We start from the raw sequence: 54342 nt of genomic DNA, 5'->3' as shown, positions 1-54342 counted from the left end.
TGGTCAACGTCGACAGCGGCTACATCCTCAAGGTCCACGAGATGGCGCCGAACGTGCTTGCTTCCAGGGACCTCTGGTTAGGGCATGCCTATCCTGTTGTGATGAAGAAAAGCGTGTGGAACGGCCTGGCTGCCGAAGACAGGGAGGCCATCCAGCGCGCTGCCGAACGCGCTTACCAGACGCTTGGGGGCGTCATGGACGCGAGCTTCGATGTTCAGATCGAAGACCTTCGGGCGGCGGGTGCGCGCGTGCGCGTCGTTGGCCGCGAGGAGGCCCTGGCCTGGCAGGTCGACACCCGCTACCAGCAAGCCCAGCACGCGTGGGCCGAGCAGCAAACCGCCAATGGCATCCACAATGCCAGGTCAGTGATCGATAGCGTCGCGGCGGTGTTGAATGCGTCCATGAAGTGATTTTGCACATGCACACAACGGCGCTCGGGCAAGGCGGCGTGGCGCGGCCCCGCTTCGAGGGGAGGTTGCCGCAATGGTGTTGCGTTCCGATGCTTCGCGAGGGTATAACGGCGCGGATGGATGACACGCTCTAGATGACCCTATGTCCGCAGAATACTCCTGGATCGCGATCTGCGTCGTGACCACCACGGTGGCCAGCGCCGAGGACGCGCGGAGGCTGGCCCGGAGCATGGTGCGCTCGCGTCTCGCGGCCTGCGCCCAGACCGAACCCATCACTTCGCATTACGTCTGGCAGCAGGCGCTGCACGAGGACGGCGAATGGCGCGTGGTGTTCAAGACCCTGCCCGATGCCCTGGCACAGCTCGCGCAGCGTCTGCGCGCCGAGCACCCCTACGAAGTGCCGCAGCTGCTGGTGCGCACCGAGCAGTGCCTGGGTGACTACGCGCAGTGGGTGCGCGAGGGCATCGACTTAGCTTAGCAAGGCCTGGGCGAACTCCTTGGCGTTGAAGGTCTCGAGGTCTTCGAGCTTTTCGCCGACGCCGATGAAATACACGGGAATGGGCCGCTCCTGGGCAATCGCGGCGAGCACGCCGCCCTTGGCCGTGCCGTCGAGCTTGGTCACGATCAGGCCGGTCAGCTGCAGCGCATCGTCAAACGAGCGCACCTGCGCGAGCGCGTTCTGGCCGGTATTGCCATCGATCACCAGCAGCACTTCGTGCGGCGCCGTGGCGTCGGCCTTGGTGACCACGCGGCGGATCTTCCTGAGCTCTTCCATCAGGTGCAACTGCGTCGGCAGGCGGCCCGCGGTATCGACCAGCACCACGTCCTTCTTGCGCGCCTTGCCTGCGGTCACGGCATCGAAGCTCACGGCCGCGGGGTCGCCGCCTTGCTGGCTCACGATTTCGACGGTGTTGCGCGTGGCCCAGACGCCGAGCTGCTCGCGCGCTGCCGCGCGGTAGGTGTCGGCCGCGGCCAGCAGCACGCTTGCGCCTTCATCGGCGAGGTGCTTGGTGAGCTTGCCTATGGACGTGGTCTTGCCCGCGCCGTTGACGCCCGCGACCATGATCACGGTGGGCGTGAACTGGCCGATGACCAGCGGCTTCTCCAGCGGCTGCAGCAGGTCGGCGAGCGACTGGGCCAGCAGTTCCTTGACGGCCGACGGCTCGGTGGCCTTGGTTTCCTTGACGCGGCGCTTGAGGTCGGCGAGCAGATGCTGCGTGGCCTTGACGCCGGTGTCGGCCATCAGCAGCGCATCTTCGAGTTCTTCATACAGTGCCTCGTCGATCTTGGTGCCGGTGAACACCGTAGAGATACTGCTGCTGGTCTTGCGCAGCCCGGCCTTGAGCCGGCCCAGCCAATTGGCGCGCTCTGCCAAGGGCAATGTTTCTGCAGGCGCGGCGATAGGCGCCACGGGAGGGCGCGCGACCGCGGCTGGCGCCGCGCTGGTGGGCGCCGGGGTGGGCGTATCCACCGGGGCCGGCTTGCCCGCGCCGAACATCTGGCGCAGGCGGCCCATGGCCCCCGCCACCGGTTCGGCCACAGGGATCGCCTGCGGACTTTGCGCCGCGCCCGTGTCCGACGCGCTGGCGGCAGACTCCGGGATAATGTCTGGAACTATTTCCGGAACATGCACGTGCTCGATAGGCGCGGACGCGGGCGTACTCACCGGCTCATCGGCGGGTGGTACGGCGGAAGGAAGGGGCTTTTTTTTGAAAAAACTGAACATTGGCAGGTTCGTAGAATCTCACCATTCTATGAAACGTGCTCTTACCCTCCTGGGCCTCGTGGCCTGTCTGAGCGCCGGGGCGCAAAATTTGCCCCCTGCGAGCCCGCAAACCTCCCCCTCTTCCAGTGCCAAAACCGATGCGGCAGCGGCGTCCAAGGTGCAGCAATTCACGCTGGCCAACGGCATGGAGCTGATCGTGCAGCCCGACCGGCGCGCGCCCACGGCCGTGCACATGGTCTGGGTGCGCGTGGGCTCGATGGACGAGGTCGACGGCACTTCGGGCGTGGCCCATGTGCTCGAGCACATGATGTTCAAGGGCTCGAAAGCCTTGCCTGCGGGCGAATTCTCGCGCCGCGTGGCGGCGCTGGGCGGGCGTGACAATGCTTTCACCAGCCGCGACTACACCGGCTATTACCAGCAGATCCCGGCAGAGCGCCTCGAAGACGTCATGCGCCTGGAGTCGGATCGTTTTGCCAACAACCAGTGGCCTGACGAAGAGTTCCGCAAGGAGCTCGAAGTGGTCAAGGAAGAGCGGCGCATGCGCACCGACGACCAGCCGCGCGCCGCGCTGTTCGAGCAGCTCTATGCCGCGGCCTATACGGCCTCGCCCTATCGCCGGCCCGTGGTCGGCTGGATGAGCGATCTCGAGGCGATGACGCCCGATGACGCGCGCGCGTTCTTTCGCAAGTGGTATGTGCCGTCCAACGCGGTGGTGGTCGTGGCCGGCGATGTCGATGTCGCCAAGGTGAAGCGCCTCGCCGAGAAATACTATGGCCGCATCCCCGCCAAGGCCACGCCGGCGCGCAAGCCGCAGACCGAGCCCGCGCAAACGGGCCTGCGCCGCATTGCGGTCAAGCTGCCGGCCGAACAGGCTTTCGTGGCGCTGGGCTTCAAGGTGCCGGGCATTTCCCAGCTCGAGACGCTGGGCGCGCAGGACAGGGACGCACTGGCGCTGCTGGTGCTGTCGGAAGTGCTCAGCGGCTACAGCGGCGCACGCCTGGAGCGCGCGCTCGAGCAGGGGCCGCAGCGTGTCGCCGATTCGGCCAGCAGTTCGGCTTCGGTGCTCGGGCGCGGCCCTGGCATGTTCATGCTGACGGGCATACCTGCCGCGGGCAAGACGGCCGCCGAAGTCGAGGCCGCGCTGCGTGCCCAGGTGCAGCGCGTGGCGCGCGAAGGCGTGGATGCGACGGAACTCGCACGCGTCAAGACGCAGTGGATTGCCGGCACGGTTTATGAGCGTGACTCGGTGTTCAGCCAGGCGCAAAGCCTGGGCAGCTACTGGAGCATGCAGTTGCCGGTCGATGCCGAGGAACGGCTGCTGCAGCACCTGCGGCAGATCACTTCCGAGCAGGTCCAGGACGTGGCCGCGCGCTATTTCGGCGACGACCAGCTGACCATCGCCACGCTGGAGCCCCAGCCCCTCGAGCCGGGCAAGCCCCGGCGTCCCGAGTCTGCCTCCGAGCAGCCCTTGCATTGAGCATGCCCCGGAGTGAACGCATGAAAGCCTTTTCCACACGAACCGCCAGCTTGCTGCTGGCCCTCACCGGCGGCCTGCTCGCCGCCCAGCCGGCCTGGGCCCTGCTGCCCATCCAGCATTGGACCCAGCCCAGCGGTGCCAAGGTCTGGCTGGTCGACAGCCCGGGCATTCCCATGGTCGATGTGCAGGTGGCGTTTGACGCCGGCAGCCGCCGTGACCCGGCCGAGCAGTCGGGCCTGGCCTCGGCCGTGGCGCTGATGGCCTCCAAGGGCGTGCTCGCCAGCGGCGACGCGCCGGCCCAGGACGAGAACGCGCTGGGCGAAGCCTGGGCCGACCTGGGCGCGAGCTTTGGCGCGGGCGCCGACGATGATGGCTTCAGCTATGCGCTGCGCTCGCTCACCGAGCCTGACCTGCTGGCCCGGGCCACGCGCCTGGCCGCACGCCAGATCGCCGAGCCCAGCTGGCCGCAGGATATCTGGCAGCGCGAACGCGCACGCTGGAGCGCCGCCATCAAGGAAGCCGACACCCGCCCCGCGACCATCGCCGCCAAGGCCTTTTCGGCTGCGGTCTATGGCGGCCACCCCTATGGCCAGCAAACGTCAGAGGCCACGCTGGCGCGCATCGATGTGAGCGCCATGCAGGCCTTTCACCGCAAGCTGATCAACGCCTGCGGCGCGCGCGTGAGCATCGTCGGGGCGCTCAACCGCGCCCAGGCCGACGAGCTCGTCAACCAGTTGCTGGCGCCGCTGCAGGCGCACGATGCGGCCGCTCGGCCCGCAGGCGCGGCCTGCCCGCAGCAGCCCGCGCTGCCCGAAGTGCCGGCGCTTGCGTCGGCGCGGACCATCGATATTCCCTTCGCCTCGGCCCAGGCCCATGTGCTGATCGGCCAGCCGGGCATTACCCGGCGCGACCCGGACTTTCTGGCGGTGATGGTGGGCAACCATATCCTGGGCGGCGGCGGTTTCACTTCGCGGCTGATGGAGCAGGTGCGCGAGAAGCGCGGCTTGAGCTACAGCGTCTACAGCACGTTCTCGCCGGGCCTGCATGCAGGGGCGTTCCAGATCGGCCTGCAGACGCGCTCCGATCAGGCGCCCGAAGCGACCAAGGTCTCGCAGCAGGTGCTGGCCGACTTCGTCGCCAAGGGGCCGACCGCCGCCGAGCTGCGTGCGGCCAAGGACAACCTGGTCGGCGGTTTTGCGCTGCGCATAGACAGCAACCGCAAGCTGCTGTCGAACGTGGCGAATATCGCCTGGAATGATTTACCGCTCGACTATCTCGAGCATTGGACAAAGCGCGTCGAGGCTCTGACCGCCAGCGAGGTGCGTGCCGCGATGGCCCGCATGCTCCAGCCCGAGCGCATGGTGACCCTGGTGGTCGGAGGAAGCAAGCCATGAGCCGTTCACGTATCCACATCGATGTGCAATCCATGGCCGTGGCCGATGCGATCAAGGCACTCGAACACAAGACGCGGGTGCGTACGCGCGACCTGCCCGAAGTCGTCGAGGCACCCGCACCGCTCAAAGGCAAGGCCTTGAAGGCCGCCAAGGCCGCTGCCGCCGCCAAGGCCGGCACGACCGGCGGCTCGGGTGAAATCCGCATCATCGGCGGCCAGTGGCGGCGCACGCGCCTGTCCGTGGCCCAGCGCCCTGGCCTGCGGCCCACGCCCGACCGCGTGCGCGAAACGCTGTTCAACTGGCTGGGCCAGGACCTGACGGGCTGGCGCTGCATGGACGCGTTCGCCGGCACGGGCGTGCTGGGCTTCGAAGCCGCATCGCGTGGTGCCAAGGACGTGATCATGGTCGAACTCGATGCGGGCCTGGTCGCGCAATTGCGCACCTTGCAGCAGCGTCTGGGAGCTTCGGCGGTCAAGGTGCAGCGCGGCGACGGGCTGAGCCTATTGCAGCAGGTCACGGCCGACAGCCTGGACCTGGTGCTGATCGATCCGCCGTTCACCGAGAACGCGCTGTTCCTGCCCGCGCTGCGGGCCGCGCGCAGCGCCGTGAGCGACAACGGCTGGATCTACCTCGAGGCGCCCGCCGAGTGGGACGACGCGGCGCTCGCGCCGCTGGGCCTTTCGCGCCAGCGCTATCTCAAGGCCGGCGCGGTGCATGCGCATTTGCTGCGCAAGGCGCCCCCTGCAGCGCTGGCCGAAGCGGCGGTCGACGCGGCCTGACCCATTGCGCGGCGTGCCGGCGCGCGAAAGCGCTCCGGCATAATGCCCGCAAACGGTGCACCCGCCAGGGCCAGCGCCATCCATCCCGCTACCTTGGAGACTTCCACGCCATGGCCGAAAACGTGCTCGCCGTCTATCCCGGCACTTTCGATCCGATCACCCTGGGCCATGAAGATGTGGTGCGCCGCGCGACCCAGCTCTTTGGCCGGGTGATCGTCGCCGTGGCAGCAGGACACCACAAGAAGACCATGTTCAGCCTGGAAGAGCGCATCGCCATGGTGCGCGAGGCGGTCAAGCCCTATCCGCAGGTGAGCGTGGAAAGCTTCTCCGGCCTGTTGCGTGACTTCGTCGTTCAGCGCGGCGGCAAGGCCATGGTGCGCGGCCTGCGCGCGGTGACCGACTTCGACTACGAATTCCAGCTCGCGGGAATGAACCGCACGCTGATGCCCGAAGTCGAAACCGTGTTTCTCACGCCCAGCGACAAGTTCCAGTTCATCAGCAGCACTTTCGTGCGCGAGATCGCGACCTTGGGCGGTGAGGTCGACAAGTTCGTCTCGGCCGATGTCTATGCGCGCCTGTGCCAGAAAGTCGCAGGCCCTGCCGCCGGCTGATTGCCCGCGGCCCCGGCAATTATTGCGCCGGCGGCAATGACTCGGAAGGCGGCTGCTGGCGCTGCAGCCGGTGTTGCTGCAGCAGTTCATGCACCCACATCAGCTTGCGCCGCGCGCCTGCCGAGAGCGCAAACGGGTAGGCGTCCTGGTGGCCCAGGCTGCGATTGAGGCTGTTGAGCAGCAGGGTCAGCGGCACCCATTGCTTGAGCATGGCATGGAAGTCGGGCCGCATCGTGCCAAACGGGTCCTGTACCTGCTGGTCATGGTGCTCAGACGGGGCGGGCACGGTCACATGGGTCTGGTAGCTTGCCCCTGTTTCGAGCAGATCCACCATATGCAGATAGTGCGCCCAGGTCTCGGCCCAGTCTTCCCAGGGGTGGGACTGGGCATAGCCGCTGATGAAGTGCTCCTGCCAGCCGGTCAGCTTGTCCTGCCTGGCGTAGTAATTCTGCAGTGCCTGCCCATAATCCTGGCGCTCGTCGCCGAACAGCGCGCGAAACTGCTCCAGGTGCTCGCTGTCGCGCACCAGCAGATCCCAGAAGAAATGCCCGCATTCATGGCGCAGGTGGCCGATCAGCGTGCGATAGGGCTCGTTCAATGACATGCGCCGGCGCGCGCGCTCTTCGTCATCGGCTTCGGCCACGTTCAGCGTGATCGTGCCATTCGCATGGCCGGTCATGACCGGCGGCTGGCCCGGGACTTCCTCGAGCAAATCGTATTGTGGCGCGCGCTCGCCGGGGCCGGGCTGCAGGCCCAGCCGTGCAAGGCAGTAATAGAGATGGCGCTTGGCGGCTTCGATCTGTTTCCAGCGCCGCAGGTTGGACAGGTCCGACAGGTCGGGAAGCCAGCGCGTCTGGCGGCAGGACACGCACTGCGCATGGGCATCGCCCCCGGCGACGGTGAAGTTGCAGGTGTCGTACAGGGTGCGGTTGCGGCAGAAGCGGTAGAGCTCGGGCTTTGCCGCGCCGCGGGGCGAAGCGCGCTGCCACCAGCCGTTGTCCAGCGGTTGCATGGCCACCATTTCAAGCGTTTGCGGCAAGAACGCGAGAGTCGCCCCGCAGTGCAGGCACTGAACGCTGTCAAAAAAAACCAGATGACCGCATTGGTCGCAATTGAATACCTGCATGGGCCTACTCTAACGATAAAAAGGGCCGGAAGTTATTCCGGCCCTTTTTAGAGCGGTTGGACGCTGATGGAATGCCAGGCCTGTTGCCAGGCCGGGCAGATCAGGGTCGCACTACGATGCTGTTGCGCACTTCACGCACGTTGTTGGCCGAGCGTGCAATCTGTTCGGCACGGTCCTTTTCGGTTTGCGACTTGGCGAAGCCGGACAGTTGCACCGTACCGTTGAGCGTTTCCACGCTGATCGAGGTGGCGGACACCGACTTGTCTTCGGCCATCTTGGCCTTGACCGCCGTGGTGATGCCGGCGTCGTCCACATACGAGCCAACGGTCTGTTGATCGCGGAAAACGGCGCAGCCCGTGGCGGCCATAAGGGTGGCACCGGTGACGACGGCGAAAGCAATGGCGCGGGTGAATTTCATGGTGACTTCCTTCGAGGTGGATAAAGAGGACTGCCGATTGCGGACCGGTCTGCCAGGGGTGCTGGCCGGGCCGTTGTAACAATCCATCGCTCCATGCATGCGGGGATCAATGCCGCGCAGGCCAGAGGTCAGATCGGTGCCCAGAGGGCGGGGTATGGGGGGGTGTCCGCAGCCTGACCGGGTCTGCAGCCGGTCGGGCGGGACGGGTGCGCCGGCTCAATGCCGTGAACGCGAGCCCCAGAGCAGCGCCGTGGCCACGGCCGCGCCGGCCGCGGCTGCCAGCATCAGCGACTTGGCGGGCTGGTCGACCACATAGCGGTTGGTGGCTTCGGCCGCGCACTGGATCTGGCGGCGCGCACGCTCGGAGCTGTCGGCGCAGAAATGGATGCTGCGGTTGGCGAGGTCCTGGGCACGTGCCGCGAGCTCGTCAATGACCGGATTGATATGCTCTTGCGCGGCTTCGAGGCCTTCCTGGGCCTTGTCCACGGCCTCGGAGGCGACCTTGCGCGTTGCGTTCACGCCTTCCTTGGCGGCTTCAGCGGCATTGTTGACCAGGTCCTTGGTGGCGTCGGCGGCTTTTTGGGCGCTGTCTGCAGGGTTGTTCAAGCTCATGAAATCCTCCTAATAAATTGCGGTCGTGGCAGGGCGGCCTGTGGGGCCTAGCGCTTTTTCAGCAGGCTCAGCACAAACGTGACGATGGCCATGATCACGAAGACGTAGAACAGGATCTTGGCAATGCCCACTGCGCCTGCGGCGATACCGCCAAAGCCGAAAATGGCGGCAATCAGGGCGATGACCAGAAAAACGACGGCGTAATGCAACATGCAATTCTCCTTTGAAGCCCGCATGAGCAAGCCTGGAAGAGTTCTTGCTGCAGCGGTGCTGTAACAACTACTTTAGGAGTCGCACCAGCGCCGCGCTGCCAGTGTCCAACGGGCGACCTCGTCAGCCTTATGGTGGTTGCCCGGGTGGTCTTTCTCCTACAGTGCCGCACCGCGCTGCCAGGTCGGTGCCTGGCAGGGGATTTCAGGCGATGCCGGGGGTCGCCGCAGTCAGCGGGATCACCGCCGAAATGGTCGTGCCCTTGCCCACTTCCGAAGACACGGTCAGGCGCCCGCCCGCGGCTTCGACCCGGTGGCGCATGCCGGCCAGGCCGTGCGAGTTGAGCCGCACCGTGGCGGTATCGAAGCCTTCGCCGTCATCCTGGATCTGCACGGCGACATAGGTCGGGTAGTTGTGCACGGTGACGACCGCATGGCTGGCCTTGGCGTACTTGCCGATGTTGGTCAGCGATTCCTGAACGATACGGTAGACCGTGAGCTGGGTGGTTTCCGACAATTCCACCGCTTCGAGGTTGGCTTCGACTTCCATGTTGCTGCGGCTGGCGAATTCGCGCGTCAGGATTTCAAGCGACGTGATCAGCCCCAGGTTGGCAAGTGACGAAGGCCGCAGGTCTTCGATGATGCGGCGCTTGAGCGCTATGCCGCTGTTGAGCGCTTCGATCAGGTGCTGCACGCGCTCGGAAATTTCCGGCGAAGTCATGTCGATGCGCGATTTGAGCCGCGCGACATCGAGCTTGGCGGCTGTCAGCAGCGCGCCGAGTTCGTCGTGGAGTTCGCGCGCCAGGTGGCCGCGCTCGTCCTCGCGCACCTGCTGCAGGTGATTGGCGAGCTCGGTCAGCGTGGCGGTGCGCTCGCGCACCAGTTCTTCGAGGCGCATGCGTTCGTCACGCTGCAGCGCCTGCTCGCGCTCATGCGATGCCTGCAGGCTGTGGGCCTGGCGCAGGTACATGTAGAACGCCAGCAGCCCTATCACCGTGACGGTGGCGATGCCAATGCGCGACAGCAGCAGCGATTGCTCGATGTCCGACTGGCTCAGGCGGCTGCGCTCGGTGCTGCTTTCCATCAGGGTCCGGCTATAGGCGCGGATCGCATCCATGTTCTCCTTGCCCAGGTCGGTGAACATCACGAATCGCCAGGCCTCCTCGTTGCCCTGGCGGTACAGGCGCAGGCTCAGCTCCATCTCCGAGAGCTTGCGCGCGACCTGGCGCGACAGCGGCGCGAAGGAGTCGAGGTCCTGGCGCGACGTCATGAAGATGTCGCGCAGGTTGTCGAGGTTGCCGTTCACCGACGAAACCGCTTTTTCGTAAGGTTCGAGGTAACGTTCGTCGTTGGTGAGAAGATAGCCACGCATCCCGGTTTCGGCATCGAGCATGTTTTGCAGCAACATGCTGATCGATGTCCGGGCGTTGTGAATGTGTGACAAGTTGTCCAGCGCATCGCGTGAACGTTGGTAACCGGCCTCGTTGATTCCTACCAGTAAAACAGCCGCCAGAACGGCGAGCGGCAGGCTGATGGCGAGCCTGCGTAATTGGGACCAGCGCATGAAGTTCCTCCTGCTGAGGAGTTTCAGCGAGATATTCTGCATAATCAAGACACTTCGATACACCGTATTTCCAACAGGTGTGTCGTAACTAAGTGTTCACTTGTGGTAACTGAAGGGCAGTCGCCCGTCTTAGGGAGAAAGACTTCAATGATCAAGATAGGCATTGTGGATGACCACGCTATCGTCCGTTCCGGACTGCGCCAGTTTCTGTCCGAGCATGTGGATTTGCGGGTGGTGGGCGAAGCCTCGAACGGCCGCGAAGCCATCGATCTGGTGCGTGAGCAGGAAATCGATGTGCTGCTGATGGACCTGTCCATGCCTGGCCAAAGCGGGCTGGATGCACTGGCCATGCTGCGCGCCAAGGCGCCGGAAATGGGGATTCTGATCCTCAGCGGCTACCCCGAGGAGCATTACGCGATCAACCTGATTCGTCAGGGCGCAAGCGGCTATCTCAACAAGGAATGCGATCCGCAGGAGATCGCCGAAGCGATTCGCACGATCGCGTTGGGGCGGCGCTATCTGACGCCGGCAGTGGCCGACCTGCTCGCCCAGCAGCTCAACCGCAAGGACGATGCGCCCGCGCATGAGCAACTCTCGGAGCGCGAGTTCCAGGTGTTTCTCAAGCTCGCGCGCGGCGAAACGGCAGGCGATATCGCCAAGTCGCTGTCGCTGAGCGTCAAGACCGTGAGCACCTACCGCACGCGGTTGATGGAAAAGATGGCGCTGTCGTCGAACAGCGATCTGACCTACTACGCGCTCAAGAACCGGCTGATCGATTGAGTGCGTTGGCTTTGTGTTGGGCACTTAGCTCTACACAATAGTCGATCAGCGCGTCGATTTCGTTGGATTTGTCGAACACCGCGTCGACGCCCAGCTGCGCACAGCGTGTGCGCACGTCGGGCGTCGCATAGTTGCTGAGCACCACGATCTTCTGGTGCGCCAGGCGTTTGCTGCAGGCCGCCAGCACGCCCAGGCCGCTGCCCTGGCGCAGGAACAGGTCAAGAATTGCCACATCCCACTGCGCGGCGTGGCGCGTGAGCCAGTCAGTGCCTTCGAATTCTGTTTCAGCGATGCCTACGGACTCGATCTCGGCCAGTTCCTCGAGTGTGGCAATCAGGTTTTCGCGGATGGTGGCGTTGTCTTCGACAATATACGTACGCAATTTCACGGTGGTATCCAGGTAATAGGCGGCTGCCGCAACGCTTCAGGGCAGGCGTGGCAGCCCACTTTTCGCTTGGACGTCCATCGAAACATTTTGCCAGCGACTGCACGCTGTAAAGGTAGGTCGATTCCTACGAATCGCCGGCGCAGACAGGGCAGTGGGCCATCCTGGCGATCTGCATGCTCGACCAATCCATGCGCCGGCTGTCGAACATCATCAACCGGCCCGTGGCGGGCTGGCCGCAGCCAGAGATCAGCTTGAGCGCTTCCGCCGCCTGCAGGCTGCCCATGGTGCCGACCAGCGGCGCGAACACGCCCATGGTCGAACACTGTTCTTCCTCGAAGCTGGCTTCGGGCGGGAAAACGCAGGCATAGCAGGGCGCCTGGGCGTCGTTCGGGTCGATGACCATCAACTGGCCGTCAAAGCGCAGTGCCGCGGCGGCCACCAGCGGTGTGCGGTGGCGCACGCAGGCCGCATTGACGAGGTGGCGCGTGCGGTAGTTGTCGCAGCAGTCGAGCACGATGGTTGCCGTTGGCAGCAGGCGGTCGAGGAGCTGCGCATCCGCGCGCTGGCGCAGTGCCGTGATGCGCACTTCGGGGTTGATGGCGTGCACTGCCGCGCGTATCGACTCCACCTTGGGGCTGCCCACGCGCTCGCTGGTGTGGGCGATCTGGCGCTGCAGGTTGGTCAGGTCCACCGTGTCGTCGTCGATCACGGTGATCCGGCCCACGCCTGCGGCGCCGAGGTACAGGGCCGCGGGCGAGCCCAGGCCGCCGGCGCCGACGATCACCGCGTGCGCGGCAAGAATGCGTTCCTGGCCTTCGATGCCGATCTCATCGAGCAGGATGTGCCGCGAATAGCGCAGCAGCTGGTCATCAGTCATGGCGGTGTGATGGGGGGTAATGAAAAAATGCGCAGCCAGTGCAGTGCCTGCACCTGCGGCGGTGTCCACACCACTCGCAGCCCATGAAACTGAAGTGCCCCAGCTCAGGGGCAGCGAGGAAGGGCCGCCCCGCACCGAGGCTGCCGTCCCTGGCCGGGCGCCCCCCTCCACCGAAGGATGAGAGGGGGAAGAGGCGAAGCCTCTCAGGGGGTGTTTAGAGCGGCTATCAAAACCCTTGAGGCGTCGTTGCGTTGCCTTGTCGTGCTACTTGCACTGCCTACGGCACCGCGCCTAGCCTCAACCGCAAATCTGAAGATTTGCTGGGTTTTGTTAGCCGCTTTTAGTCTTCTTTCTTTTCGATTTCGCGTTCGGTCAGCGTCTTGCTGACGACCACGGTCTGGCCCTTGAGCTGGCGCAGGGCCTGCTGCAGGCGGAAGTCCTCGGCCGTGCCGTATTCGGGCAGCTTGCGGTCGGCGGCGGGCTTCTTGGCCTCGGCTTCGAGGCGCTTGCGGGCTTCCTCGCGGGCTTTTTCGCGCGCCGCCTCGGCGGCCTTTTCGTCGCCCTGGCCGCTGCCCAGGTGCTTGTCGAGGTCGGCTTCGCGCATGCGCAGCGCGGCGAACATGTCGCCTTCGGCGGTTTCATCGACCATCACGTCGGGCACGATGCCCTTGGCCTGGATGGATTTGCCGCTGGGCGTGTAGTAACGCGCCGTGGTCAGCTTGATGCCGGTGTCGGGGCCCAGCGGACGCACGGTCTGCACCGAGCCCTTGCCGAAAGTCTGGCTGCCCAGCACCGTGGCGCGCTTGTGGTCCTGCAGCGCGCCGGCAACGATTTCGCTGGCCGAGGCCGAGCCTTCGTTGACCAGCACCACCACGGGCACCTTCTTGAGAGCCGCGGGCAGGCGTTGCAGCGGATCGCCCTGGCCGCGGCGCAGGTAGAACTCGGGCGCGGCCTTGTAGGTCGCCTTGCTTTCCTCGAGCTGGCCATTGGTCGACACCACCGTGGCGCCTTCGGGCAGGAACGCCGCCGAGATGGCGACGGCCGCATCAAGCAGGCCACCGGGATCGTTGCGCAGGTCGAGCACCAGCCCCTTGAGTCCGGGGTCCTGGGCGTAGATTTCCTCGACCTTGCGCACGAAGTCGTCGACCGTGCGCTCCTGGAACTGGCTCAGGCGAATCCACCCATAGCCGGGCTCGACGAGCTTGCCCTTGACGGACTGGGTCTTGATTTCCTCGCGCGTGATCGTGACCGGGAAGCTGCGGCTTTCGTCCTTGCGCAGGATGGTCAGCAGCACCTTGGTATTGGGTTCGCCACGCATGCGCTTGACCGCGTCGTTGAGCGACAGGCCCTTGACGGCGGTGTCGTCGATCTTGGTGATCAAGTCGTTGGTCTTGAGGCCGGCGCGAAATGCGGGCGAGCCTTCAATGGGCGAAACAATCTTGATCAGGCCGTCTTCCTGCGTGATCTCTATGCCAACACCCACGAAACGACCGGATGTGCCTTCCTTGAATTCCTTGAAGGACTTCTTGTCGAAATACTGGGAATGCGGATCAAGACTGGCCACCATGCCGGAGATGGCGTCGGTGATGAGCTTCTTGTCGTCCACAGGTTCGACGTAGTCGGTCTTGATCAGTCCGAATACCGCCGACAACTGCTGGATTTCTTCCAGTGGAAGGGGAGACATGGCGCCACGGGCCATGGTCTGCAGGGATACCGTGGTCAATGCGCCGGCAAGAACGCCCGCGGAGACCCATCCAGCAATTTTGAGTTTTTGGCCCATAAAACACCTTTACCGCTTCAATATGCACCTGACAGGTGTCCACCCCGCGCGGTTGACCGGGGCAGCCTTGAGACACCGGCGCCTGGCGCAACCGGTGCCCTATTGTGCCGTCTTGTGAATTGCCGTGCCGCTCGTACGACGTCTTGCTCAGGCTTTGCCTTGCGCAGCCACGGCGGCAGCGGCCCTGGCTGCGGCTTCGGCGTCGCCCAGGTAGTATTTGCGCAGGGGCTTGAGGTTGGCATCGAGCTCATACACCAGCGGAATGCCGTTGGGCACGTTCACGCCGACGATTTCGTCGTCGGAGATGTTGTCGAGGTACTTGATCAGGGCGCGGATCGAGTTGCCGTGCGCGGCGACCACGACACGCTTGCCTGCCAGGATGGCGGGTGCCATCGCTTCGTCCCAGAACGGAATGACGCGGGCGACGGTGTCCTTGAGGCATTCGGTCAGCGGAATCTGCTCGGGCTGCAGCTTGGCGTAGCGCAGATCGCCGCGCTCGCTGCGTGCATCGGTGGGCTCGAGCGCCGGCGGCGGAATGTCGTAGCTGCGGCGCCATTGCAGCACCTGCGCGTCGCCGTACTGCTTGGCCATGTCGGCCTTGTTGAGGCCTTGCAGGCCGCCATAATGGCGTTCGTTGAGGCGCCAGCTGTGGACCACGGGCAGCCAGGTACGGTCCATTTCGTCCAGGGTATGCCAGAGGGTGCGTGTGGCGCGCTTGAGCACGCTGGTATAGGCGACATCGAAGTCATAGCCTTCGGCCTTGAGCAGGCGGCCGGCGTTCTTCGCCTGTTCCACGCCGGTGGGCGTCAAATCCACATCGGTCCAGCCGGTGAAGCGGTTTTCAAGGTTCCAGGTGGATTCACCGTGGCGTATCAGAACGAGCTTGAACATGGGGTCCCTTAAGACAACAAAGCAGGAGATGACGGGAGGTCAAAGACTGCCATTCTAAAATTGACCTGTTTGCCAACCCAAGGAATGACGTGAATTTCATCATCGATAACTGGTATTTAATTTTGCTCGCGCTGGCTTCCGGCGCAATGCTGCTCCTGCCCGTGCTCAAAGGCGGCACGGGCGGCACGCTTTCGGCCGCGAATGCGGTGCAACTGATCAACCGCGAGAAGGCCGTGGTGATCGATGTCTGCGAGCCTGAGGAATTTGCCGCAGGCCATGTGAACGGTTCGCGCAACGTGCCCCTGGGCGAGCTGCAGGAGCGCCTGCCCAGCGTCGTGAAGAACAAGGCCTTGCCGGTGATCCTGGTCTGCGCCAGGGGCCCGCGCGCCCAGCGCGCCGAAGGCATCGCCAGGAAGCTCGGCTACCCCAGGGCCCAGGCCCTCGCGGGCGGCATGAAAGCCTGGCGCGAAGCCAACCTGCCGGTTGAAAAAGGCTGAAGCACCCCCATCTGTGGACATTGTCCCCCTTTGAAGAAAGAACGCCTGATGCAAGCTGTGAAGATGTACACCACCGCTGTCTGCCCATACTGCATTCGTGCAAAGCAGATTCTGAAGTCCAAGGGTGTGGAGCAGATCGAGGAAATCCGTATCGATCTGGACCCGGTCGCGCGTGACCACATGATGCAGACCACGGGCCGTCGCACGGTGCCGCAGATCTTCATTGGCGAGACCCACGTGGGCGGCTGTGACGACCTGATCGCGCTCGATGCCCAGGGCGGCCTGCAGCCCCTGCTCGCGGCCTGATCGCCTGCGCAGATCGCCCGCGGCTGCATAATGCTTTTCCCAAGTGCCTGCTGCGGGAGCGTCTCCCGGGCGGGCTTTGTTTTGATTCCGGTTCGTTTAAGTGAGAAAGACCGACGCCATGGCAGACCAAGAAAATCCCGTATTCCAGATTCAGCGCGTTTACCTCAAGGATTTGTCGCTTGAGCAGCCCAATTCGCCCGCGATCCTGCTCGAGCAGGAGCAGCCCAGCGTCGACATCCAGCTCGGTGTTGAAGCCACTCCCGTGGCCGAAGGCGTCTACGAAGTCGCGGTGACCGCGACGGTGCAGACCAAGATCCAGGACAAGACCGTGTTCCTGGTCGAAGCCAAGCAAGCCGGCATCTTCGAGATCCGCAACCTGCCGGAAGACCAGATGGGCGCCGTGATCGGCATCGCCTGCCCGCAGATCATCTATCCCTACCTGCGCGGCAACGTGGCCGACGTGGTGACCCGCGCCGGCTTCCCGCCCGTGCACCTCGCCGAAATCAACTTCCAGGCGATGTACGAGCAGCAGCAGGCCCAGGCCGCGGCTGCCCAGGAAGCCAACCCCAACCCCTCCCTGCAATAAGCTGCCCCCGGGGGGCGTGCGGCGCTGCGCTGCCCGACCCTCGCTGCACGCCATGAACATTCTCGTCATCGGTGCCGGAGCCTGGGGCACGGCGCTGGCCATGAGCGCCGCCGCGCATCCCGCGGGCCATGCGGTACAGCTGTGGGCGCGCGACCCGGCCCAGGCCCAGGCCATGCGCACGGCGCGCGAAAACACGCGCTATCTCGCCGGCATTGCTTTCCCTGCCCGGCTCACGGTCATCGATGGCGACATCATGGCGGCCGTGGCCCAGGCCGAATTGATCATCGTCGCCACGCCGATGGCGGCGCTGCGCGAATGGCTGCAGCGCCTGGCCCTGAGCCCGGCGCCCGTGGCCTGGCTCAGCAAGGGCTTCGAGGCCGCCTCCCGGTCCGGCGCTGCCGGGCTGATGGCGCATGAAGTCTGCGCGGCCGTCGCGCCCCAGCTGCGCGCGGGCGTGTTCAGCGGACCGAGCTTTGCGCTCGAAGTCGCGCGCCAGCAGCCCACGGCGCTGGTCGCGGCCAGCAGCCATCCGCAGGTCAGCGAAGCGCTGGTCGCCGCATTCCACAGCAGCCATGTGCGCGTCTATGCAAGCACCGACATCGTCGGTGTCGAAGTCGGCGGCGCGGTGAAGAACGTGCTGGCGATTGCCACCGGCCTGTGCGACGGCCTGCAGCTCGGGCTCAACGCGCGCGCGGCCCTCATCACGCGCGGCCTGGCCGAAATGACCCGCCTGGGCCTGGCGCTGGGCGCGGCGGAAAAGACCTTCATGGGCCTGTCCGGCCTCGGCGACCTGGTGCTCACGGCCACGGGCGACCTGTCACGCAACCGCAAGGTCGGCCTGCTGCTGGCCCAGGGCCAGACGCTGGACCAGGCCGTGCAGTCCCTGGGCCATGTGGCCGAAGGCGTCTACAGCGCACGCACCGTCTTGCAGCGCGCGCAGTTGCTGGGTGTCGACATGCCGATCACGGAAACCGTGGTGGCCTTGCTCGATGGCAAGTTGCATGTCAGCGAGGCCGTGCAGTCGCTGATGGCAAGGGATCCGCGGGAAGAGTAAATAGGCCCCCACGCTTGCTCGCTGAGCGTAGCTGCGTTGAGGGGCGACGCCCCCCGAAGGAGCCCTCCTGAGACGCTCTGTTATGCAGGGCGCTCACGCTCTCGAAGGTCAGGTGCGTTCCAAGGCCTGGCTTAAAGCCCCAATTCCAGCGCCAGCAATTGCTCCACCGTCTGCCGGCGGCGGATCAGTTGCACGCGTTCGCCATCGACCAGTACTTCGGCGGCCAGGGGGCGGGTGTTGTAGTTGCTCGACATGGACGCGCCATAGGCGCCGGTGTCGTGGATCACCAGCAGGTCACCCACGGTCGCGCCGGCCAGCGAGCGCGGCAGCACCACGCCGCCGTCTCCCTGGGTGAACACGTCGCCCGATTCGCACAGCGGGCCCGCGACCACGCTGTCGCGCGCGGGCAGGCTCGCGCCGTCGCGCCGCTCGATGTGCATTGCGTGGAAGCTGCCGTACATCGACGGGCGCATGAGTTCGTTGAAGCCCGTGTCGACCAGCACGAAGTGGTTGCTGCCCGCGTCCTTGGTCGCGCGCACCGTGCCCAGCAGCACGCCCGATTCGGCGACCAGGAAGCGGCCCGGCTCGATTTCGAGGCCCAGCGCGTGGCCGACAATGGCCTCGGCCTGCTTGCGCGCCGCATCCCACAGGCCGTGGTAGTGGGCGGTGTCTATCACCGGCTCGCCTGCGCGGTAGGGAATCGACAGGCCGCCGCCGGCCGAGATCGCTTCGAGGTCGTGTCCCGCATCCTTGGTGGTCTGCACCAGCTGGACCATGGCACCGCAGACTTCCGACAGATGGCCGTAGTCCACGCCCGAGCCGATGTGCATGTGCAGGCCGGCCAGGTGCAGGCCCCCGGCGCGGATCGCGGCCAGCGCCGCGAGCAGGTCGGTGTGCCAGATGCCGTGCTTGCTGTGCTCGCCGCCGGTATTGGTCTTGTTGCTGTGGCCATGGCCAAAGCCTGGGTTGATGCGCAGCCAGACCGCATGGCCCGGCGAGGCCGCGGCCAGCTGGTGCAGCATGTCGATCGAGCCCGCGTTCACCGGCACCTGGTGTTCGACGACCGTGGCCAGCGTGGCTTCGTCCATCACGTCGGCGGTGAAGACGATTTCGGCATGTGCGCCGCCGGGGCGGTAGCCCGCGGCGAGCGCGCGCTCGATTTCACCGCGCGAGACCGCGTCGACCTTCACGCCCTGTTCGCGCATCAGCTGGAGGATGTGGATGTTGGAGCAGGCCTTCTGCGCGAAGCGGATGGTGTCGAAGCGCGACAGCTCGGCAATGCGTGCGCGTATGGTGGCCGCGTCATAGACCCACAGCGGCGTGCCGTATTGGTCGGCCAGCGACCACAGTTGGGCGGAAGTGAAAGGGCAGGTCATTGCAGTGCGGCCAGAGGCGAAAAGGGGGAGGGGCGCAGGACAGGTTCCTGCGAAATGGCCGCCATCATGCGCGTGTCTGTTCATGCCGTCCAATGCTTTGTTTTACCCATGCCATTCATTTTCGATATGCTTGGTTCATGACCACCCGCATCACCCATCGCCATATCGAAGTCTTTCGCGCGGTCATGACCACGGGCAGCGCCACGGGCGCGGCGGCGCTGCTCGCGAGTTCGCAGCCCACGGTAAGCCGCGAACTGGCGCGCCTGGAGCAGCTGCTCGGCTATGCGCTGTTTGCGCGCAGCCAGGGACGGCTGCGGCCCAACGCGCGCGCGCTCGCGCTGTGGGACGAAGTCCAGCGCTCGTGGCAGGGGCTAGAACGCGTGGTCGACAAGGCGCTGGCGCTGGGCAGGGCCGAGGAGGCGCAGATCAGCGTGCTGTGCCTGCCGGCGCTCAGCCATGCGCTGCTGCCCGGCGCGGCCGCACGCCTGCTCGCGCATTACCCGCAGGCCAGGCTCGCGGTCACGCCGCAGGAGTCGCCGCTGCTCGAGGAGTGGATGGCCGCGCAGCGCTTCGACCTGGGCCTGAGCGAACACGAAACGGCGCCCGCGGGCACGCAGGCCTTGCCTCTGCTCGCGCTCGACGAAGTCTGCGTGCTGCCCGCGGGCCATCCGCTGGCCGCGCGCGCGCTGCTGCAGGCGCAGGATTTTGCCGGCCAGCCGTTCGTCAGCCTGTCGGCCGACGACCCCTATCGCGGGCAGATCGACGCGGTGTTTGCCCGGGCCGGTGTCATGCGCCAGCTGCGCGTGCAGACGCACAATGCCGTCGCGGTCTGCGCCATGGTCGAGCAGGGCCTGGGGCTGGCCATCGTCAACCCGCTCACGGCCCTGGCCTGCGAGAGCCCACGGCTGCTGTGGCGGCCGCTGGCGTTTTCGATTCCGTTTCGCGTGCACGCGCTGCTGCCGCTGCACCGGCCGGCGCTGCCCGAAGTGCAGCCGCTGCTGCAGGCCTTGCAGGACGAAGCCGCGGCCCTGGCGCGGCGACTTTTGCCCCCGGCCTGAAGGAGGGCAACGTTGCAGCCTGCCCACGGGCTTGAAAATGCGCAAAAATTCCTCGGCACTGAGTACCCTATGCGTCTAGACTTCGGGCCCATGAATGACTGGACCGACAAAGAGGCCATCCGCGCACTGGCCCGCCACGATGTGGCGCTGGCGCTGCAAGAGGATGTGGGCGCCGGCGACCTGACGGCGGCACTGATAGACCCGGCGCGCCGGGCGCGGGCACGCGTGATCGTGCGTGAAAGCGCCGTTCTCTGCGGAGGACCCTGGGTCGAGGAAGCGTTGCGCGCGCTCGACCCGGGCGTGCAGATTACCTGGCATGCGCGCGAAGGCCAGCGGCTGGCGCCCAATGCGCTGGTGCTGGAAGCTGAAGGCCAGGCGCGCGCGCTGCTGTCGGCCGAGCGCACGGCCTTGAATTTCCTGCAGTTGCTGTCGGGCGTGGCGAGCAAGACCGCCGAGTACGTGGCCGTGGTCGCAGGCACGCGCGCGAAGATCGTCGATACGCGCAAGACCCTGCCGGGTCTGCGGCTCGCGCAGAAGTACGCGGTGTACAGCGGTGGCGGCACCAACCACCGCATCGGCTTGCACGATGCCGTGCTGATCAAGGAAAATCACATTGCGGCCGCGGGCGGCATCGCGGCCGTGCTCAGCGCCGCGCAGGCCGTCGCGAGCACGGCGGCGTTCATCGAGATCGAAGTCGAGAACCTCGATGAGCTGCACGAGGCGCTCGATGCGGGCGCAACGATGGTGCTGCTCGACAACATGCCGCTCGACATGCTGCGCACGGCCGTGGAGATCAACGCCGGGCGCGCGGTGCTCGAGATCTCGGGCGGCGTGACGCTGGCCGGCCTGCGCACGCTGGCCGAAACCGGCGTGGACCGCATCTCGATCGGCGGTTTGACCAAGGATGTGCGCGCGACCGACTTCTCGATGCGCATGGAGGAACTGTAATGTCCCACGCTGTTGCTGATTCGCGCATGGATGTGGAGTACGAGCAGCCGCTCAGTGTTGGTGGCGTCTGCGCCACGCGCCATGCCTGGGCGCGGGTGCCGGCCGAGCCCGCACCCGCCGAGCGCGCGGCGCTCAAGGAGCGCATCCGCGCACTGCTCAAGGAAAAGAACGCGGTCATGGTGTCGCACTTCTACGTGCACCCGGACCTGCAGGACCTGGCCGAGGAAACCGGCGGCCTGGTCAGCGACTCGCTCGAGATGGCGCGCTTTGGCCGCGATCATGCGGCGCAGACGCTGGTCGTGTCGGGCGTGAAGTTCATGGGCGAAACTTCCAAGATCCTGTCGCCCGACAAAACCGTGCTGATGCCTGATCTGGACGCGACCTGTTCGCTGGACCTGGGCTGCCCCGTGGACGCGTTCAGCGCGTTCTGCGACCAGCATCCCGACCGCACGGTCGTGGTCTATGCGAACACCAGCGCCGCCGTGAAGGCGCGTGCCGACTGGGTCGTGACCTCGAGCTGCGCGCTCGACATCGTGCGCGCGCTCAAGGCCGACGGCCAGAAGATCCTCTGGGCGCCCGACCGCCATCTGGGCGGATATATCCAGCGCGAGACCGGCGCCGACATGGTGATGTGGCACGGCGCCTGCATCGTGCACGACGAGTTCAAGGCCTTCGAGCTCGAAGCGCTCAAGCGCGAACACCCGCGCGCCAAGGTGCTGGTGCATCCCGAAAGCCCGGCCGATGTGGTCGCGCTGGCCGACGCCGTGGGCTCGACCTCGGGCATTCTGAACGCCGCGCGCGACATGGATGCGAGCGAATTCATCGTCGCCACCGACAACGGCATGCTGCACAAGCTGCGCACGCTGTTTCCGCACAAGCGCTTCATCGAGGCGCCGACGGCCGGCAACAGCGCGACCTGCAAGAGCTGCGCCCACTGCCCGTGGATGGCGATGAATGGTCTGGCTGGCCTGGCCGATGTGCTCGAGACCGGTCGCAATGCGATCCACGTCGATCCGGCGTTGATTCCGCGCGCGCGCCAGCCCATAGACCGCATGCTGGCGTTCACCGCGGCGCTCAAGAGCGGTGCGCCGGTCGCCGGCCTGGTGCCGCATCTGGGCGCGGCCTGAGCGCATGCCGGGCCAAGCCCCGGCCGACAGTGGGTTGCGCCCGGGCGGGATAATGCCGTTTTGATGGCGGATCGCGCCGGCTTTGCGGGCGCGGAAAGCGCTTTGGACCATGGACACTCGGATTGATTTCACCTTGCCGCAGGGCGCGCCCGATGCGCGCCTGCGGCATCGCTTTGGCACGCCGCACACGGTCTGGGCGGCGCGCGCGCCCGACGAAGTGCGCGCCGTGCTCGACGCGGCCGAGGACGCCGCGCGCGCCGGCGCCTGGTGCGTGGGCTTTGTGCGCTATGAGGCCGCGGCGGCGTTCGACCCCGCGCTGGTCACGCATGCGGCCGATGGCCCGCTGGCCTGGTTTGCCGCCTATTCCGAGGCCTTGCCCTGGGGCGAAGGCGATGAAGCGCCACCGCCGGCCGGCGACGCGGCGCGCGTCGACTGGCGCAGCACCCTCACGCGCGCGGATTTCGACGGGGCCATGGCGCGTATCCACGAAGCCATCGCGAATGGCTCGTTCTACCAGGTCAACTACACGGCGCCGCTGCATGGCGAACTGCAGGGCAGGCCCGAGGCCTTGTTCGACGCGCTGCTGCGCGCCCAGCCCGGGGGCTACGCGGCCTGTCTCGACACGGGGCGCGAGCAGGTTCTGTCGGTGTCGCCCGAGCTGTTCTTCGACTGGGATGGCGAGCATATCCTCGCGCGGCCTATGAAAGGCACGGCGCCGCGCGGCGCCACGCCCGAGCAGGACGCGGCGCTTGCCCAGGGCCTGCGCAGCGCGCCCAAGGAGCGTGCCGAGAACGTGATGGTCGTCGACCTGCTGCGCAACGACCTGTCGCGCATTGCCCAGCCGTTCAGCGTCAAGGTGCCGCGGCTGTTCCATACCCAGGCGCTGCCCAGCGTCTGGCAGATGACGTCCGACGTGCAGGCCACGACCCGGCCGGGAACGCGCCTCGCGGATGTGTTCGCCGCGCTGTTTCCCTGCGGCTCGATCACCGGCGCGCCCAAGGTCGCGGCGATGCAGATGATTCGTGCGCTCGAGCCCCTGCCGCGCGGCGTCTACTGCGGCGCGCTGGGCGTGCTGCGGCCCACGGGCGACGGCGGCATGCACGCGACGTTCAATGTGCCGATACGCACCGTGGTGCTGCGCGGCGCGCAGGCCGTCTGCGGCATAGGCAGCGGCATCACGGCGGGTGCCCAGGCCGATGGCGAATGGCGCGAATGGCTGCACAAGAGCGCGTTCGTCGAGTGCGCGAGCGCGCCTTTCGCGCTGCTCGAGACGCTGGCGCTCGAGGGCGGCGCATGGCGCCACCTGCCAGAGCACCTGCAGCGCCTGCAGAGCGCGGCCGCGCATTTTTCCTATCCGTGGTCCGAGCGCGTGGCGCAAAGCCTTGCGGCCGTCGCCGCCGCGCATCCGGGCGGGCTGTGGCGCGTGCGGCTGCAACTGGACGCCCATGGCGAGGCCACGGCCGAAGCTTTTGCCTGTGCGCCCACGGCCGCGCCGGTGCGCCTGCAGTTGGCCGCGGCGCCGCTCGAAGACCGCTGGGCGCATGGCCAGTTCGTGCGCTACAAGACCACGCGGCGCGCGCATTACGAGGCCTTTGCGCCGTCCGATCCGGCCGTCTTCGATACCTTGCTGTTCAACGCGCAGGGTGAAATCACCGAGTGCACGCGCGGCAATATCGCGGCGCTGGTCGATGGCCGCTGGATCACGCCGCCATTGGCCTGCGGCCTGCTGCCCGGCGTGGGCCGCGCCGTCGCCTTGCGCACGGGGCGCGTGAGCGAAGCCGTGCTGCGCCTGGACGACCTGGCGCGCGTGCAGGCCTGGGCATTCCTCAACAGCCTGCGCGGCTGGCTTGCGGCGGAACTTGAAGTGCCGGGGCAGGGCGGCTGAGGCTTCTCAGGCGAAAAACGCGGGCCCCGCGGGCGGCTGCGGCAAGGCGATGGCTTGCACGGCCGGCTGCGGGCCCGCGAGGCGCTCGCGCCAATGCGCGGCGGCGTCGACAAAGCGCTCGACCAGGGCCGCGAAATCCCGGCTTTCGCAGTGCCATGGCGTGATCTGCAGGCACAGCACCACGGCCTGCGCTGCGTCGTCGATGGCCAGCGTCGCGCCCGCGGTGTGCGCACCCAGCAGGTTGGCTTGCAGCAGTTGCAGATAGAACGCTTCGCGGCCTTCGGCGGGAAGCGGCGCCAGGTGGCTGTAGAGATGGATGGCGTCCGCGGTCGCATCATGCTCGAAGTGGATCTCGATCTGTCCATCCACGCACAGGCTTGCGCAGCCATGGGCGTCAAGGGCTAGATCGGCCAGGCCCAGGTCCATGGCGAAGTGTTTCATCAAGGCGGCGGCATGCATGGGGCCTGTCATCCGCGCGTGTTCGGTAGCGGTAGCTGGGACAGGAACGTCTGGGCCGCGTCGCCCAGCATGATGCGCATTTCAGCGGCCACCCGGGCGAACAGCGCATCGAGTTCCACCTGGCCTGGCGCCTCGAGGGCCTGGAGCACGAGCTCGCCGCTGATGTTGACCTGCTCGATCGAGGCGCCGTCGATGAAGCGCTGCAGCAAGGCCTGGGCGCCGTCAACGCTCGGCTGCTGCTGGTACTGGTGGTGGGCGATCAGGTAGTTCCAGCTGTCGCTCGCATGGTGGCTGCGGGCGAGATCGGCGAATTGCGCCTGCAGCGTGGCGTCACCGCAGACCACCAGGTCCTTCACGGTGCGCAGCATGGGGTGGGCTTCGAAGCGGAATTGCAGCGCCAGCAGCGTGCTCAGGCGCAGGTCCGGGGCGATGCGCAGCGTGCCCCAGGCGTGAAAGCGGCTGGTCTGCGGGTCCACGGACTGGGCCAAGCGCGTCAGGCCTGACGGGGCGAAATGCGTTGCCTGGGAGGTGGTTCGCTCGAACTGCAAAGTCACTGCGCCCTGCGCATCGCGGCCGATCACAAAGGCGTGGGAGTCTTTGCCGCCGGTGATCCAGCCGCTGCGGCCATCGGGCAGTCTGACGGGACTGTCGGTGGACTCCAGACCGCGCTGCAGCGCCGTCTGCCATTGGCTGTTGGCCAATGCGGTGACGCGCATCAGCAGGTCAGGCGAATGGCCCAGAAAATGGTCGAGGTCCGTGACTGCCTGCGCAAGAATCGCGGCCTTGTGCTCGGGGCCCTGGGCCGCCGCGAGCGCCTCTCGGTCGACCAGGGGCAGCCGGCTGCCATCGGCGTGGCGAATACTGTAATTGGCGCTCGCCAACTCGTTCCAGAATGCGGGCGCGACACGCTGCTCGGCGCGCGCTGCCTCACCCGGCAACGGCGCCGTGGGCGACAGGCTTTGCCAATGTGCCTCGAGCAGCGCCTGCAGGGGCTGTCGCGCCGTGCCTTCATGGACGATGCACTGCAGCGCGTTGTCCCGCACATGCGGCGCAATGCCGAAGCGCGCGCGCAGCGCGGCACGCACCTGCGCGTCCATGGCGGCCGGCGCCGGGGTTTCGCGGCGAATGTCCACCGCCGGCACACCTTGCTGTAGCAACTGGGTGGCCACGCTGTCGCGCAGCATCCGCAGGTCGATATGGGTGTCCAGCAGTTGCCGGCCCAGCACGTCGTTGGCATCGTGCGGCGCAATGACGCCCGCGAGAACCTGGTGGCCCAGCTCCTCCAGCGCGCCAATGAGCTTTTGCACGGTGGCTTGGTCCAGGCTGGCTTGCAGCGCCAGCAGCGTCGTGCGATCCCACTGCTGTGCGGCTGCGCGCATGCGGTCTTCGCGGAATGCCATGGCCTGGCTGGCGCTGCTCAGCCCGGGCCCCAGCTCCTGGTAGACCACGGCGGCCTGCTGGCGCAATGCCTGGGCCGCGCCCAGGTGGTCGAGCGCGGCCGTCAGATCGTTGGCCCGCAAGGCCTGTGTGACCGTCTCCAGCATGGTGAAGTAGGGCCGGTCCACCGCCGCCAGCCGTTCGCGCGCCAGCTGTGCCACGCGCTGGCACATCTCGCCCATGCCCCAGCGTGCCGCAGACAGACCGAGCTCGCGCAGGAGGCGGTTTTCCAGCGCGGCCACATGCGGATGGCCAGGCGCGAGCAGCGTCGTCTCCAGCTTTCGCAGGGACTTGACGACCAGGTCGTTGCGCACCGGGTCGATACGTTCGCCGCGCGCTTCGCAGTGGCAGCGCAAGGCATGCAGTACGGTCTCCAGGCTGATCACCTGTTCTGCCAACGCCGGGCCGGCCAGCCCGGGGCTGGCGTCGAGGGCCTGATAGGCCTGTTGAAAGCGCTGCTGCGCCTCCTGCAGCCAGCGCTGGCCGGCCTGCTGCAGCGTCTGCAGGAACGCCGCCGGGGCGGTGGGTGAAAGCTGTTGCGAGGTGTGGCGCAGTGCGGCTTGCTGTTCTGGCGGCAGCGCCTGGAGCAGTTCGCCAAGGGCATCGCTGCTGATGCTGGCGTTTTGCAGCGCCTGGCTGCAAAAAGCCTGCACCAGTTCACGCTGCATCGACGCGCTGTCTTCGCCAGGGGGCAGGGCGAAGCCTTGCTGCTGCAGCAGTTCCCGGGCCAGGTGATGCAGGGACGCGAAGCGTTGCGCCGCCGTGCCCGGGTGGCTTGCCTCGCGCGCCAGCTCGCTGCTCGCCTGCAGCAATGCGGGCAGCATCTTCTCGCCGGTTCGGCCGAGCAGCGCCTGGACATGCGCGGCCAGCGTGGTGTGTACGGCGTCTCTGATCACCGCCAGCTGCTGGATTTCCTTCGGCGCGCTGATGCCGGGCGACTGCCGGATGCGGGCCAGTCCCTGCTGCAGCTCCCGCAGCTGGTGGACCGTGAGATGCCGGGCGTGGACCTCGACGCGGTGGCGCAGCACTTCCAGCAGGTCCGCACCCTGCCGTGTCAGGGGCGCGGCGGTGGATGCGAGTTTTTGCAGCAGCTTCTTCGCGGTCGGGCTTGCATCCTTGTCCGCTGGCGTGGCGCTGATCTGCCCCAGCAACTGGGCGACCTGTTGGCTGCTGTCGGACAGCGCTCTCAAGGCCCGGGCTTCCTGGCGCACGGGCTCGGGCTTGAACACGTTCAGCAGGCGCGAGCCCAGTGCGCTGCCCGGGATGATGGGCTGGCCGTTCGATCTCAGGTCTGCGAGGCAGGGCGCGCGCGAAGGGTTGTATTGGGCGGTCCGCTCGCCGAGCCTGCCCAGGGGTGCATGGCCGAAATCTGCGTTGATCGGAACCGTGAGCCTGGCGCCGTTGAGGCAGTTGGAGGAGGGCATATCGGCGAATGGAGTAGGGTGACTTGGACCATTCACTCTGTGACCCCTGCCCGCCTATGGTTCCATGCAGCCCGTGGCGGCCTGCTGCCATTGCGATTGCCGCGCGACCAGCGCATCCATGGCCTGCAGCAGCCGCTCGAGTGCGTGGTTCGCGGGTTCGAGCTGGGCCAGCGCGCAGCAGGTGGCTTCGAGCGTCGAGAGCTGACCGGGCCGGTGCGCGCGCCGGATTGCGTAGCGCGATGCGGGCAGATCGCGCAGCGCCAGGCGCGGCAACTGCTGCAGCTGCGGATTGAGGTAAAGCATCTTGCGGCTTTTGCGCCAGGTGCCGTCGATCACCACCAGGCGCAGGTGGGCCGGGTCCTGCAGCCACTGCGCGGGCAGCGGCGGCGCGGGTGCGAGCGGCAGCGCCGGGTCGTGCGGCGCCTGGGGGTAGAGCAGCACGGCATGGGGCGCGGGCGCCAAAGCGTCGCCGTGCCAGTCCTGTTCGATCCAGCCCTGAAGTTGCAGGGCATCGAACTGCTCGCCGATTTCCATACGGCTGCGCGGCAGGCTCAGGTGCAGCAGCCGCGCCGTGCCCTTGGCTTCGTGCACTTCGAGCGGATGCTGCAGGATCAGCACTTCGGGCGCGCAGTCCACGCGGGCTGCCAGCGCGCAGATGCAGTTGCGCTGCGGGCGCGCGCAGCGCGTGCACAGCGCGCGAGCGGCAGCGGTGTTCATCGCGTGCGCGGGCCGGGCAGGACCAGCAGGTTGCGGCCCGCGCCCCAGCCGCTCCAGGCCATCGCGGCCGACAGCAGCCCGATCAGCCAGATGCTCGAAGAAAAGCTGCCGGTCCATTGGTGCAGCAGGCCGGTGAGCAGCGGGCCGAACGCGGCGAGCATATAGCCCCAGCCCTGGGCCATGGCCGACAGCTGGGCCGTGACCTGGGCATTGCCGCTGCGCATCACGATCAGGCTCAGCGCGAGCGCAAACAGGCCGCCCTGGCCGCAGCCCAGCAGCAGCGCCCAGAGCCAGACCGTGGACAGCGGCGCGAGGATCAGGCCCATCAGCGCGGTGAATGTCAGCGCCGTCAATCCCACGGCCAGCGCGCGCTGGTCGCGGCAACGCGCGGCGATCGAGGGAACGACCAGCGAGGTCACGAGCTGCGCCAGCGTGGAGATGGCCACCACGTAGCCGGCCAGGTCACTTTCCAGGCCGCGTTCGCGCAGGATGGGCGCGAGCCAGCCGATGACGATATAGGCCAGCGACGACTGCAGGCCCATGAAGGCCGTGACCTGCCAGGCCAGCGCATCGCGTCGCAGGCTGCCGGCCTGGGCGGCCGGGTCGATGGCCTCGGTGCGCATGCGCAGTGCCTGGGGCAGCCACAGCGCCAGCACCAGCAGCGCGGGCAGGGCCCAGACCGCAAGCGCATGGGCCCAGGAGCCGGCAAAAATATGCGTGGCCAGCGGCACGGTCGAGGCGGTGGCAATCGTCGCGCCTATGCAGATCGCCAGAATGTACATGCCGGTCATCAACGCCGCATGCTGCGCGAAATGGCGCTTGACCAGGCTGGGCAGCAATACGTTGCCCATGGCGATGCCGGCGCCCGCGAGCACCGAAGACGCAAAAAGAAAGGGCAGGCTGCCCGCAGCGCGCAGCAAGGTTCCCATGCCTATGAGCAGCAAGGCCAGCAGCAGCACGCGTTCGGCGCCAAAGCGGCGCGACAGCCAGGGCGTGGGCGCGGAAAACAGGCCCAGACAGACAATCGGCAGCGTGGTCAGCAGGCTCGCGCCGGCGGCGCTCAGGCCCGTGTCGCGCATGATTTCGGGCAGCACGACCGAGAGACTGCCAAAGACCGGGCGCAGATTGCAGGCGATGAGCAGCAAGCTCAGTCCGAGCAGCCATTGCCGCTGGCGCTGGGTGCCCAGGGGCGGCAACGTGGCCGACGGGGTAGAGGGGGAATCGGAAGTCGGCATAGGCCGCCGACTGTACCGTCAATCAGCGGCCGGCGCAGCGGCCGGCGGGCGAGGCCGGGCGCGCTGGCGGGTCGTCAGGCCAGCGTGCGCAGCTTGGGTTCGCGCGCCCACTGGCGGGCCTGCGCGGCCTGGAGGAACTCGGCAGTCTGCTCGGGCGTGAACACGCCCGCGTCGGGTTCGATGCCGCCGGCCGCGAGAATGTGGCGCGTGCCCTTGCATGCGGCAATCGCCTTGAGGTGGCCAAACGCGTCGCGGAACCAGTCGACGGCCGCGGCCTCATGCGACAGCAGCGAGCCCTGTTCGAGCGCAATGACCGAAGCCACGGCATCGAACAGCACCGACGGCGTGCCCGCGAGCTGGCCGTCGGCGGCCAGCGTGCTGCCGTCGCTGAGCTGGATCTGGACCTTGGGTGCGACCACTTTGAGCGTCGCTCCGGCCTTTTCCACGGCTTTGCGTATCGTTGCGATCGATGCGGCGTCCGAGCCGTCGGCTACCAGCAGGCCTATGCAGCGGCCGGCCAGCGTCGGCTTCATGCGGTCGATCAGCCGCAGCGCGGGCGAGACCGGCATGTCCTTGGCGGGCTGGGCCGCGGGCGGCGGCGGCGGCAGCTGGGCCATGCCCAGTCCTTTGGCCACGCGCCCGGCGAGCGTGGTGTCGATATGCTGGAGCTGGCCCACAACGGCTTCGCGCACCGCCGGCGTCTCGACCTTGGACAGCTCGAACACCAGCGCCGACGCCATATGCGCCTGCTCGATCTCGCTCTGGCTCAGAAAGAACATGCGTGCCTGGCTGAAATGGTCGGCAAAGCTTTCGGCGCGCACCCGGCCCTTGACGCCGTCGTCGGGCGCCTCGGCGAAGTGGCGCATGCCGGTGGCGGCGCTGGCGCGCGGGCTGTCGGCCTGCAGGCTGGACGGCTCATAGGCCACGCGGCCCTTGGGCTGCTGCATCTGCATATGGCCGTCGCGCTGGTTGTGGGCGAACGGGCACTGCGGTGCGTTGACCGGAATCTGCGTGAAGTTCGGGCTGCCCAGGCGCGTGAGCTGGGTGTCGAGGTAGGAGAACAGCCGGCCTTGCAGCAGCGGATCGTTGGAGAAGTCGATGCCGGGCGGCACATTGGCCGGGCAGAACGCGACCTGCTCGGTCTCGGCAAAGAAGTTGTCGGGCCAGCGGTCCAGCGTCATGCGGCCTATCACCTGCAGCGGCACCAGTTCCTCGGGAACGAGCTTGGTCGCATCGAGGTGGTCGAAGTCGAATGCGTCGGCTTCTTCCTCGCTGAACAGCTGCACGGCCAGGTCCCAGGCTGGAAACTTGCCCGCGCTGATGGCGTCGAACAGGTCGCGCCGGTGGAAGTCGTTGTCGGCCGCCTGCAGCTTGACCGCTTCGTCCCAGACGGTCGACTGCAGCCCCAGCACCGGGCGCCAGTGGAACTTGACGAAAATGCTCTTGCCTTCGGCGTTGACCAGACGGAAGCTGTGCACGCCAAAGCCTTCGATCATGCGCAGGCTGCGCGGAATGGTGCGGTCGCTCATGATCCACATCACCATGTGCATGGATTCGGGCATCAGCGAGATGAAATCCCAGAAGGTGTCGTGCGCGCTCGCGGCCTGGGGGAACGCGCGGTCGGGCTCCATCTTGACGGCGTGGACCAGGTCGGGGAACTTCATCGCGTCCTGGATGAAGAACACCGGAATATTGTTGCCCACGAGGTCCCAGTTGCCTTCGGGCGTATAGAACTTGACGGCAAAGCCGCGCACGTCGCGCGGCGTGTCGACCGAGCCCGCGCCGCCGGCCACCGTGGAAAAGCGGCAGAACACGGGCACGCGCAGGCCTTTTTCCGACAGCACCTTGGCCGTGGTGTGCTCGGCCAGCGAATGCGTGAGCTCGAAAACGCCATGCGCGCCGCTGCCGCGTGCGTGCACCACGCGCTCGGGAATGCGCTCATGGTCGAAATGGGTGATCTTCTCCCGCAGGATGAAGTCCTCGAGCAGGGTCGGGCCGCGCGGCGTGCTGCGCAGCGAGTTCTGGTTGTCGGGAACGGCGATGCCCTGCTGGGTGGTCAGCACGGGGTGCGTGCCGCCGGCCTGATGCTGGGGTTCACCCCCCTGGCCGCTGGGGGCCGGATCGCGGGTCTTGGCGGGCGTGGGCTTGGCGGGCTGTCGTGGCATCGTGGGCTCCTTTTGGGGGTAGCTTCACACTATGTGGCGCGACCTGGCCCGGTGTTGTAGGCCGTGGCCCTGCCTGACTGTCCCGGCGGCCCCGCCGGGCCGGCGCTCAGAGCTTGCTCTTGTGGTAGCTGCCGCGGTCCATGTCGCTGATTTCCACGCTGACCTGCACCAGCATGCCTTCGGGGTGGGGCGTGAGGCGGCGCAGTACGTCGGCGATGCGGTCCGACAGTTCCTTCTTGACTTCGGGCGTGCGGCCCGACAGCAGCCGCAGCTCGGCGTGGATGAAGCCCCGCGAGGCCGCAACGGTGCCGATCACGTATTGCTGCGTCTTCGCGATGCGGCCCTTGACGTCGAACTCATCGGCGATGGTCGGGTGGTTGCAGACGCTGTTCACGAGCTCGGTGAGCATCTGCTGTTCGGGCAGGTCGGCCAGGTTGGCGCTGTATTCGACGCAAAGATGGGGCATGGAAGTCTCCTCGATGAAAAAACGGGCAGGTAGCGTGCTCAGCGGGTCGCCGGCGGCACCAGGATGGTGGGGGCGCTGGGCGCGGCCAGCGCGGGATAGTCGCGGCTGTAGTGCAGGCCGCGGCTTTCGTGGCGCATCTGCGCCGAGCGCACGATGAGCTCGGCGACCTGCACCAGGTTGCGCAGCTCGAGCAGATCGCGCGAGACATGAAAGCGCGCGTAGAACTCGTCGATTTCGGCGGTGAGCAAGGCGATGCGCCGGGCCGCGCGCTCCAGGCGCTTGTTGCTGCGCACGATGCCCACATAGTTCCACATGAAGCGGCGCAGCTCGTCCCAGTTGTGCGCGATCACCACGGCCTCGTCGGCGTCCGTGACCCGGCTGTCGTCCCAGCCGGGCAGCGCGCAGGTCTGGGCGGGGGCCGCCGCGCGGATCGCCTCGGCTGCGCTGCGCGCGAACACCATGCATTCGAGCAGCGAGTTGCTGGCCAGCCGGTTGGCGCCGTGAAGTCCCGTGCAGGCCGCTTCGCCTATCGCCATCAGGCCGGCGACATCGGTGCGTCCGGCCAGGTCGGTGAGCACGCCGCCACAGGTGTAGTGCGCTGCGGGCACGACGGGAATCGGCTCGCGCGTGATGTCTATGCCCAGTTCCAGGCATTTGGCCAGGATGTTGGGGAAGTGGGCCTGCAGGAATTCGGGGCTCTGGTGCGAGATGTCGAGGTAGACGCAGTCCAGCCCGTGCTTCTTCATCTCGAAGTCTATGGCCCGCGCGACGATGTCGCGCGGCGCGAGTTCGGCGCGTTCGTCATGCTCGTCCATGAAGCGCAGGCCGCCGAGCGCGGCCGGCAGCAACAGCCGGCCGCCTTCGCCGCGCACGGCTTCGCTGATCAGGAAGGACTTGGCGTGCGGGTGGTAGAGGCAGGTCGGGTGGAACTGGATGAATTCGAGGTTGGCCACGCGGCAGCCCGCGCGCCAGGCGGCCGCGATGCCGTCGCCGGTCGCGGTGTCGGGGTTGGTGGTGTAGAGGTAGACCTTGCCCGCGCCGCCCGTGGCCAGGAGGGTGTGCGGGGCGCGGAAGGTATCGACTTCGTCGGTCGCGCCGTTGAGCGCGTACAGGCCAAGGCAGCGCGGCGCGCCGGGCAGGCCCAGCCGGGTCGAGGTGATCACGTCGACCAGCGTGTGGTCCTCGAGCACCGTGATGCCGGGCGTGCGCCGCACCGTGGCGATCAGTTGCCGCTGCACGGCCGCGCCGGTCGCGTCGGTCGCGTGCACGATGCGCCGCGCGCTGTGCCCGCCTTCGCGCGTGAGGTGCAGCTCGCCGTTTTCCTCGGAAAACGGAACGCCCAGCGACTGCAGCCAGGCAATCGCCGCGGGTGCATTCTCGACCACCTGGCGCGTCGCGGGCAGGTCGCTCAGACCGGCGCCGGCGATCAGCGTGTCATTGACGTGGGCGTCGAAACTGTCGTCTTCGGCGAGCACCGCGGCAATGCCGCCCTGGGCCTGGTTGCTCGCGCCGTCGTCGAGGCCGCGCTTGGTCAGCACCGCGACGCGGTGCGTGGCCGCGAGCTCGAGCGCGGCCGTGAGCCCGGCCAGGCCGCTGCCCACTATGAGTACATCGAAATCATGCAATGCCATGGCAATACCAGAGAGAAAGTTTGCCCGGACCGGCCGGGGCTGGGTAGAACCCGGAGCCATGTGCACTATTCACGTTCTGCGCATGGCAGCACGTTGGTGCGGCAAGGCAGAGGGGGAATTAAAGCGGTGTGTAGGCCAATCTGACGTATATCGGTGCAAAGGCCTCGGCCTGGGTGATCTCGATCAGCGTTTCCTTGGCCAGCTCGAGCAGGGCGATGAAGGTCACCACCAGCACCGTAGAGCCGCGCGCGGGCTCGAACAGGTCTTCGAACGGCACGAAGCGCTTGCCTTGCAGCGATTTGAGAATCTGGCTCATGTATTCGCGCACGCTGAGTTCTTCACGCGTGATGCGGTGGTGCTGGACCAGGGTCGCGCGCTTGAGGATGTCCTGCCAGGCCTGCTGCAGCTCGCCTGGCACGAGGTCGGGAAAGCGCGGCTGCAGGCTTTGCTCTATGTGCACCTGGGCCTTGAGGAAGTCGCGGCCATGCTGGGGCAGCTGGCCCAGGCGCGCCGCCGACAGCTTGATCTGCTCGTACTCGAGCAGCCGGCGCACGAGTTCGGCGCGCGGGTCCTCGGCTTCGAGCGCATCGGCCGACTTCTTCGGCGGCAGCAGCATGCGCGACTTGATCTCGATCAGCATCGCGGCCATCAGCAGGTACTCGGCGGCAAGCTCGAGGTTGCGGCTGCGGATTTCCTCGACGTAGCGCAGATACTGGCGCGTGACGCTCAGCATCGGAATGTCGAGGATGTTGAAGTTCTGCTTGCGGATCAGGTAGAGCAGCAGGTCCAGCGGACCTTCAAAGGCTTCGAGGAAGACTTCGAGCGCGTCGGGCGGAATATAGAGGTCGTTGGGCAGCGCGAACAGCGGCTCGCCATACAGGCGCGCCAAAGCTACCCGGTCGACGATGTCCACCAAGCCGTCGGGGGCGAGCGCCACGGCAGGGGCTTCGCCCGGGGCGATGGCAAGCGCGCCGTCGGTCAGGCCACTCATGAATCAGCGGTCGTCAGCCATGGGGCGGACAAGGGCCGGGGGCTCAGGCCTTGGTCTGGTAGACGTAGGGCTGTTGCTGCACGCGGCCTGCGCGGTATTCCTGCCAGATCTCGCTGTCCACGTCCTTGTCCCAGAGCAGGGCCCGGCCGGCGAGCTGGCGTGCCTCGAGGTCGGGCTTTTGCGCGCGCAACTGCTCGATGAACTGGGTGGTGTCGGATTTGTAATCGGGGCGGGCGAAAATGGACATGGACTGTTAACCTCTTAGGAATCCATGATTTTACGGGACAAGGCGCGATGAAACGAGTCACCCCTTGGGCCACGGCCCTTGCTGCCGTCTTTGGCCTGCTGTCGCTGGTCGGTTGCGACGAGCGGCGCATACGCGAACTGGAAGAGGATGTGTCGACCGAAGTCGACGTGCGCGCCCGCTTTGGCGAGCCCGAGAACATCTGGCAGGAAGCCGACGGCTCGCGCACTTTCGAATACAACCGCCAGCCCGCGGGCCACCAGAACTACATGATCACCATCGGCCCCGGCGGCACGATGACGGCGCTGCGCCAGGTGGTTGCGCCGCATGTGTTCGACCAGGTCCGCGCGGGAATGACCGAGCAGGAAGTGCGCCGCATGCTGGGCAAGCCGGCCAAGCGCATGACCTATGAACGCAAGCAGGAAACCGACTGGGACTGGCGTTATATCGATCCGCCGACCACGGAGATGCTGTTCACGGTGACGTTCGGGCCCGATGGGCGGGTGTTGCGGACTTCACGCAGTTTGGTGCAGCGCGATGGGCCCTGACTGGGTCAAGCCATAGGGCAGGGCGTTCGTGGTTCGACGGGGCCGCCCAGGCTGGCTCACCACGAACGGGGTTTGGGCCTGTGCAATACAAAATAAGGCATGACCTCCCCCTCCGTTCGCGCTGAGCCTGTCGAAGCGCAGCAGCTTCGGAACGAGCCGTGCCGCCAAAATTCAGGGCGCAGGCGCGATGTTGTAGTTGATGTTCACGCCGCTGGTGTCCGCAGCCGCGGGCACATCGTCGTCCATCAGCGCGTCCGCGGCCTTGCCTATTCCCTTGCCCGCGATGCGCACCGTGCCCACGGCGGCGTCGGCCGCGAGGCCGACCACGCCGGCCGTGACGCTCACGGCCGCCGAAGTCACGGCGACCACCGCGCAGCCGCCGAGCAGGCCCAGGGCGCTGCCCACGAGCAGCCAGCGCGATAATTTCAGGGGTTGAATTGTTAGCGTCATGCTGTGCATGTCTTGGTTATCCATCGTGCTTGCATCGTCCGTAGCCTCTAAAACTGGCTTGTCCCAGCGTGGGGGCGCCGAGCAAGGGCCGTCCCGCAGCGAGGGTGCCGTCCCCCTCCACCGAAGGTTGAGAGGGGGAAGCCGGGGCCGGCCCTCCGGCGTAAGCGGCTCAGGGGGTGCTTCACTTCAATGGATACGCATGCCGGGAGTCGCGCCAGCGACGGGCTCGAGCACGTAGATGCCGGGCTGGGCCTTTTCGTCGGCGTGGCTTGCGGCAAGCACCATGCCTTCGGAAATGCCGAACTTCATCTTGCGCGGCGCGAGGTTGGCGACCAGCACGGTGTGCTTGCCGATCAGGTCGGCAGGCTGGTAGTGGCTGGCGATGCCGCTGAAGACATTGCGCGTGCGGCCTTCGCCCGCGTCCAGCGTCAGGCGCAGCAGCTTGGTCGAGCCTTCGACGGCTTCGCAGTCGACGATCTTCGCGATGCGCAGGTCGACCTTGGCGAAGTCGGCAATGCCAATCGTTTCGGCGATCTCTTCACCGCCGGGCAGGATCTTTTCGGCGACGGGCGCGGGCGGCGCCTCGAACAGCGCGTCGAGCTGCTTGACGTCGACGCGCTGCAGCAGGTGCTCGTACTTGCCGATGACATGGCCTGCACCCAGCAGTTGCTGCGCATCGGCGAAGGTCAGCGGCGCGACGTTGAGGAAGGCTTCGACCTGCTGCACGACCGCGGGCAGCACGGGCTTGAGGTAGACCGCGAGCAGGCGGAAGGCTTCGATGCAGGTCGTGCAGACTTCCTGCAGGCGTGCGTCCATGCCTTCGAGCTTGGCGAGTTCCCAGGGCTTGTTGGCATCGACGTATGCGTTGACGCGGTCGCACAGCAGCATGGTTTCACGCACGGCGCGCGCGGTGTCGCGCTTCTCGAAGGCTTCGGCAATGGCCGGCGCCTGGGCGCGCAGCTGCTCGAGCAGGGCCTGGCCTTCGGCGCCCAGGGCGGCGAGCCGGCCTTCGAAGCGCTTGGACAGGAAGCCCGCGGCGCGCGACGCGATGTTGACGAACTTGCCGATCAGGTCGCTGTTGACGCGGGCCATGAAGTCTTCGCGGTTGAAGTCTATGTCTTCATTGCGGCCATTGAGCTTGGCGGCCAGGTAGTAGCGCAGCCACTCGGGGTTCATCGCCAGGCTCAGGTACTTGAGCGGGTCCAGGCCCGTGCCGCGGCTCTTGCTCATCTTCTCGCCGTTGTTCACGGTGAGGAAGCCGTGCACGAAGATCTGCGTGGGCGTCTTGCGGCCGCTGAACTTGAGCATCGCGGGCCAGAACAGCGTGTGGAAGGTCACGATGTCCTTGCCGATGAAGTGGTACTGCTCGAGCTGTTCGTCGGCCATGTAGGCCGCGTAGTCTTCGCCGCGGCGGTCGAGCAGGTTCTTGAGCGAGGCCAGGTAGCCCACGGGCGCGTCCAGCCAGACGTAGAAGTACTTGCCCGGCGCGTCGGGAATTTCAATGCCGAAATAAGGCGCGTCGCGCGAGATGTCCCAGTCGCCCAGGCCTTCGCTGGTCGAGCCGTCGGCATTGGTGCGTACGCTGAACCATTCCTTGACCTTGTTGGCCACTTCGGGCTGCACGTGCTTGCCGTTTTGCGTCCATTCCTGCAGGAACTCCACGCAGCGCGGGTCCGACAGGCGGAAGAAGAAATGCTCCGAGCTCTTGAGCACGGGCTGGGCGCCGCTGAGCGCCGAATAGGGGTTGATCAGGTCGGTGGGCGCGTAGACCGCGCTGCAGACTTCGCAGTTGTCGCCGTACTGGTCCTTGGCGTGGCACTTGGGACACTCGCCCTTGATGAAGCGGTCGGGCAGGAACATGTTCTTCTCGGGGTCGAAGAACTGCTCGATGACCTTGGTGTCGATGAAGCCGGCCTTCTTCAGGTCCTGGTAGATCTGCTTGGCGAGAATATGGTTCTCTTCGCCGTCGGTGTTGTGCCAGTTGTCGAACTGGATGTGAAAGCCGTCGAGGTACTGCTTGCGTCCGGCGGCGATGTTGGCGACGAATTGCTGGGGCGTGATGCCGGCCTTTTCGGCGGCAATCATGATGGGCGCGCCATGGGCGTCGTCGGCACCGACGAAGTTCACATCATTGCCCTGCATTCGCTGGAAGCGCACCCAGATGTCGGCCTGGATGTACTCCATGATGTGACCGATATGGAAGTTGCCGTTGGCGTAGGGCAGGGCTGTGGTGGCGAAGATCTTGCGTGCAGACATCGGAAAGCGCTTTCTCTGGGGGAACCCGGGATTTTAAAGGCTTGCGCGGCCTGTGGCGCACGTGGGGTTGCGTGGACTGCCGGCGGCCAGGCGCGGCCGGCTAGGCGCAGGCCGCTTCCAGGGGGCTCGCCGCAGGGGCCGGGGCGGCCTTGTTCCATTGGAAGAAGCGCACGACTTCCTCGCGCTGCGCGAACGTGTCCTTGCGCCCCAGCGCCATCAGCGCGCGGATATAGCGCGGCTCGAACAGCAGGTAGCTCGCCAGGCCCGCGCCGCGCGCGTCGTTCGCGTCGGTGGTCACGCCCAAGGCGCCCAGCAGGCTGCGCATGCTGCGCGGCAGGCCCGCGACATGGCGCGCGGCGATCGCATCGAGCCGCTGGGACGGCGCGATGACCAGCAGTTCGAGTGACCGCAGGCCGCTGTTCGCGCGCGCCTCGGGCGGGATCAGTGCCAGCGTGGCATTGATGCGCTGGGCGCGTTCCACGTCCAGGGCGAGCGTGTCGAGGAAGATGTTCGACAGCGTATGCCCGGCGATCTGCGCCAGCGTCGGATAGCTGGCTGCGACGCCGGTCGGCGCGCTTTCGCGCGCGCCCTGCATGCGTCCGGCGCCTATCACCAGCACCCGGTCCGAGCCCAGGTGAATGGCCGGGGCCAGCGGCGCGGTCTGGCGCATGGAGCCGTCGCCGAAATATTCGACATGCGTGCCGATGTCGAGCGCGGTCGCGGGGAAGATGAAGGGAATCGCCGAAGAAGCCAGCAGATGGGAGTGGCTGATATGGCCGCCGATCGCGCGCCGCTGCGAGCGCACCCAGGGCTGGAGTTCGGCATTGGTTTCGTAGAAGCTCACATGCTCGCCCGAGGTGTAGCTCGAGGCCGTGACCGACAGCGCGCGCAAATGCCCCTGGGCGATCAGCTCGGGCAGGCGCGCGAGCGGCACGAGATCGGTCTGCAGCAGCGCGGCCAGCGGCGCGTTGTCCAGCAGCGAGCGCGGGCGCATGGTGCGCCAGCGGGTCAGCGCCCAGCCCAGCGAGAGCAGGCTCAGCCAGCGCGCGCCGCTGCGCAGCATGCTCAGCGCATCGGCACGATAGACGTTTTCGGTGTGCAGATGGCTCCAGATGTGGGCCATCTTCCGCACCGTGAGATCGAAATGGTCGGCGCCACAGGCCAGCGCCGCGGCGTTGATCGCGCCGGCCGAAGTGCCGGTGATGATGGGGAAGGGGTTCGGGCCATGGCAATGTCCGCAACTGCGCCGGATATGGGCAATGGCTTCGAGCACACCCACCTGATAGGCGGCGCGGGCCCCGCCGCCCGTGAGCAGCAGGCCGGTGGTCGGCACCGCGCCGATCCCAGCGCCGCTGTCAGGCAGGGAAGGGGAAGTCTGGATCATATTTGTCCTCAGTGTGCTTCGCGAGAATCAGCCTGTATTCGGGGCAAACCCTCGCGTCCTCTGGGGCCGCGCTCAGCTGCGGGCTTTGGCGAGCAGCGCCGCGAGGTCCGCGCCGCCGAGCACGACGAGTTGCTGGTCGCGCGCATAGAGCGCTGCGTTTTCGCCCAGCGGCTGCAGCGCGACATAGACCGCCTTGGCCGCCGACGCGCGCGCGCGCGCGGCTTCGAGCTCGCGCAGCGGCTCTACGCCGTGGTGTCCGGCTTTCCAGCGCCGCGCGCTGACCAGCGTGGTCTGGCCCGCGCGCTCGAGACGGAAATCGATCACGCCCTGGTTCTGTGCCTGTACTTCATAGCCTTCGGCGCGCCAGGCGGTTTCGAGCTGCTGGGCGAAGCCGCGCCAGGGCTGGTTCGCGCATTCGGACAGCAGACGCTCGACCTGGGCCGGGCTGGGCGCGCGCAGCTGGCGCCAGGCGGCGATGCCGCCGACGATCCACAGCGGCGTCGCGGCCAGGGCGCCGAACGGCGCGATGTGGGCGGGCAGCAGGGCCATGCACAGCAGCGTCACGCCCGCGGCCAGCGCAAAGCTGAGCCACCAGCGCGAGCGCAGCAGGATCGCAAACAGGGAGTTGGGGGCCATCTTGAATTTCACGGGATCCTCGGTTCGGTGGGGTGCGCAAAGAAATGCCAAGCCTGCATTGTCCTGCTTCTCGTGCGGGCAGCGGGCCTTGGATAGACTTGGCTTCCCCCAAAGGAGTGAATCGAGAATGGCAGTCACAGAACAACAGCTTTTGGCCGCACTCAGCAGCGTGCTGGACCCGCATACCGGCAAGGACTTCGTCAGCGCGCGCGCCGTGCGCAATCTGCAGATCAGCGCGGGGGATGTGGCGTTCGATGTCGAGATCGGTTACCCCGCCAAAAGCCTCGTGCCTGAACTGCGCCGCCAGTTCGTCTCCGCCGCCAAGACCGTGGCCGGCGTGGACAACGTCTCGGTGGGCATCACCAGCAAGGTCGTCGCGCATTCGGTACAGCGCGGCGTCGAGCTGCTGCCGCAGGTGAAGAACATCATCGCCATTTCATCGGGCAAGGGCGGCGTGGGCAAGAGCACCACCGCTGCCAACCTGGCGCTGGCGCTGGCCGCCGAAGGCGCGCGCGTGGGCCTGCTGGACGCCGACATCTACGGCCCCAGCCAGCCGATGATGATGGGCCTGACGGGCAAGCCCGAAAGCACCGACGGCAAGACCATGGAGCCGCTGGAGAACTACGGCGTGCAGGTCATGTCCATCGGTTTCCTCGTGAACCAGGACGAAGCCATGATCTGGCGCGGCCCCATGGCCACGCAGGCGCTCGAGCAGATGCTGCGCCAGACCAACTGGAAGGACCTCGACTACCTGCTGGTCGACATGCCCCCGGGCACGGGCGACATCCAGCTGACGCTGGCCCAGCGCGTGCCCATGACGGGCGCGATCGTGGTCACCACGCCCCAGGACATCGCGCTGATCGATGCGAAAAAGGGCATCAAGATGTTCGAGAAGGTCGGCGTTCCCATCCTGGGCATCGTCGAGAACATGGCCGCCCATGTCTGCACCAACTGCGGCCATGTGGAGCACATCTTCGGCGCCGATGGCGGCAAGAAGATGGCCGCCGACTACGGCATGGACTATCTGGGCGCGCTGCCGCTGTCGCTGCAGATCCGCGAGCAGGCCGACAGCGGCAAGCCCACCGTGGTCGCCGACCCCGACAGCGAAGCCGCGCAGATCTACAAGCGCGTGGCGCGCGACATGGCCGTGAAGATCGCGCTCAAGGCCAAGGACTTCAGTTCCAAGTTTCCGACGATCACGGTCAGCAAAAATACCTGAGCGGGTTTTTCCTGACGCATCCACAGCCGCCATGGTCTGCCCTGGCGGCTTTTTTGTCGCCGGGCCGCCCCAAGACAAAAAGCAGCCCCCTCGGGGGGCAGCGCAGCCGCACGCAGTGAGGCAAGCGTGGGGGCCCTTTTTTGTCGCCGGGCCGCCCCAAGACAAAAAGCAGCCCCCTCGGGGGGCAGCGCAGCCACACGCAGTGAGGCAAGCGTGGGGGCCTTTTTTTGATGGCCGCGCATTTCCCCATGCGGTCTTTCACCTATTGCCATGCGCTGCGATCCGCTATCGTTGCGGCCATGAACGGATCTTCTGCTTGGGCTTTGGGGTGGCGCACATTGTGGCGCGATGTGCGCGCGGGCGAGCTGCGCCTGCTGATCGTCGCCGTGACGCTCGCCGTGGCGGCGCTCACGGCCGTGGGATTCTTTGCCGACCGGCTGCAGGGCGGGCTTGAGCGCGATGCGCGCCAGCTGCTCGGCGGCGATGTGGTTGTTGTGAGCGACAACCCGCCGCCGGCGCTGTTCGCCGAACGCGCGCAGCAGCTGGAGCTGCAGAGCGTGGTCACGGCGAGCTTTCCGACCATGGGCCGCGCGTCCGATGCCCAGGGCGGCGCGAGCCGGCTGGTTGCGCTCAAGAGCGTGCCCGCGGGATACCCGCTGCGCGGATCGCTGCGCATTGCGAACGCGCCGGGCGAGGCCGGCGAGACCACGCGTGAGATTCCCGCGCCCGGCGAAGTCTGGGTTGACGCACCGCTGCTTGAATCATTGGATCTGCGCATGGGCGATCCGCTGCTGCTGGGCGACTCCGCGCTGCGCATCGCGCGCATCCTGGTGCTTGAACCCGACCGGGGCTCGGGCTTCATGAGCTTTGCGCCGCGCGTGATGCTCAATGCCGAGGACCTTGCGGCCACCGGCCTGGTCCAGCCCGCCAGCCGCCTGACCTACCGCCTGGCCGTGGCCGGCGAAGACGCGGCGGTGCGGCAATTCCAGGCCTGGGCCGACGAGGCCGTGCTGGCGCGCGAAATGCACGGCATGCGCATCGAGTCGCTCGACAGCGGCCGGCCCGAAATGCGCCAGACGCTGGCGCGCGCCGAAAAATTCCTCAGCCTGGTGGCCCTGCTCGCCGCGCTGCTGTCGGCCGTGGCCGTGGCGCTGGCCGCGCGCGGCTTTGCCAACGACCACCTCGATGCCTCGGCCATGCTGCGCGTGCTGGGCCAGAGCCAGCGCCGAATAGCGGGCGCTTACACCTTTGAATTCGCGCTCGTGGGGCTGTTCTCGAGCGCGCTGGGCGTGGCCATAGGCTATGGCGTGCACCATGTGTTCGTGCAGTTGCTGTCGGGCCTGGTCGATGCGGCCCTGCCCGCGCCCAGCCTGTGGCCCGTGGTGTACGGGCTGGGCATGGGCATGACGCTGCTGTTCACGTTCGGCCTGCCGCCAGTGCTGCAGCTCGCGCAGGTGCCGCCGCTGCGCGTCATGCGCCGCGACCTGGGCGCGATCAAGCCGGCGTCGTGGCTGGTGCTGGGGCTGGGCGTGGCCGGCTTTGCGGCGCTGCTGCTGGCCGTGAGCCGCGACATCCAGCTCGGCCTGATCGCCGTCGGCGGGTTTGGCGGCGCGGTGGCGCTGTTCGCGGGCCTGGCCTGGCTCGCCGTCAAGCTGTTGCGGCGGCTGGTCAACGAATCGACGGCGCCGCGCTGGCTGGTGCTGGCCACGCGCCAGATTTCGGCGCGGCCCGTGTATGCCGTGCTGCAGGTCAGCAGCCTGGCCGTGGGGTTGCTGGCGCTGGTGCTGCTGGTGTTGCTGCGCACCGACCTGATCGGCAGCTGGCGCGCGGCTTCGCCGCCCGACGCACCGAACCGTTTCGTCATCAACATCATGCCGGACCAGGCCAGGGACTTCCAGCAACTGCTCGAGGACCAGGGCGTGGCGCGCTATGACTGGTATCCGATGATCCGCGGCCGGCTGGTGCAGGTCAACGGCCGCGAAGTCCATCCCGACGACTACGCCGAAGACCGCGCCAAGCGGCTTGTGGACCGGGAATTCAACCTGTCCACGGCCGAGCAGGTGCCCGAGCACAACCCCGTGGTCGCGGGCCGCTGGACGCCCGGCGAAAAGGACGCGATCAGCCTCGAGGAGGGCATTGCCCAGGCGCTGGGCCTCAAGCTGGGCGACCGGCTGACGTTCGACATCGGCGGCGTACAGAACGAGGCGCGCATCACCAGCCTGCGCAAGGTCGACTGGGGCTCGATGCGCGCCAACTTCTTCGCCATGTACCCGGTCGAGCAACTGCCCGATGTGGCCGTGACCTATCTCGCGGCCTACCGCGCGCCCCAGACGCCGGGCTTCGACAACGCGCTGGTGCGCCAGTTTCCCAACATCACCAATGTCGACATGGCGAGCACGCTGGCGCAGGTGCAGCAGGTGCTCGACCAGGTCATTCGCGCCGTCGAGTTCCTGTTCATCTTCACGCTGGCCGCGGGCCTGGTGGTGCTGTTCGCGGCCGTCACGGCGACGCGCGAGGAGCGCGCACGCGAGTACGCGATCATGCGTGCCGTCGGTGCGCGCGCCAGCCTGCTGCGCCAGGTGCAGCGCGCCGAACTCGCAGGCGTGGGCCTGCTCGCCGGCTTTCTCGCGAGCTGCGTGGCCATGGCCGTGGGCTGGGCGCTGGCGCGCTATGTGTTCGACTTCGCCTGGAACGCATCGCCCTGGGTGCCTATAGGCGGCGCGCTCGCCGGCGCCGTGCTGGCCTGGCTCGCGGGCTGGTGGGGCCTGCGCGAAGTGCTGCGCCGGCCGGTGATGACCACGCTGCGCCAGGCCGCGGAATGACCCGTGCGCGCGGCCGGCCGCGCGCTGCGGGACAATCGTGGCTCTACGCCTTTCGTTTCCTGACCGCGCTGCCCGCCAGCGCCTGATCGCCATGCAGATTGAAGAAAAACCGCCTTTTGACACGCCCTTCGAATGGATTGGCGGCGAGCCCGCGATCCAAAGAATGGTCGACCGCTTCTATGACCTGATGGACCTCGAGCCCGGCTATGCCGAACTGCGCGCGGCCCATGGCCCGGAGCTCGACGGCGCGCGCCAGAAGCTGTTCTGGTTTCTCTGCGGCTGGATGGGCGGCCCCGACCACTACCAGAGCCGTTTCGGCCATCCGCGCCTGAAGATGCGCCACATGCCGTTCAAGATCGGCGTGCGCGAGCGCGACCAGTGGGTGGCCTGCATGGACCAGGCGATGCGCGAGACCGGCGTGCCCGAAGTGCTGCGCGCGCGCCTGGCCAGCAGCTTCATGGGCACGGCCGACTGGATGAGAAATCAGGGCGGTTGAGCGGCCACAGCGTCACTTGCGTACTGGCGCGCAGCCGCTACCATCGGGTGAATAACCGTTTGATACAAACCGTACCGGAGCATCTATGGGCGTGATCGGCTGGACAGTCGTGGTGGTGGTGGCAGTGGCGGTCGTGGCCTGGGCGGTCATGGTCTATAACCGGCTGGTGGTGGCACGCAACCGCATCGCCAATGCGTTCGGGCAGATCGACGTGCAGCTCAAGCGGCGCCACGACCTGGTGCCCAATCTGGTCGAGGTGGCACGCGGCTACATGGCGCATGAAGCGAGCACGCTCGAAGCCGTGATCCGCGCACGCGGCGCGGCCAGCAGCGCTGCCGACCAGGCGCGTGCCCGGCCGGCCGATGCGGCTGCCATCGGCCTGCTGTCGCAGGCCGAGTCGGTGCTGGGCGCGCAGCTGGGCCGGCTGATGATGCTCAGCGAAGCCTATCCCGAACTCAAGGCCGACGCCCACATGCTGCGCCTGAGCGAGGAAATCACCAGCACCGAAAACCGCATAGGCTTTGCGCGCCAGGCCTATAACGACCAGGTGCTCGAGTTCAACAACAGCGCCAGCCAGTTCCCCGAAGTGCTGCTCGCGCGCAGCCTGGGTTTTGCCCAGGCCGCGATGCTCGAATCGACGACCAGCGACGCCGAGCGCGCCGTGCCGCAGCTGCGCTTCTGACCTGCGCGGGTCGGGCCTGGCATGAAATTCTGGCGCCATCAGGAACAAGCGCGCAGCGCCACCGCGCGGCTGCTGTGGTGCTTTGCGCTGGCCGTGCTGGTGCTCGTGGCCGCCGTGCATGGCGGCCTGGTGCTCGCCTGGCTGGGTCTGTCCTGGGTGCTGGGCGGCAACCTGCCGTTTCCCGCGGGCTTCGCGGCCGTGAACATCGGCATGACGCTGTTTCTGGTGCTCGGCGGCTGGTGGGTCGAAACCGACCAGCTGCGCGCGGGCGGGCTGCGCCTGGCCCGGCGCATAGGCGCGCGTGAAGTGCGGCCCGACCGCAGCCTGGCCGAGCAGACCTTTGCCAACGTGGTGCAGGAGCTGTGCATTGCCGCGCACATGGCCGTTCCCCAGGCCATGGTGCTGCCGCGCACCGATGCGATCAATGCCTTCGCGGCCGGCTGGGACGAGGACGACGCCATCATCGCCGTGACCCAGGGCGCGCTCGACCATCTGAGCCGCGAGGAACTGCAGGGCATGGTCGCGCATGAACTGAGCCATCTGCACGAGGGCGACACGCGCCTGAAGATGCAGCTCGCGGGCATGGTCTACGGGCTGGAGCTGGTCTACCAGCTGGGCGAAAGCATGTGCGAGCGCGGCGGTGCGATGTGGTGGTTCGGCTCGGCCATCAAGGGCGCGGGCTTCGCGGGCTGGCTCGCGGGGCGCTGGCTCAAGGCCGCGGTCTCGCGCCAGCGCGAATACCTCGCCGATGCGCGCGCCGTGCAATGGACGCGCAGCAAGGACGGCCTGGGCGGCGTGCTGCGCAAGGTCATGGGCCAGCGCCAGGCCGCGGGCTACGATCCGCGCCGCGGGCAGTACGCGCTGGACCACCATGCGGTGCAGCACATGCTGCTGGTCGACGTGCAAGGCAGCAGCCGCTGGGCCGAGCGCCTGGCGACCCACCCGGCGCTTGCCGACCGGGTGCGGCGCATCTATGGCCGGGCGATGCCGCCAATGGGCCTGGGGCGCGAGCCGCGCTGAGCTGTCACCGGCCGCCGTGGCGTGGCACCAGCGGCTGCAGCAGCACGACCAGCGCACCCGCGCCGCCGTCGGCCGGACGTGCCTGCACGAAGGCCAGCACTTCCTGCTTCTGCACCAGCCAGCTGTGGACCCGCCCCTTGAGCACGGGCATGCGCCCTGGCGAGCCCAGCCCCTTGCCGTGCACCACGCGCACGCAGCGCGCGCCGTCGCGCTGGGCGTGGCGGATGAACTGCCCCAGCGCTTCGCGTGCCTCGTCGGTGCGCAGTCCGTGCAGGTCGAGCTGGCGCTGGATGCTCCAGTGCCCGGCGCGCAGCCGGTGCGTGACATCCTGGCCCATGCCGGGGCGCAGGTAGCTCAGCTGGTCGTCGGTCAGCAGCAGCGTGCTGACGTCGAATTCGTCGCTGATGGCTTCGCGCAGCACCGATTGCTCGTCGAGCAGCCGCTGCTGGGGTACGGGCAGCACATTGCCGGGCAGCGGCGCGAGCCGGTTGCCCGCCTGGCGCAGCGGCCGCACGGCGCCTATGGCCTGCAGGAACAGCGCACGGTCGGTGGCCGGGCGCAGCGCGATGCGCCGCTGCTCCTCGGCGATCAGCGCGGCCTGGCGCGCCGCGGCTGCCAGGGCTTTGCGGACCGGTTGCAGGTCTTGGAGGGATTTCACGCGCATGGCGCGTTTTTATCCGAATATGGGCAAGCGCCGGGGCAGGCTCCCTCATACCCTGCGAACCACGCTGCTTTTGTCCTCAACCTGTCACAGCAAGCCCTGTTGCGCCATCGATAGGCTCGCACCCGGCGCAACGATGATGTGGTCAAGAACGCGCACGTCGACCAGTGCCAGCGCGCTGCGCAGGACCTCGGTCAGCGCCAGGTCGGCGGGGCTGGCCTGGACGCCGCCGCTGGGGTGGTTGTGCGCCAGCACCACGGCCGCGGCCTGGTGGTGCAGCGCGTGCAGCACGACTTCGCGGGGATAAACACTCGTTTGCGCGAGCGTTCCGCGGAACATCTCCTCCATCGCGATCAGCCGGTGCTGGTGGTCGAGAAACAGCACGGCAAAGACCTCATGGGGTTTGCCTGCGAGGTGCAGCTGCAGGTACTGCGTGACGGCCTGCGGGCTGTCGAACACCGCACGCTCGCGCAGGCGCTGGGCCAGCGCGCGCCGCGCGAGCTCGAGAACGGCCAGCAGCTGCGCGCGCTTGGCCGGGCCCAGGCCCTTGATGCGCGCCAATTCCTGGGGCCGCGCCTGCAGCAGGCCCGCAATGCCGTCGAAACCGCCGCGCACCTGCCCGGTGACCGGGTCCAGGCCCGGGGCTTCGAGCAGTTCCTGCGCAAGCTGCAGCACGCCCTTGCCCGCGATGCCGGTGCGCAGCACAATCGCCAGCAGTTCGGCGTCGGCGAGCGCGGCCGGGCCGCGAACCAGCAGTTTTTCGCGCGGCTGGGCATCGCGCGGCAGGTCCTTGAGAGGCATGGCGCAGCTCCTGCCGGGCCATGCCGCCGGGGGTTGCCAAGGGGCATCTGCAAGCCGTCGCGTGGGGGCATGGCCGGGTTTCTACAATAGACCCCAGTTTATCGGGACTCTCATGACATCTAGCGCACAACCCACTTTGGCTTCGCAGACTGCCGTACCCACGGTGCAGGCCGGATCGTTTCTGACCCTGCACTACCGCCTGGCCGGCCCGGCAGGCGATGTGATCAACACCTTTGGCGAGAAACCCGCGACGCTGTCGCTGGGTGCGGGCGAACTGTCGCCGGCCGTGGAGCAGCGCCTGATCGGCCTCGAAGAGGGCGTGCGCACGACGTTCGAGCTGCCCGCGGGCGAAGCGTTTGGCGAGCGCAACGCGGACATGCAGCAATGGGTGGCGCGCAAGCTCATGAACGAGCTCGGCGACCCGTATGAAAAATACACGCCCGGCGACGTGGTGCAGTTTCCCACGCCCGACGGCCTGGGCAGCTACGCCGGCGCCGTGGTGCGCGTGCGCGAGGACGGCGCGGTGCTGTTCGACTTCAACCACCCGCTGGCCGGCCAGCCCGTCACCTTCGAGGTGCAGATCATCGGGGTGCTCTGAGCCATGAGCAAGCCCCAGGAAATCGTGCTCGCCGAGCCGCGCGGCTTTTGTGCCGGCGTCGACCGGGCGATCGAGATCGTCGAGCGTGCGATCGCCAAGTTCGGCGCGCCTATCTACGTGCGCCATGAAATCGTGCACAACACGTTCGTGGTCAACGATCTCAAGACCCGGGGCGCGATCTTCATCGAGGAACTCGACGACGTGCCGCCGGGCGCGACGCTGGTGTTTTCCGCGCATGGCGTGAGCCAGGCCGTGCAGCAGGAGGCCAGGCGCCGGGGCTTTCAGATTTTCGATGCCACCTGCCCGCTGGTGAGCAAGGTGCACGTCGAAGTCGCCAAGCTCGCCAAGGAAGGCTACGAGTTCATCATGATCGGCCACAAGGGCCACCCGGAAGTCGAAGGCACGATGGGCCAGCTCGACCACGGCATCCACCTGGTCGAGGAAGTCGAGGACGTCGCCAAGGTCCGGCCCGCGCAGACGCAGCTGCTGGCCGTGGTCACGCAGACCACGCTCAGCGTCGACGATGCCGCCGCCATCATGGCTGCGGTGCGCGCGCGCTTTCCCCAGGTGCGCGTGCCCAAGCAGCAGGACATCTGCTACGCCACGCAGAACCGCCAGGATGCGGTCAAGGTGCTGAGCCCGCAGGTCGACGTGGTGATCGTCGTCGGCAGCCCCACGAGCTCCAACAGCAACCGGCTGCGCGAACTCGCCGCGCGCCTGGGCACGCGGGCCTATATGGTCGACAACGCCCAGGAGCTCGAGCCAGCGTGGTTCGACGGCGTGGCGCGCGTGGGCCTGACGGCCGGCGCTTCGGCGCCCGAAGTGCTGGTGCGCGAAGTCATAGACCGCATCAAGGCGCTGGGCGCGACCTCGGTGCGCAGCATGAACGGCATCGAGGAAACGGTGAAATTCCCGCTGCCCAAGGGCCTCAAGGTCGACGCCGCCACGGGCCTCGAAATCGAAGTGCGCAAGGCGCCTGAATTGGGCTCTGGCCACTGAAGCCGCAGCCGGGGTGCACGCGCCCGGCTTCAGCTCCACAGATCCAGCGGCGGGTCGGCCGCCACCGCGCGCAGGATGTCGGTGCGCGAGACAAAGCCCGCGAGCTGGCCCAGCTCGTCGGTCACGGGCAGGCCCGGCAGCCCGGTGTCCAGCAGCACGCCCGCGAGGCGGCGCAGCGCGGTATCGGCCGCGACCGCCGGCACGGGGCTGATCATCACGGCGTGGACCGGGCGTCTGGCCAGATCGATGGCCTCCTGCACCGCGCCCGGCGTGGGCAGCAGGTCCAGCGGCGCCATGTCGGCGCGCAGCAGCAGGCCCACGACGCGTCCCTGGGCGTTGAGCACGGGCGCCTGCGCCACGCGGTGTTCGGCCAGGATCTGCCAGGCGTCGTTGACCCGCATGTCGGCCGGCACCGTGAGCGCGTCATGGGTCATGACGTCGCGCACCAATTCAAGCGGCTGGCGCTCGAGCTGCGGGCCTTTTTCCGTCGCCGCATAGGCAGCGACGGCTTCCTGGGCGGAGCGCGGCAGCGCGGGCGCCGGCTCCGGCAGCACCTGATCGACGATGTCATTGGTGTCGGCGCTGCGCGTGCGCAGGGCCTGGGGGCGCTGCACGCGGCGCACGGGCGCAATCTGGCCGAGCTGCGCCGGGCCGCCGCGATAGATAGGGCCGTCGGGGCCTAGAACATAGAACATGGTGGGTTGATGTCGTGGTTGGTTGGAAGGCGGACTGCCTGCGATCTTGACATGGCTAAGCGCCGCTTGACACCTGGCGCGCGTCAGTCTCTGGCGGCATTTCTGTGGTCTTGTCCGTGGCCCACTAGAATCGCGCTCTATGCTAGACATCCTCCTCCTTCGCAAAGACCTCGACACCGCCATCGCGCGGCTGGAAACCCGTAAAAAGCCCCAGGCTTTCCTGAACGTGGAGGCCTTCCAGTCCCTCGAGTCCGAGCGCAAGCGCCTGCAAACGCGCACCGAGGAGCTGCAATCGCAGCGCAACCAGCTGTCCAAGCAGGTCGGCATGCTGATGGGCAAGGGCGACAAGGACGGCGCCGAAGCCGCCAAGGCCCAGGTCGCGCTGATCAAGTCCGAACTCGAAACCTCGGCCGCGCGCCTGGAGCAGATCCAGGGCGAGCTGCAGACCATGCTGCTGGCCGTGCCCAACCTGCCACACGAAAGCGTGCCCGTGGGCGCCGACGAGTCGGGCAATGTCGAAGTGCGCCGCTGGGGCACGCCCAAGGCGTTCGACTTCGAAGCCCGGGACCATGTGGACGTGGGCACGCCGCTGGGCCTGGACTTCGACATGGGCGTCAAGCTCTCGGGTTCGCGCTTCACCGTGATGAAGGGCCCGATCGCACGCCTGCACCGCGCGCTCGCGCAGTTCATGATCGACCTGCAGACCGAGGAACATGGCTATACCGAATGCTATGTGCCCTATGCCGTCAACGCCGACTCGCTCAAGGGCACGGGCCAGTTGCCCAAGTTCGAAGGCGATCTGTTCGCGGCCAAGAAGGGCGGCCAGGACGGCGAGCCCGTGCCCGACCATGCGGCGCTGTACCTGATTCCCACGGCCGAAGTGCCGCTCACCAACTTCGTGCGCGACCAGGTCGTGGCCGAAGCCGATCTGCCGATCAAGCTCACGGCCCACAGCCCGTGCTTTCGCTCCGAAGCCGGCAGCTATGGCCGCGACACGCGCGGCATGATCCGCCAGCACCAGTTCGACAAGGTCGAGATGGTGCAGATCGTGCATCCCGACAAGAGCTACGAAGCGCTCGAGGAAATGACAGCCCATGCCGAAGCCGTGCTGCAAAAGCTGGGCCTGCCGTACCGCGTGATGAGCCTGTGCACGGGCGACATGGGCTTTGGCGCGGCCAAGACCTATGACCTGGAAGTCTGGCTGCCCGGCCAGAGCAACTACCGCGAGATCAGCTCGGTGTCGAACTGCGAAGCCTTCCAGTCGCGCCGCCTGCAGGCACGCTTCAAGAACGCCCAGGGCAAGAACGAACTGCTGCACACCCTGAACGGCTCGGGCCTGGCCGTGGGCCGCTGCCTCGTGGCCGTGCTCGAGAACTACCAGAACGCCGACGGCTCGGTGACCGTGCCCGAAGCGCTACAACCGTACATGGGCGGCAAAACTTTGCTGCAGCCCTGAAAAACAGTGCTACAATAGATGCTTCGACACAGGAGAGGTGGCAGAGTGGTCGAATGTACCTGACTCGAAATCAGGCGTAGTAGCGATACTACCGTGGGTTCGAATCCCACCCTCTCCGCCATAATTGGAAAAGCCTTGCAGCTCTATGAGTTGCAAGGCTTTTTTCATTGGGCGCGAGGAAAGCGCTTTGCTTTCAGCGGTCTGCCGGAAAACGCGCCTTCGACAGGCGCTCAAGAAACAGATTTTCAAAATAAATCAAAGACTTGGGAAGCCCTCGATTTGAGCAAACAGCAGCTGACTATGGGCGGCCTACTCTCAAAATATCGACCCTTCGATCCTTCGATGGGCTCAGGACTCAGGGCGAGCGGTAGTTTAGGGCGCGATGGAAAACTCCGTTCGGGCTGAGCCCCGCTCGGCGCGCCCGTCGAAGCCCCGGTATTCAAGAAACCGGTCTCACTCCCCGCTGCTTCTTGATCACGCCTTGCGAGACTTCGTCTCGATTACCTCGCCCAGGGCGAACGGCAAGGGGTAGATTTCACCCTCCGGCGCGCCGCCCCTGCGCCCATGCATGGCGCTGCAGCGTCTGCAAGGCCTGCTGCAGTACGGGCGCATCCACCATGCGGCCGTCGAGCACGCACACGCCGCCGCCGGCCTCCTGCAAGGCCTGTTGCACGCGCCGGGCGTGGGCCACGGCGCTGGCATCGGGATCGAAGGCCGCATGCAGCACGGCCACCTGCGCGGGGTGTATGCACAGCTTGCCGCCAAAGCCCATGCGCCGCGCGCGGGCCGCATCGCGGGCCATGCGCTCGGGATTGCGCGTATCCACGGTCACGCCGTCCACCGCCGCGCCCAGCCCTGCGCGGCGCGAAGCCAGCACCAGGGCCATGCGAATGGGCAGCAGCTCGTCCTCCGCGCCTTCGCTGTCGCAGGCCATGCCCGCATCGACCTGAAAATCCAGATGCCCGAAGGCCAGGCGCACCACCTGTGGCGCCGCCGCCAGGGCATCGGCGGCATCCAGCCCGGCCACGCTTTCCACCAGGGGCAGCAAAGCCGCCTGCGCGCCCGCCGCCCGGGCCACGGCATGCAGGGTCTGGACGCGCTCGGCCTTGGCGACCACGGCGCCGGCCACGCCCCGGGCCACCAGCGCGGCCAGCGCTGCGAGGTCGTCCTCATGCCAGGGCGTGCCTTCGGCGTTGATGCGCACCAGAATGCGCGCGCGCACCCGGACGGGCAGCGCGGCCACGGCCTGGGCCAATGCTGCACGGGCAGTCGCCTTGTCGGCGGGCGCTACCGCGTCCTCCCAGTCGGCGATGACCATGTCGCAGCCGCTGTCCAGCGCCTTGGCCAGGCGCTCGGGCCGGGTGGCGGGCACAAAAAGAAAGGAAGTGGCCTGGCGCGCGAGTTCGTGCATGGGGTGTTTCACTTCAGCAGTTTTTCTACTTTGGGCCACTGCGCCACTTGCCAGAGGTGCTGCACGGACTGCCCGGCCTGTGCGGAGGATGCGGCGCCGCCGTAGGCCGCCAGGCGCAGGGCCTTGGCGGTGATCTCCTCGCGGGTGAGCGTGTTGCCGGGGTCGCCCTTGGGGTCGTCCACGCGGCCTTGCAGCGTGCGGCCGTCAAGGGTGTGCACGGTGACCTTGCCTATCCAGCGCTGGGGGTAGGCCGTGTCGACTTCGGTGTCCAGCACCATGCTGACCTTTTCGCGCAGGGCGACGGTTTCGGGCGCCAGAAAGTGGGCGTCGAACTCCGTCAAGCCGGCATGGCCGAAGCGCGCGGCCAGGCCCAGCACCGTGCCCATGGAGAACTTGGACTGGTGCACGGTCGCGGGCGCGATCACGGCGCCGAGCACGTCGATGGCGCCCTGGTGCACATGGCAGGTGACCTGGGCCAGGTCCGCGGGTTGCAGGCCGTGCTCGCGCATGACTTGCAGCAGCGCGTCGGCCGCGGGGTGGGTGTGGCGGCAGGAGGCATGCCATTTGAAGCTGGTTTCCGCCAGGGCCCAGCGGGTGCCCAGGCCGTCGGTGAGCCGGGACGGGTCGGCGTCCGTGGACATTCCCGCGGCCAGTCCCTGGGGGCCGGTGAAGATGTCCTGCGCGCCGGTAAAGCCATCCTGGGCCAGGTAGGCGGCCATCAGTCCGGCGGCCGAAGCGTGGGCCGTGTGCAGCTGCTTGCTGTCGGCCGCGGTGCGCAGGAACTCCCACAAACCGGCCGACTGCGTGCCGGCCGAGCCGAAGGCATGCTGCATCTGCCCGGGAGTGAGTTCCAGCAGACGGCCCACGGCGGCGGCGGCAGCCAGCGTGCCGGCGGTGGCCGTGGTGTGAAAGATGCGGTAGTGGCTGCGTCCCAGGAATTCCCCCACGCGTATGCCCACTTCGTAGCCCACGACGCAGGCGGCCATGAGCTGCGCGCCGCTGGCGCCAATGCTTTGCGCCACGGCCACGGCGGGCGCAAACACCACGGCCGCGGGGTGGAACACCGCGCCGTTGTGCACGTCGTCCTGTTCGGCGACATGCGAAGCGGCGGCATTGGCCAGCGCGGCCATCATCGGCGAAGTGGTGGCGCTGTGGCCTATGACTTCGCAGGGGCCGGCGCATGGGCCTTGCGAGAGCGCAAAGCGCGCCAGGCTTTGCACGGGCCGCGCGCTCTGGCCGGCGAGCACGGAGCCGAACCAGTCCACCCACAGGTCTTCGGCGCGGCGTTGCACGGCGGCGGGAACGTCCTCCCAGCGCAGCTGGGCGGCGAACGCGGCCAGGGGATGGAGCGTCATGGCGTTTTCGGGTTTCATGGGCGTCTTTCGGGCGGGCAGGAATTACGCTGCCAGCACACTTTCTGGTGTTTCGGGTTGCAGGGCCTGGATCTGCGCGGGCGTCCAGCCCAGTGCGGCCAGGATGGCGAAGTTGTGCTGGCCTACGGCGGGCACGGCGTCCATGCGGTAGTCAAAAGCGCTGTTCACTCCGGGCGGCAGCAGCGCG

54 protein-coding genes, 1 tRNA gene and 1 pseudogene (2 of these 56 cut by a window edge) are annotated in these 54342 nt (G+C 67.2%); 26 read left to right on the top strand and 30 right to left on the bottom strand.

Annotated elements, in window-relative coordinates:
• Positions 1 to 410, top strand: the final stretch of a protein-coding gene (locus GVL12_RS03430) for an ABC transporter substrate-binding protein (RefSeq protein ID WP_159911239.1). The gene continues 682 nt to the left of window position 1, outside the view; only the last 410 of its 1092 coding nucleotides appear in the window; its start codon lies beyond the left edge, outside the window; its stop codon occupies positions 408 to 410.
• 142 nt (positions 411 to 552) lie between these two features.
• Entirely contained in the window at positions 553 to 888 is a 336-nt protein-coding gene (gene cutA, locus GVL12_RS03425) for a divalent-cation tolerance protein CutA (protein WP_159911238.1), read from the top strand.
• On the opposite strand, the gene ftsY is transcribed toward cutA, so the two are convergent.
• Positions 880 to 1950 (bottom strand): signal recognition particle-docking protein FtsY, encoded by a 1071-nt coding sequence (ftsY, locus tag GVL12_RS03420; protein ID WP_200843466.1) that lies wholly within the window; start codon positions 1948 to 1950, stop codon positions 880 to 882. The genes cutA and ftsY overlap by 9 nt on opposite strands.
• Positions 1951 to 2164: 214 nt before the next feature.
• Here ftsY and GVL12_RS03415 point away from each other — a divergent pair, with 214 nt between their 5' ends.
• From GVL12_RS03415 to coaD, 4 genes are all read left to right on the top strand, one after another.
• On the top strand, positions 2165 to 3613 hold the full coding sequence (locus GVL12_RS03415) for a pitrilysin family protein (RefSeq protein ID WP_159911236.1): 1449 nt from the start codon (positions 2165 to 2167) through the stop codon (positions 3611 to 3613).
• A 20-nt stretch (positions 3614 to 3633) separates the two neighbouring features.
• Positions 3634 to 5007 (top strand): pitrilysin family protein, encoded by a 1374-nt coding sequence (locus tag GVL12_RS03410; protein WP_159911235.1) that lies wholly within the window; start codon positions 3634 to 3636, stop codon positions 5005 to 5007.
• Positions 5004 to 5786, top strand: coding sequence for a 16S rRNA (guanine(966)-N(2))-methyltransferase RsmD (gene rsmD / locus GVL12_RS03405; RefSeq protein WP_235033792.1), 783 nt, complete (start codon positions 5004 to 5006; stop codon positions 5784 to 5786). Before GVL12_RS03410 ends, rsmD begins: the two co-directional genes overlap by 4 nt.
• A 110-nt stretch (positions 5787 to 5896) precedes the next feature.
• Entirely contained in the window at positions 5897 to 6397 is a 501-nt protein-coding gene (coaD, locus tag GVL12_RS03400) for a pantetheine-phosphate adenylyltransferase (RefSeq protein WP_159911234.1), read from the top strand.
• 19 nt (positions 6398 to 6416) lie between these two features.
• On the opposite strand, the gene GVL12_RS03395 is transcribed toward coaD, so the two are convergent.
• The 5 genes from GVL12_RS03395 to GVL12_RS03375 form a co-directional block, all read right to left on the bottom strand.
• The gene (locus GVL12_RS03395) at positions 6417 to 7523 is read right to left on the bottom strand and encodes a putative zinc-binding metallopeptidase (RefSeq protein ID WP_159911233.1); all 1107 of its coding nucleotides are present in this window, start codon (positions 7521 to 7523) and stop codon (positions 6417 to 6419) included.
• Positions 7524 to 7623: 100 nt separating this feature from the next.
• Positions 7624 to 7941: a BON domain-containing protein gene (locus GVL12_RS03390; RefSeq protein ID WP_159911232.1), complete on the bottom strand. Its 318-nt coding sequence runs from the start codon at positions 7939 to 7941 to the stop codon at positions 7624 to 7626.
• Between the two features lie 216 nt (positions 7942 to 8157).
• Positions 8158 to 8553: a hypothetical protein gene (locus GVL12_RS03385; RefSeq protein ID WP_159911231.1), complete on the bottom strand. Its 396-nt coding sequence runs from the start codon at positions 8551 to 8553 to the stop codon at positions 8158 to 8160.
• 47 nt (positions 8554 to 8600) lie between these two features.
• Positions 8601 to 8765 (bottom strand): DUF1328 domain-containing protein, encoded by a 165-nt coding sequence (locus GVL12_RS03380; RefSeq protein ID WP_159911230.1) that lies wholly within the window; start codon positions 8763 to 8765, stop codon positions 8601 to 8603.
• A 202-nt stretch (positions 8766 to 8967) separates the two neighbouring features.
• Positions 8968 to 10326 carry a CHASE3 domain-containing protein gene (locus GVL12_RS03375; protein ID WP_159911229.1) on the bottom strand — a complete coding sequence of 453 codons (1359 nt, stop codon included), beginning with the start codon at positions 10324 to 10326 and terminating at the stop codon, positions 8968 to 8970.
• Positions 10327 to 10473: 147 nt separating this feature from the next.
• On the opposite strand from GVL12_RS03375, the gene GVL12_RS03370 reads away from it, so the two are divergent.
• Positions 10474 to 11106 carry a response regulator transcription factor gene (locus GVL12_RS03370; protein ID WP_159911228.1) on the top strand — a complete coding sequence of 211 codons (633 nt, stop codon included), beginning with the start codon at positions 10474 to 10476 and terminating at the stop codon, positions 11104 to 11106.
• Here the strand turns inward: GVL12_RS03370 and GVL12_RS03365 are convergent.
• The 4 genes from GVL12_RS03365 to gpmA all read right to left on the bottom strand — a co-directional run bounded on the left by GVL12_RS03365 (position 11084) and on the right by gpmA (position 15042).
• Complete coding sequence (locus tag GVL12_RS03365; protein ID WP_159911227.1) at positions 11084 to 11494, bottom strand: response regulator; 411 nt, start codon at positions 11492 to 11494, stop codon at positions 11084 to 11086. The two genes, GVL12_RS03370 and GVL12_RS03365, sit on opposite strands and share 23 nt — an antisense overlap.
• A gap of 124 nt (positions 11495 to 11618) precedes the next feature.
• A complete protein-coding gene (locus GVL12_RS03360) occupies positions 11619 to 12371 on the bottom strand; it encodes a HesA/MoeB/ThiF family protein (RefSeq protein WP_159911226.1) in 753 nt (250 codons plus the stop codon).
• A gap of 340 nt (positions 12372 to 12711) precedes the next feature.
• Positions 12712 to 14055, bottom strand: a complete 1344-nt coding sequence (locus tag GVL12_RS03355) for a S41 family peptidase (RefSeq protein ID WP_200843464.1) — start codon at positions 14053 to 14055, stop codon at positions 12712 to 12714.
• A 243-nt stretch (positions 14056 to 14298) separates the two neighbouring features.
• Positions 14299 to 15042: a 2,3-diphosphoglycerate-dependent phosphoglycerate mutase gene (gene gpmA / locus GVL12_RS03350; RefSeq protein ID WP_159911224.1), complete on the bottom strand. Its 744-nt coding sequence runs from the start codon at positions 15040 to 15042 to the stop codon at positions 14299 to 14301.
• Between the two features lie 89 nt (positions 15043 to 15131).
• Between gpmA and GVL12_RS03345 the strand changes: the two genes are divergently transcribed.
• The 4 genes from GVL12_RS03345 (at position 15132) to GVL12_RS03330 (ending at position 17485) form a co-directional block, all read left to right on the top strand.
• Complete coding sequence (locus tag GVL12_RS03345) at positions 15132 to 15539, top strand: rhodanese-like domain-containing protein (RefSeq protein ID WP_159911223.1); 408 nt, start codon at positions 15132 to 15134, stop codon at positions 15537 to 15539.
• Positions 15540 to 15587: 48 nt separating this feature from the next.
• The gene (grxC, locus tag GVL12_RS03340) at positions 15588 to 15845 is read left to right on the top strand and encodes a glutaredoxin 3 (RefSeq protein ID WP_159911222.1); all 258 of its coding nucleotides are present in this window, start codon (positions 15588 to 15590) and stop codon (positions 15843 to 15845) included.
• A 118-nt stretch (positions 15846 to 15963) separates the two neighbouring features.
• Complete coding sequence (gene secB / locus GVL12_RS03335; RefSeq protein WP_159911221.1) at positions 15964 to 16431, top strand: protein-export chaperone SecB; 468 nt, start codon at positions 15964 to 15966, stop codon at positions 16429 to 16431.
• A 52-nt stretch (positions 16432 to 16483) separates the two neighbouring features.
• Entirely contained in the window at positions 16484 to 17485 is a 1002-nt protein-coding gene (locus tag GVL12_RS03330) for an NAD(P)H-dependent glycerol-3-phosphate dehydrogenase (RefSeq protein WP_159911220.1), read from the top strand.
• 131 nt (positions 17486 to 17616) lie between these two features.
• On the opposite strand, the gene lysA is transcribed toward GVL12_RS03330, so the two are convergent.
• On the bottom strand, positions 17617 to 18861 hold the full coding sequence (lysA, locus tag GVL12_RS03325) for a diaminopimelate decarboxylase (protein ID WP_159911219.1): 1245 nt from the start codon (positions 18859 to 18861) through the stop codon (positions 17617 to 17619).
• Positions 18862 to 18998: 137 nt separating this feature from the next.
• Here lysA and GVL12_RS03320 point away from each other — a divergent pair, with 137 nt between their 5' ends.
• The 4 genes from GVL12_RS03320 (at position 18999) to pabB (ending at position 23879) form a co-directional block, all read left to right on the top strand.
• Complete coding sequence (locus tag GVL12_RS03320; protein ID WP_159911218.1) at positions 18999 to 19919, top strand: LysR family transcriptional regulator; 921 nt, start codon at positions 18999 to 19001, stop codon at positions 19917 to 19919.
• A 90-nt stretch (positions 19920 to 20009) separates the two neighbouring features.
• Positions 20010 to 20867: a carboxylating nicotinate-nucleotide diphosphorylase gene (gene nadC, locus GVL12_RS03315; protein ID WP_200843463.1), complete on the top strand. Its 858-nt coding sequence runs from the start codon at positions 20010 to 20012 to the stop codon at positions 20865 to 20867.
• The gene (gene nadA / locus GVL12_RS03310; RefSeq protein ID WP_306770571.1) at positions 20867 to 21994 is read left to right on the top strand and encodes a quinolinate synthase NadA; all 1128 of its coding nucleotides are present in this window, start codon (positions 20867 to 20869) and stop codon (positions 21992 to 21994) included. Before nadC ends, nadA begins: the two co-directional genes overlap by 1 nt.
• A 109-nt stretch (positions 21995 to 22103) precedes the next feature.
• A complete protein-coding gene (gene pabB, locus GVL12_RS03305; RefSeq protein WP_159911216.1) occupies positions 22104 to 23879 on the top strand; it encodes an aminodeoxychorismate synthase component I in 1776 nt (591 codons plus the stop codon).
• 6 nt (positions 23880 to 23885) lie between these two features.
• Here the strand turns inward: pabB and GVL12_RS03300 are convergent, their stop codons facing one another.
• The 9 genes and pseudogenes from GVL12_RS03300 to GVL12_RS03260 all read right to left on the bottom strand — a co-directional run bounded on the left by GVL12_RS03300 (position 23886) and on the right by GVL12_RS03260 (position 34651).
• The gene (locus GVL12_RS03300) at positions 23886 to 24320 is read right to left on the bottom strand and encodes a type III secretion system chaperone (RefSeq protein ID WP_159911215.1); all 435 of its coding nucleotides are present in this window, start codon (positions 24318 to 24320) and stop codon (positions 23886 to 23888) included.
• Between the two features lie 26 nt (positions 24321 to 24346).
• On the bottom strand, positions 24347 to 27199 hold the full coding sequence (locus tag GVL12_RS03295; protein WP_159911214.1) for a hypothetical protein: 2853 nt from the start codon (positions 27197 to 27199) through the stop codon (positions 24347 to 24349).
• A gap of 54 nt (positions 27200 to 27253) precedes the next feature.
• Complete coding sequence (locus GVL12_RS03290; protein ID WP_159911213.1) at positions 27254 to 27916, bottom strand: tRNA-uridine aminocarboxypropyltransferase; 663 nt, start codon at positions 27914 to 27916, stop codon at positions 27254 to 27256.
• Entirely contained in the window at positions 27913 to 29151 is a 1239-nt protein-coding gene (locus GVL12_RS03285) for an MFS transporter (RefSeq protein WP_200843462.1), read from the bottom strand. The genes GVL12_RS03290 and GVL12_RS03285 overlap by 4 nt, the downstream gene beginning before the upstream one ends.
• A gap of 74 nt (positions 29152 to 29225) precedes the next feature.
• Positions 29226 to 31211, bottom strand: a pseudogene (locus GVL12_RS03280) (catalase); the annotation flags it as partial.
• Between the two features lie 211 nt (positions 31212 to 31422).
• Positions 31423 to 31782: a 5-carboxymethyl-2-hydroxymuconate Delta-isomerase gene (locus GVL12_RS03275; RefSeq protein ID WP_159911211.1), complete on the bottom strand. Its 360-nt coding sequence runs from the start codon at positions 31780 to 31782 to the stop codon at positions 31423 to 31425.
• A gap of 38 nt (positions 31783 to 31820) precedes the next feature.
• Entirely contained in the window at positions 31821 to 33413 is a 1593-nt protein-coding gene (gene nadB / locus GVL12_RS03270) for an L-aspartate oxidase (protein ID WP_159911210.1), read from the bottom strand.
• A gap of 118 nt (positions 33414 to 33531) precedes the next feature.
• A complete protein-coding gene (locus GVL12_RS03265; RefSeq protein WP_159911209.1) occupies positions 33532 to 34404 on the bottom strand; it encodes a ScpA family protein in 873 nt (290 codons plus the stop codon).
• A 43-nt stretch (positions 34405 to 34447) separates the two neighbouring features.
• Positions 34448 to 34651: a DUF3460 family protein gene (locus GVL12_RS03260; RefSeq protein ID WP_159911208.1), complete on the bottom strand. Its 204-nt coding sequence runs from the start codon at positions 34649 to 34651 to the stop codon at positions 34448 to 34450.
• A gap of 47 nt (positions 34652 to 34698) precedes the next feature.
• Here GVL12_RS03260 and GVL12_RS03255 point away from each other — a divergent pair, with 47 nt between their 5' ends.
• A complete protein-coding gene (locus GVL12_RS03255; protein WP_159911207.1) occupies positions 34699 to 35196 on the top strand; it encodes an outer membrane protein assembly factor BamE in 498 nt (165 codons plus the stop codon).
• Positions 35197 to 35367: 171 nt separating this feature from the next.
• Here GVL12_RS03255 and GVL12_RS03250 read toward each other — a convergent pair whose 3' ends face one another.
• The 4 genes from GVL12_RS03250 to GVL12_RS03235 all read right to left on the bottom strand — a co-directional run bounded on the left by GVL12_RS03250 (position 35368) and on the right by GVL12_RS03235 (position 39934).
• Positions 35368 to 35646 (bottom strand): hypothetical protein, encoded by a 279-nt coding sequence (locus tag GVL12_RS03250; protein WP_200843461.1) that lies wholly within the window; start codon positions 35644 to 35646, stop codon positions 35368 to 35370.
• A gap of 186 nt (positions 35647 to 35832) precedes the next feature.
• Positions 35833 to 37902 carry a methionine--tRNA ligase gene (gene metG, locus GVL12_RS03245; protein WP_159911206.1) on the bottom strand — a complete coding sequence of 690 codons (2070 nt, stop codon included), beginning with the start codon at positions 37900 to 37902 and terminating at the stop codon, positions 35833 to 35835.
• 100 nt (positions 37903 to 38002) lie between these two features.
• Complete coding sequence (locus tag GVL12_RS03240) at positions 38003 to 39286, bottom strand: patatin-like phospholipase family protein (RefSeq protein WP_159911205.1); 1284 nt, start codon at positions 39284 to 39286, stop codon at positions 38003 to 38005.
• Positions 39287 to 39358: 72 nt separating this feature from the next.
• Positions 39359 to 39934, bottom strand: a complete 576-nt coding sequence (locus tag GVL12_RS03235) for a restriction endonuclease (protein ID WP_200843460.1) — start codon at positions 39932 to 39934, stop codon at positions 39359 to 39361.
• 115 nt (positions 39935 to 40049) lie between these two features.
• On the opposite strand from GVL12_RS03235, the gene apbC reads away from it, so the two are divergent.
• From apbC to GVL12_RS03210, 5 genes are all read left to right on the top strand, one after another.
• Positions 40050 to 41141 (top strand): iron-sulfur cluster carrier protein ApbC, encoded by a 1092-nt coding sequence (gene apbC / locus GVL12_RS03230; RefSeq protein ID WP_159911204.1) that lies wholly within the window; start codon positions 40050 to 40052, stop codon positions 41139 to 41141.
• Between the two features lie 299 nt (positions 41142 to 41440).
• The gene (locus GVL12_RS03225) at positions 41441 to 43963 is read left to right on the top strand and encodes an ABC transporter permease (protein WP_159911203.1); all 2523 of its coding nucleotides are present in this window, start codon (positions 41441 to 41443) and stop codon (positions 43961 to 43963) included.
• Between the two features lie 91 nt (positions 43964 to 44054).
• The gene (locus GVL12_RS03220; protein WP_159911202.1) at positions 44055 to 44459 is read left to right on the top strand and encodes a group II truncated hemoglobin; all 405 of its coding nucleotides are present in this window, start codon (positions 44055 to 44057) and stop codon (positions 44457 to 44459) included.
• Positions 44460 to 44550: 91 nt separating this feature from the next.
• Entirely contained in the window at positions 44551 to 45141 is a 591-nt protein-coding gene (locus tag GVL12_RS03215; protein WP_235033791.1) for a LemA family protein, read from the top strand.
• Between the two features lie 21 nt (positions 45142 to 45162).
• Positions 45163 to 46161, top strand: a complete 999-nt coding sequence (locus GVL12_RS03210) for a M48 family metalloprotease (RefSeq protein ID WP_159911200.1) — start codon at positions 45163 to 45165, stop codon at positions 46159 to 46161.
• Positions 46162 to 46165: 4 nt separating this feature from the next.
• On the opposite strand, the gene GVL12_RS03205 is transcribed toward GVL12_RS03210, so the two are convergent.
• Together GVL12_RS03205 and radC are read right to left on the bottom strand one after the other, a co-directional pair.
• Positions 46166 to 46819: a Smr/MutS family protein gene (locus tag GVL12_RS03205; protein WP_235033790.1), complete on the bottom strand. Its 654-nt coding sequence runs from the start codon at positions 46817 to 46819 to the stop codon at positions 46166 to 46168.
• Between the two features lie 90 nt (positions 46820 to 46909).
• Positions 46910 to 47623, bottom strand: a complete 714-nt coding sequence (gene radC, locus GVL12_RS03200; RefSeq protein ID WP_159911198.1) for a DNA repair protein RadC — start codon at positions 47621 to 47623, stop codon at positions 46910 to 46912.
• A 112-nt stretch (positions 47624 to 47735) separates the two neighbouring features.
• On the opposite strand from radC, the gene GVL12_RS03195 reads away from it, so the two are divergent.
• Together GVL12_RS03195 and ispH are read left to right on the top strand one after the other, a co-directional pair.
• A complete protein-coding gene (locus tag GVL12_RS03195; RefSeq protein ID WP_119558831.1) occupies positions 47736 to 48221 on the top strand; it encodes a peptidylprolyl isomerase in 486 nt (161 codons plus the stop codon).
• 3 nt (positions 48222 to 48224) lie between these two features.
• Entirely contained in the window at positions 48225 to 49220 is a 996-nt protein-coding gene (ispH, locus tag GVL12_RS03190) for a 4-hydroxy-3-methylbut-2-enyl diphosphate reductase (protein ID WP_159911197.1), read from the top strand.
• A 29-nt stretch (positions 49221 to 49249) separates the two neighbouring features.
• Here ispH and GVL12_RS03185 read toward each other — a convergent pair whose 3' ends face one another.
• Positions 49250 to 49915: an HPP family protein gene (locus tag GVL12_RS03185; protein ID WP_159911196.1), complete on the bottom strand. Its 666-nt coding sequence runs from the start codon at positions 49913 to 49915 to the stop codon at positions 49250 to 49252.
• A gap of 139 nt (positions 49916 to 50054) precedes the next feature.
• Between GVL12_RS03185 and serS the strand changes: the two genes are divergently transcribed.
• The 3 genes from serS (at position 50055) to GVL12_RS03170 (ending at position 51776) form a co-directional block, all read left to right on the top strand.
• Entirely contained in the window at positions 50055 to 51371 is a 1317-nt protein-coding gene (gene serS, locus GVL12_RS03180) for a serine--tRNA ligase (protein ID WP_159911195.1), read from the top strand.
• A gap of 31 nt (positions 51372 to 51402) precedes the next feature.
• A tRNA-Ser gene (locus GVL12_RS03175) sits at positions 51403 to 51492 on the top strand.
• The gene (locus GVL12_RS03170; protein WP_159911194.1) at positions 51465 to 51776 is read left to right on the top strand and encodes a hypothetical protein; all 312 of its coding nucleotides are present in this window, start codon (positions 51465 to 51467) and stop codon (positions 51774 to 51776) included. The genes GVL12_RS03175 and GVL12_RS03170 overlap by 28 nt, the downstream gene beginning before the upstream one ends.
• Before the next feature lie 130 nt (positions 51777 to 51906).
• On the opposite strand, the gene GVL12_RS03165 is transcribed toward GVL12_RS03170, so the two are convergent.
• The 3 genes in view from GVL12_RS03165 to GVL12_RS03155 are tightly spaced (at most 42 nt apart) and all read right to left on the bottom strand, a layout consistent with a single transcriptional unit that may run on beyond the window.
• On the bottom strand, positions 51907 to 52782 hold the full coding sequence (locus tag GVL12_RS03165; protein ID WP_159911193.1) for a CoA ester lyase: 876 nt from the start codon (positions 52780 to 52782) through the stop codon (positions 51907 to 51909).
• Positions 52783 to 52790: 8 nt separating this feature from the next.
• Complete coding sequence (locus tag GVL12_RS03160; protein WP_200843459.1) at positions 52791 to 54137, bottom strand: MmgE/PrpD family protein; 1347 nt, start codon at positions 54135 to 54137, stop codon at positions 52791 to 52793.
• A gap of 42 nt (positions 54138 to 54179) precedes the next feature.
• Positions 54180 to 54342: the 3' portion of a CaiB/BaiF CoA-transferase family protein gene (locus GVL12_RS03155; protein WP_159911191.1), read on the bottom strand. It continues 1034 nt past the right edge of the window; only the last 163 of its 1197 coding nucleotides appear in the window; its start codon lies beyond the right edge, outside the window; it ends in the stop codon at positions 54180 to 54182.

It is taken from the genome of Pantoea sp. 18069, assembly GCF_902706035.1.
In the GTDB taxonomy this organism is placed as follows: Bacteria; Pseudomonadota; Gammaproteobacteria; order Burkholderiales; family Burkholderiaceae_C; genus Comamonas.
The sequence above is the reverse complement of the archived record's forward strand: the minus strand, read 5'-3'. Positions and strand labels throughout refer to the sequence as shown.

Excerpts from the sequence above, each read along its gene's own strand:
- cutA (WP_159911238.1), top strand. The coding sequence starts at position 553 with ATGTCCGCAGAATACTCCTGGATCGCGATCTGCGTCGTGACCACCACG.
- GVL12_RS03415 (WP_159911236.1), top strand. The coding sequence starts at position 2,165 with ATGAAACGTGCTCTTACCCTCCTGGGCCTCGTGGCCTGTCTGAGCGCC.
- GVL12_RS03410 (WP_159911235.1), top strand. The coding sequence starts at position 3,634 with ATGAAAGCCTTTTCCACACGAACCGCCAGCTTGCTGCTGGCCCTCACC.
- rsmD (WP_235033792.1), top strand. The coding sequence starts at position 5,004 with ATGAGCCGTTCACGTATCCACATCGATGTGCAATCCATGGCCGTGGCC.
- coaD (WP_159911234.1), top strand. The coding sequence starts at position 5,897 with ATGGCCGAAAACGTGCTCGCCGTCTATCCCGGCACTTTCGATCCGATC.
- GVL12_RS03395 (WP_159911233.1), bottom strand. The coding sequence starts at position 7,523 with ATGCAGGTATTCAATTGCGACCAATGCGGTCATCTGGTTTTTTTTGAC.
- GVL12_RS03390 (WP_159911232.1), bottom strand. The coding sequence starts at position 7,941 with ATGAAATTCACCCGCGCCATTGCTTTCGCCGTCGTCACCGGTGCCACC.
- GVL12_RS03385 (WP_159911231.1), bottom strand. The coding sequence starts at position 8,553 with ATGAGCTTGAACAACCCTGCAGACAGCGCCCAAAAAGCCGCCGACGCC.
- GVL12_RS03380 (WP_159911230.1), bottom strand. The coding sequence starts at position 8,765 with ATGTTGCATTACGCCGTCGTTTTTCTGGTCATCGCCCTGATTGCCGCC.
- GVL12_RS03375 (WP_159911229.1), bottom strand. The coding sequence starts at position 10,326 with ATGCGCTGGTCCCAATTACGCAGGCTCGCCATCAGCCTGCCGCTCGCC.
- GVL12_RS03370 (WP_159911228.1), top strand. The coding sequence starts at position 10,474 with ATGATCAAGATAGGCATTGTGGATGACCACGCTATCGTCCGTTCCGGA.
- GVL12_RS03360 (WP_159911226.1), bottom strand. The coding sequence starts at position 12,371 with ATGACTGATGACCAGCTGCTGCGCTATTCGCGGCACATCCTGCTCGAT.
- GVL12_RS03355 (WP_200843464.1), bottom strand. The coding sequence starts at position 14,055 with ATGTCTCCCCTTCCACTGGAAGAAATCCAGCAGTTGTCGGCGGTATTC.
- gpmA (WP_159911224.1), bottom strand. The coding sequence starts at position 15,042 with ATGTTCAAGCTCGTTCTGATACGCCACGGTGAATCCACCTGGAACCTT.
- grxC (WP_159911222.1), top strand. The coding sequence starts at position 15,588 with ATGCAAGCTGTGAAGATGTACACCACCGCTGTCTGCCCATACTGCATT.
- secB (WP_159911221.1), top strand. The coding sequence starts at position 15,964 with ATGGCAGACCAAGAAAATCCCGTATTCCAGATTCAGCGCGTTTACCTC.
- GVL12_RS03330 (WP_159911220.1), top strand. The coding sequence starts at position 16,484 with ATGAACATTCTCGTCATCGGTGCCGGAGCCTGGGGCACGGCGCTGGCC.
- lysA (WP_159911219.1), bottom strand. The coding sequence starts at position 18,861 with ATGACCTGCCCTTTCACTTCCGCCCAACTGTGGTCGCTGGCCGACCAA.
- GVL12_RS03320 (WP_159911218.1), top strand. The coding sequence starts at position 18,999 with ATGACCACCCGCATCACCCATCGCCATATCGAAGTCTTTCGCGCGGTC.
- nadC (WP_200843463.1), top strand. The coding sequence starts at position 20,010 with ATGAATGACTGGACCGACAAAGAGGCCATCCGCGCACTGGCCCGCCAC.
- nadA (WP_306770571.1), top strand. The coding sequence starts at position 20,867 with ATGTCCCACGCTGTTGCTGATTCGCGCATGGATGTGGAGTACGAGCAG.
- pabB (WP_159911216.1), top strand. The coding sequence starts at position 22,104 with ATGGACACTCGGATTGATTTCACCTTGCCGCAGGGCGCGCCCGATGCG.
- GVL12_RS03300 (WP_159911215.1), bottom strand. The coding sequence starts at position 24,320 with ATGAAACACTTCGCCATGGACCTGGGCCTGGCCGATCTAGCCCTTGAC.
- GVL12_RS03295 (WP_159911214.1), bottom strand. The coding sequence starts at position 27,199 with ATGCCCTCCTCCAACTGCCTCAACGGCGCCAGGCTCACGGTTCCGATC.
- GVL12_RS03290 (WP_159911213.1), bottom strand. The coding sequence starts at position 27,916 with ATGAACACCGCTGCCGCTCGCGCGCTGTGCACGCGCTGCGCGCGCCCG.
- GVL12_RS03285 (WP_200843462.1), bottom strand. The coding sequence starts at position 29,151 with ATGCCGACTTCCGATTCCCCCTCTACCCCGTCGGCCACGTTGCCGCCC.
- GVL12_RS03275 (WP_159911211.1), bottom strand. The coding sequence starts at position 31,782 with ATGCCCCATCTTTGCGTCGAATACAGCGCCAACCTGGCCGACCTGCCC.
- nadB (WP_159911210.1), bottom strand. The coding sequence starts at position 33,413 with ATGGCATTGCATGATTTCGATGTACTCATAGTGGGCAGCGGCCTGGCC.
- GVL12_RS03265 (WP_159911209.1), bottom strand. The coding sequence starts at position 34,404 with ATGAGTGGCCTGACCGACGGCGCGCTTGCCATCGCCCCGGGCGAAGCC.
- GVL12_RS03260 (WP_159911208.1), bottom strand. The coding sequence starts at position 34,651 with ATGTCCATTTTCGCCCGCCCCGATTACAAATCCGACACCACCCAGTTC.
- GVL12_RS03255 (WP_159911207.1), top strand. The coding sequence starts at position 34,699 with ATGAAACGAGTCACCCCTTGGGCCACGGCCCTTGCTGCCGTCTTTGGC.
- GVL12_RS03250 (WP_200843461.1), bottom strand. The coding sequence starts at position 35,646 with ATGACGCTAACAATTCAACCCCTGAAATTATCGCGCTGGCTGCTCGTG.
- metG (WP_159911206.1), bottom strand. The coding sequence starts at position 37,902 with ATGTCTGCACGCAAGATCTTCGCCACCACAGCCCTGCCCTACGCCAAC.
- GVL12_RS03240 (WP_159911205.1), bottom strand. The coding sequence starts at position 39,286 with ATGATCCAGACTTCCCCTTCCCTGCCTGACAGCGGCGCTGGGATCGGC.
- apbC (WP_159911204.1), top strand. The coding sequence starts at position 40,050 with ATGGCAGTCACAGAACAACAGCTTTTGGCCGCACTCAGCAGCGTGCTG.
- GVL12_RS03225 (WP_159911203.1), top strand. The coding sequence starts at position 41,441 with ATGAACGGATCTTCTGCTTGGGCTTTGGGGTGGCGCACATTGTGGCGC.
- GVL12_RS03220 (WP_159911202.1), top strand. The coding sequence starts at position 44,055 with ATGCAGATTGAAGAAAAACCGCCTTTTGACACGCCCTTCGAATGGATT.
- GVL12_RS03210 (WP_159911200.1), top strand. The coding sequence starts at position 45,163 with ATGAAATTCTGGCGCCATCAGGAACAAGCGCGCAGCGCCACCGCGCGG.
- radC (WP_159911198.1), bottom strand. The coding sequence starts at position 47,623 with ATGCCTCTCAAGGACCTGCCGCGCGATGCCCAGCCGCGCGAAAAACTG.
- GVL12_RS03195 (WP_119558831.1), top strand. The coding sequence starts at position 47,736 with ATGACATCTAGCGCACAACCCACTTTGGCTTCGCAGACTGCCGTACCC.
- ispH (WP_159911197.1), top strand. The coding sequence starts at position 48,225 with ATGAGCAAGCCCCAGGAAATCGTGCTCGCCGAGCCGCGCGGCTTTTGT.
- GVL12_RS03185 (WP_159911196.1), bottom strand. The coding sequence starts at position 49,915 with ATGTTCTATGTTCTAGGCCCCGACGGCCCTATCTATCGCGGCGGCCCG.
- serS (WP_159911195.1), top strand. The coding sequence starts at position 50,055 with ATGCTAGACATCCTCCTCCTTCGCAAAGACCTCGACACCGCCATCGCG.
- GVL12_RS03165 (WP_159911193.1), bottom strand. The coding sequence starts at position 52,782 with ATGCACGAACTCGCGCGCCAGGCCACTTCCTTTCTTTTTGTGCCCGCC.
- GVL12_RS03160 (WP_200843459.1), bottom strand. The coding sequence starts at position 54,137 with ATGACGCTCCATCCCCTGGCCGCGTTCGCCGCCCAGCTGCGCTGGGAG.